The 57,671-nt window shown below is 46.9% G+C and carries 54 protein-coding genes (1 of these 54 running past the window's edge); 41 read left to right on the top strand and 13 right to left on the bottom strand.

Features of this window, described 5'->3' with window-relative positions:
* The 17 genes from GON05_RS23590 to GON05_RS23510 all read left to right on the top strand — a co-directional run.
* Positions 1-778, top strand: the 3' portion of a protein-coding gene (locus GON05_RS23590; protein WP_181646673.1) for an ABC transporter permease. 155 nt of this gene lie to the left of the window's left edge; the window shows 778 of its 933 coding nt (coding positions 156-933); its start codon lies off the left edge, out of view; the stop codon is at positions 776-778.
* Between the two features lie 3 nt (positions 779-781).
* Entirely contained in the window at positions 782-1,699 is a 918-nt protein-coding gene (locus tag GON05_RS23585) for an ABC transporter permease (protein ID WP_157322472.1), read from the top strand.
* 5 nt (positions 1,700-1,704) lie between these two features.
* Positions 1,705-2,751 carry an ABC transporter ATP-binding protein gene (locus GON05_RS23580; protein WP_181646672.1) on the top strand — a complete coding sequence of 349 codons (1,047 nt, stop codon included), beginning with the start codon at positions 1,705-1,707 and terminating at the stop codon, positions 2,749-2,751.
* Positions 2,752-2,782: 31 nt separating this feature from the next.
* On the top strand, positions 2,783-4,426 hold the full coding sequence (locus tag GON05_RS23575; protein WP_157322470.1) for a peptide ABC transporter substrate-binding protein: 1,644 nt from the start codon (positions 2,783-2,785) through the stop codon (positions 4,424-4,426).
* 74 nt (positions 4,427-4,500) lie between these two features.
* Positions 4,501-5,433 (top strand): S66 peptidase family protein, encoded by a 933-nt coding sequence (locus tag GON05_RS23570; protein ID WP_157322468.1) that lies wholly within the window; start codon positions 4,501-4,503, stop codon positions 5,431-5,433.
* Positions 5,434-5,451: 18 nt separating this feature from the next.
* Positions 5,452-6,549 (top strand): dipeptide epimerase, encoded by a 1,098-nt coding sequence (locus tag GON05_RS23565; protein WP_157322517.1) that lies wholly within the window; start codon positions 5,452-5,454, stop codon positions 6,547-6,549.
* 2 nt (positions 6,550-6,551) lie between these two features.
* A complete protein-coding gene (locus GON05_RS23560; RefSeq protein ID WP_246239377.1) occupies positions 6,552-7,490 on the top strand; it encodes a C40 family peptidase in 939 nt (312 codons plus the stop codon).
* 608 nt (positions 7,491-8,098) lie between these two features.
* On the top strand, positions 8,099-9,313 hold the full coding sequence (locus GON05_RS23555) for a branched-chain amino acid ABC transporter substrate-binding protein (RefSeq protein ID WP_157322466.1): 1,215 nt from the start codon (positions 8,099-8,101) through the stop codon (positions 9,311-9,313).
* A gap of 74 nt (positions 9,314-9,387) precedes the next feature.
* Complete coding sequence (locus GON05_RS23550; protein ID WP_157322464.1) at positions 9,388-10,374, top strand: branched-chain amino acid ABC transporter permease; 987 nt, start codon at positions 9,388-9,390, stop codon at positions 10,372-10,374.
* Between the two features lie 9 nt (positions 10,375-10,383).
* Positions 10,384-11,685, top strand: coding sequence for a branched-chain amino acid ABC transporter permease (locus tag GON05_RS23545; RefSeq protein WP_157322462.1), 1,302 nt, complete (start codon positions 10,384-10,386; stop codon positions 11,683-11,685).
* The gene (locus tag GON05_RS23540) at positions 11,682-12,464 is read left to right on the top strand and encodes an ABC transporter ATP-binding protein (protein ID WP_157322460.1); all 783 of its coding nucleotides are present in this window, start codon (positions 11,682-11,684) and stop codon (positions 12,462-12,464) included. Before GON05_RS23545 ends, GON05_RS23540 begins: the two co-directional genes overlap by 4 nt.
* Positions 12,464-13,171 carry an ABC transporter ATP-binding protein gene (locus GON05_RS23535; protein WP_127456436.1) on the top strand — a complete coding sequence of 236 codons (708 nt, stop codon included), beginning with the start codon at positions 12,464-12,466 and terminating at the stop codon, positions 13,169-13,171. Before GON05_RS23540 ends, GON05_RS23535 begins: the two co-directional genes overlap by 1 nt.
* On the top strand, positions 13,168-14,076 hold the full coding sequence (locus tag GON05_RS23530; protein WP_157322458.1) for a DMT family transporter: 909 nt from the start codon (positions 13,168-13,170) through the stop codon (positions 14,074-14,076). Before GON05_RS23535 ends, GON05_RS23530 begins: the two co-directional genes overlap by 4 nt.
* Positions 14,077-14,135: 59 nt before the next feature.
* On the top strand, positions 14,136-14,294 hold the full coding sequence (locus tag GON05_RS23525; protein WP_127456391.1) for a DUF3934 domain-containing protein: 159 nt from the start codon (positions 14,136-14,138) through the stop codon (positions 14,292-14,294).
* Positions 14,295-14,416: 122 nt separating this feature from the next.
* A complete protein-coding gene (locus GON05_RS23520; protein WP_157322456.1) occupies positions 14,417-14,953 on the top strand; it encodes an RsfA family transcriptional regulator in 537 nt (178 codons plus the stop codon).
* Between the two features lie 55 nt (positions 14,954-15,008).
* Positions 15,009-15,218, top strand: coding sequence for an alpha/beta-type small acid-soluble spore protein (locus GON05_RS23515; RefSeq protein WP_127456387.1), 210 nt, complete (start codon positions 15,009-15,011; stop codon positions 15,216-15,218).
* Between the two features lie 177 nt (positions 15,219-15,395).
* On the top strand, positions 15,396-15,695 hold the full coding sequence (locus GON05_RS23510; RefSeq protein WP_157322454.1) for an iron-sulfur cluster assembly accessory protein: 300 nt from the start codon (positions 15,396-15,398) through the stop codon (positions 15,693-15,695).
* A 58-nt stretch (positions 15,696-15,753) separates the two neighbouring features.
* Here GON05_RS23510 and GON05_RS23505 read toward each other — a convergent pair whose 3' ends face one another.
* Positions 15,754-16,467, bottom strand: a complete 714-nt coding sequence (locus GON05_RS23505) for a GntR family transcriptional regulator (RefSeq protein ID WP_127456375.1) — start codon at positions 16,465-16,467, stop codon at positions 15,754-15,756.
* 315 nt (positions 16,468-16,782) lie between these two features.
* On the opposite strand from GON05_RS23505, the gene GON05_RS23500 reads away from it, so the two are divergent.
* The 8 genes from GON05_RS23500 to GON05_RS23465 all read left to right on the top strand — a co-directional run bounded on the left by GON05_RS23500 (position 16,783) and on the right by GON05_RS23465 (position 25,270).
* Complete coding sequence (locus tag GON05_RS23500; RefSeq protein ID WP_181646671.1) at positions 16,783-18,117, top strand: hypothetical protein; 1,335 nt, start codon at positions 16,783-16,785, stop codon at positions 18,115-18,117.
* 65 nt (positions 18,118-18,182) lie between these two features.
* A complete protein-coding gene (locus GON05_RS23495; protein WP_157322451.1) occupies positions 18,183-19,295 on the top strand; it encodes an ABC transporter substrate-binding protein in 1,113 nt (370 codons plus the stop codon).
* A 74-nt stretch (positions 19,296-19,369) separates the two neighbouring features.
* Positions 19,370-21,028 (top strand): ABC transporter permease subunit, encoded by a 1,659-nt coding sequence (locus tag GON05_RS23490; protein WP_185157242.1) that lies wholly within the window; start codon positions 19,370-19,372, stop codon positions 21,026-21,028.
* Positions 21,029-21,040: 12 nt separating this feature from the next.
* Positions 21,041-22,144, top strand: coding sequence for an ABC transporter ATP-binding protein (locus tag GON05_RS23485; protein ID WP_157322446.1), 1,104 nt, complete (start codon positions 21,041-21,043; stop codon positions 22,142-22,144).
* A 14-nt stretch (positions 22,145-22,158) separates the two neighbouring features.
* Positions 22,159-23,100 carry a ComEC/Rec2 family competence protein gene (locus GON05_RS23480; RefSeq protein WP_157322444.1) on the top strand — a complete coding sequence of 314 codons (942 nt, stop codon included), beginning with the start codon at positions 22,159-22,161 and terminating at the stop codon, positions 23,098-23,100.
* 18 nt (positions 23,101-23,118) lie between these two features.
* Complete coding sequence (locus GON05_RS23475; protein ID WP_157322442.1) at positions 23,119-23,562, top strand: DMT family transporter; 444 nt, start codon at positions 23,119-23,121, stop codon at positions 23,560-23,562.
* A gap of 35 nt (positions 23,563-23,597) precedes the next feature.
* Positions 23,598-24,416, top strand: coding sequence for an inositol monophosphatase family protein (locus GON05_RS23470; protein ID WP_157322440.1), 819 nt, complete (start codon positions 23,598-23,600; stop codon positions 24,414-24,416).
* A gap of 92 nt (positions 24,417-24,508) precedes the next feature.
* Complete coding sequence (locus GON05_RS23465; RefSeq protein WP_157322438.1) at positions 24,509-25,270, top strand: arylamine N-acetyltransferase family protein; 762 nt, start codon at positions 24,509-24,511, stop codon at positions 25,268-25,270.
* Between the two features lie 56 nt (positions 25,271-25,326).
* On the opposite strand, the gene GON05_RS23460 is transcribed toward GON05_RS23465, so the two are convergent.
* The 3 genes from GON05_RS23460 to GON05_RS23450 all read right to left on the bottom strand — a co-directional run bounded on the left by GON05_RS23460 (position 25,327) and on the right by GON05_RS23450 (position 28,100).
* Positions 25,327-26,442, bottom strand: coding sequence for an NADH:flavin oxidoreductase (locus GON05_RS23460; protein ID WP_157322436.1), 1,116 nt, complete (start codon positions 26,440-26,442; stop codon positions 25,327-25,329).
* Positions 26,443-26,547: 105 nt separating this feature from the next.
* Positions 26,548-26,865 (bottom strand): ArsR/SmtB family transcription factor, encoded by a 318-nt coding sequence (locus GON05_RS23455; RefSeq protein WP_157322513.1) that lies wholly within the window; start codon positions 26,863-26,865, stop codon positions 26,548-26,550.
* 170 nt (positions 26,866-27,035) lie between these two features.
* Complete coding sequence (locus GON05_RS23450) at positions 27,036-28,100, bottom strand: LLM class flavin-dependent oxidoreductase (RefSeq protein WP_127456357.1); 1,065 nt, start codon at positions 28,098-28,100, stop codon at positions 27,036-27,038.
* Between the two features lie 172 nt (positions 28,101-28,272).
* Between GON05_RS23450 and GON05_RS23445 the strand changes: the two genes are divergently transcribed.
* The gene (locus GON05_RS23445; RefSeq protein ID WP_157322434.1) at positions 28,273-28,446 is read left to right on the top strand and encodes a hypothetical protein; all 174 of its coding nucleotides are present in this window, start codon (positions 28,273-28,275) and stop codon (positions 28,444-28,446) included.
* A gap of 162 nt (positions 28,447-28,608) precedes the next feature.
* Here GON05_RS23445 and GON05_RS23440 read toward each other — a convergent pair whose 3' ends face one another.
* Together GON05_RS23440 and GON05_RS23435 are read right to left on the bottom strand one after the other, a co-directional pair.
* Positions 28,609-29,229: a cysteine hydrolase family protein gene (locus GON05_RS23440; protein ID WP_157322432.1), complete on the bottom strand. Its 621-nt coding sequence runs from the start codon at positions 29,227-29,229 to the stop codon at positions 28,609-28,611.
* A gap of 163 nt (positions 29,230-29,392) precedes the next feature.
* Complete coding sequence (locus GON05_RS23435; protein WP_157322430.1) at positions 29,393-30,178, bottom strand: class I SAM-dependent methyltransferase; 786 nt, start codon at positions 30,176-30,178, stop codon at positions 29,393-29,395.
* A gap of 102 nt (positions 30,179-30,280) precedes the next feature.
* Here GON05_RS23435 and GON05_RS23430 point away from each other — a divergent pair, with 102 nt between their 5' ends.
* Positions 30,281-30,850 (top strand): DJ-1/PfpI family protein, encoded by a 570-nt coding sequence (locus tag GON05_RS23430; RefSeq protein WP_157322428.1) that lies wholly within the window; start codon positions 30,281-30,283, stop codon positions 30,848-30,850.
* A 20-nt stretch (positions 30,851-30,870) separates the two neighbouring features.
* On the opposite strand, the gene GON05_RS23425 is transcribed toward GON05_RS23430, so the two are convergent.
* Genes GON05_RS23425 through GON05_RS23415 form a run of 3 tightly spaced genes read right to left on the bottom strand, consistent with a single transcriptional unit; the run spans position 30,871 to position 34,871 of the window.
* Positions 30,871-32,058, bottom strand: a complete 1,188-nt coding sequence (locus GON05_RS23425) for a Ger(x)C family spore germination protein (protein ID WP_157322426.1) — start codon at positions 32,056-32,058, stop codon at positions 30,871-30,873.
* Positions 32,045-33,142, bottom strand: a complete 1,098-nt coding sequence (locus tag GON05_RS23420; RefSeq protein WP_157322424.1) for a GerAB/ArcD/ProY family transporter — start codon at positions 33,140-33,142, stop codon at positions 32,045-32,047. Before GON05_RS23420 ends, GON05_RS23425 begins: the two co-directional genes overlap by 14 nt.
* Positions 33,126-34,871 carry a spore germination protein gene (locus GON05_RS23415; protein ID WP_157322422.1) on the bottom strand — a complete coding sequence of 582 codons (1,746 nt, stop codon included), beginning with the start codon at positions 34,869-34,871 and terminating at the stop codon, positions 33,126-33,128. The genes GON05_RS23420 and GON05_RS23415 overlap by 17 nt, the downstream gene beginning before the upstream one ends.
* Before the next feature lie 193 nt (positions 34,872-35,064).
* On the opposite strand from GON05_RS23415, the gene GON05_RS23410 reads away from it, so the two are divergent.
* The 9 genes from GON05_RS23410 to GON05_RS23370 all read left to right on the top strand — a co-directional run bounded on the left by GON05_RS23410 (position 35,065) and on the right by GON05_RS23370 (position 44,450).
* Positions 35,065-35,868, top strand: a complete 804-nt coding sequence (locus tag GON05_RS23410; protein WP_157322420.1) for a uroporphyrinogen-III synthase — start codon at positions 35,065-35,067, stop codon at positions 35,866-35,868.
* Between the two features lie 122 nt (positions 35,869-35,990).
* Complete coding sequence (locus tag GON05_RS23405; protein ID WP_157322511.1) at positions 35,991-36,317, top strand: ArsR/SmtB family transcription factor; 327 nt, start codon at positions 35,991-35,993, stop codon at positions 36,315-36,317.
* Positions 36,318-36,357: 40 nt separating this feature from the next.
* Complete coding sequence (locus GON05_RS23400) at positions 36,358-36,870, top strand: SRPBCC domain-containing protein (RefSeq protein WP_157322418.1); 513 nt, start codon at positions 36,358-36,360, stop codon at positions 36,868-36,870.
* A gap of 268 nt (positions 36,871-37,138) precedes the next feature.
* Entirely contained in the window at positions 37,139-37,768 is a 630-nt protein-coding gene (locus tag GON05_RS23395; RefSeq protein WP_157322416.1) for a LysE family translocator, read from the top strand.
* A gap of 78 nt (positions 37,769-37,846) precedes the next feature.
* Entirely contained in the window at positions 37,847-39,106 is a 1,260-nt protein-coding gene (locus GON05_RS23390; protein ID WP_157322414.1) for an FAD-binding protein, read from the top strand.
* Positions 39,107-39,181: 75 nt separating this feature from the next.
* Positions 39,182-39,943 (top strand): IclR family transcriptional regulator, encoded by a 762-nt coding sequence (locus GON05_RS23385; RefSeq protein ID WP_157322413.1) that lies wholly within the window; start codon positions 39,182-39,184, stop codon positions 39,941-39,943.
* 88 nt (positions 39,944-40,031) lie between these two features.
* Positions 40,032-40,913 carry a fumarylacetoacetate hydrolase family protein gene (locus GON05_RS23380; RefSeq protein WP_157322410.1) on the top strand — a complete coding sequence of 294 codons (882 nt, stop codon included), beginning with the start codon at positions 40,032-40,034 and terminating at the stop codon, positions 40,911-40,913.
* A gap of 41 nt (positions 40,914-40,954) precedes the next feature.
* Entirely contained in the window at positions 40,955-42,424 is a 1,470-nt protein-coding gene (gucD, locus tag GON05_RS23375; protein WP_157322408.1) for an alpha-ketoglutaric semialdehyde dehydrogenase GucD, read from the top strand.
* Between the two features lie 37 nt (positions 42,425-42,461).
* Positions 42,462-44,450 (top strand): YjhG/YagF family D-xylonate dehydratase, encoded by a 1,989-nt coding sequence (locus GON05_RS23370; RefSeq protein WP_157322406.1) that lies wholly within the window; start codon positions 42,462-42,464, stop codon positions 44,448-44,450.
* Between the two features lie 100 nt (positions 44,451-44,550).
* Here GON05_RS23370 and GON05_RS23365 read toward each other — a convergent pair whose 3' ends face one another.
* From GON05_RS23365 to GON05_RS23350, 4 genes are all read right to left on the bottom strand, one after another.
* Entirely contained in the window at positions 44,551-45,669 is a 1,119-nt protein-coding gene (locus GON05_RS23365) for a GerAB/ArcD/ProY family transporter (RefSeq protein ID WP_157322404.1), read from the bottom strand.
* A 308-nt stretch (positions 45,670-45,977) separates the two neighbouring features.
* Complete coding sequence (locus GON05_RS23360; protein ID WP_157322402.1) at positions 45,978-47,129, bottom strand: Ger(x)C family spore germination protein; 1,152 nt, start codon at positions 47,127-47,129, stop codon at positions 45,978-45,980.
* Between the two features lie 29 nt (positions 47,130-47,158).
* Positions 47,159-48,712, bottom strand: a complete 1,554-nt coding sequence (locus GON05_RS23355; RefSeq protein WP_157322401.1) for a spore germination protein — start codon at positions 48,710-48,712, stop codon at positions 47,159-47,161.
* A gap of 185 nt (positions 48,713-48,897) precedes the next feature.
* On the bottom strand, positions 48,898-50,556 hold the full coding sequence (locus GON05_RS23350; protein ID WP_309492704.1) for a GMC family oxidoreductase: 1,659 nt from the start codon (positions 50,554-50,556) through the stop codon (positions 48,898-48,900).
* A 132-nt stretch (positions 50,557-50,688) separates the two neighbouring features.
* On the opposite strand from GON05_RS23350, the gene GON05_RS23345 reads away from it, so the two are divergent.
* From GON05_RS23345 to GON05_RS23325, 5 genes are all read left to right on the top strand, one after another.
* A complete protein-coding gene (locus GON05_RS23345; protein WP_157322509.1) occupies positions 50,689-51,408 on the top strand; it encodes a ThuA domain-containing protein in 720 nt (239 codons plus the stop codon).
* Between the two features lie 67 nt (positions 51,409-51,475).
* Entirely contained in the window at positions 51,476-53,155 is a 1,680-nt protein-coding gene (locus tag GON05_RS23340) for a GMC oxidoreductase (RefSeq protein WP_157322397.1), read from the top strand.
* Positions 53,156-53,888: 733 nt separating this feature from the next.
* Positions 53,889-54,863, top strand: coding sequence for an ABC transporter permease (locus GON05_RS23335; RefSeq protein WP_157322395.1), 975 nt, complete (start codon positions 53,889-53,891; stop codon positions 54,861-54,863).
* A gap of 19 nt (positions 54,864-54,882) precedes the next feature.
* Entirely contained in the window at positions 54,883-55,767 is an 885-nt protein-coding gene (locus tag GON05_RS23330; protein ID WP_157322393.1) for a carbohydrate ABC transporter permease, read from the top strand.
* A 90-nt stretch (positions 55,768-55,857) separates the two neighbouring features.
* Positions 55,858-57,441, top strand: a complete 1,584-nt coding sequence (locus tag GON05_RS23325) for an extracellular solute-binding protein (RefSeq protein ID WP_157322391.1) — start codon at positions 55,858-55,860, stop codon at positions 57,439-57,441.
* Positions 57,442-57,671 lie beyond the last annotated feature (230 nt).

Here is a 57,671-nt window from a genome sequence, read left to right as displayed (position 1 = left end):
ATTTTACCATTTGGACCAACCTGTTACGACACAGTACCTGCTCTATTTAAAATCACTGCTTTCCTTGGATCTTGGGCCCTCCATCGGCCACTTTCCCGATACCGTCAATTCCATGATCAGTCGGGGGTTCCCGGTTTCGTTTAAGCTGGGAATCGTATCGATCCTGATTGCAATTGTTACCGGCATTGCTCTAGGCACGGTCGCTGCACTCCGGCAAAACCGAATGATCGACTATCTCGCCATGATCTTCGCGGTTATCGGCATAGCAGTGCCGAATTTCATCGTAGCTACTTTGTTGATTAAATATGTGGCGGTCGAATGGAAGCTCCTTCCCGTAGCCACTTGGGGGACGTGGAAGCATGTCATTCTTCCGGCGCTTGCCCTTTCTACCGGACCGCTTGCGATCATTGCCAGGTTGACAAGAGCGAGCATGTTGGAGGTGCTGACTGCCGACTACATCGAAACGGCGAGGGCTAAAGGTTTGTCGCCGGCGACGATCGTTATCAAGCATGCGCTCCGGAATGCGGTGCTTCCGGTCATTACCCTACTTGGTGCTCTAGTGGCCAATGTTCTTACAGGGAGTTTTGTCATAGAAAAGATTTTTGCGATCCCGGGGATGGGGAAATACTTCGTCGATGGCATTAATAATCGCGATTACTCGCTCATTATGGGGACGACCGTATTTTATAGTGCGCTGCTCGTTGTGATGATGTTTCTGGTGGATGTCGCTTACGGGTTGGTTGACCCCCGCATCAAGCTGCACAGGAAGGAGGGGTAAGCGATGAATGTGCCGGATTCCTTATTTGTTCCAATGGTCAATAACAAAGGGACGGCGGAAGCGATCGTTCGAGTGCGCCTGTCGTTTTGGCAGGAAGCTTGGATTAGATTGCGTGCCAACAAATTGGCCATGGCGGGACTGATGATCATTATTGTGATGGCGCTGCTCGCGATAGTCGGACCTCATCTTACGGACCAAAGCTATTCGAAGCAGGTGCTGCTGGATGCCAACCAGAAACCATCGGCCGCTCACTGGTTCGGTACGGATGAACTGGGGCGCGATGTCTACGCCCGAATCCTTTACGGGGCGCGCATCTCCCTCTTTGTCGGCCTAATGGCGGCTTTCATCGATCTGGTCATCGGCATCATCTATGGCGGTATCGCCGGATACTTGGGTGGACGAATCGATAACATCATGATGCGGTTCGTTGATCTTTTGTACGGAATTCCGTATCTACTCGTAGTTATCTTGTTGATGGTTGTTATGGGACCTGGGCTGCTGACGATCATTGTGGCTCTAAGCGCAACAGGCTGGATCGGAATGGCGCGAATTGTGCGCGGGCAGGTGCTCAGCCTGAAATCATCGGAGTATGTGCTGGCGGCAAGAACGTTAGGTGGAGGCGCAGGATACATCATCCGCAAGCATTTGCTGCCTAATGCCATCGGCGTCATTATCGTACAGGTGACGTTTTCGGTGCCATCCGCCATTTTCGCGGAAGCGTTCCTGAGTTTTCTTGGTCTAGGTATTCAACCTCCCTTGGCAAGCTGGGGTGTAATGGCAAACGATGGTCTGTCGACCATTTTGTCGGGGCAATGGTGGCGGTTATTTTATCCGGCCTTTTTCATATCGATCACGATGCTTGCTTTTAACTTGGTCGGTGATGGTTTGCAGGACGCTTTTAATCCGAAAAGGAGGAGGTAGCCAAGGTGAAAACGACGAATTCGCCCGACGTTATATTGGAAGTGGATAATCTGCACGTCTCGTTCACCACGCATGGTGGAGAAGTGAAGGCGGTTCGCGGTGTCAGTTTTTCGTTAGGAAAAGGAGAAACGTTGGCTATCGTAGGCGAATCCGGTTGCGGCAAAAGTGTAACGGCACGCAGCGTGACGCGTCTTCTTCCCGAGCAAAGCTCGAAGATCAGCCAAGGTAGCGTTCGGTATAAGGGGAGGGAGCTGACCGCGCTTAGCGAGAAGCAGCTGCGAGAGCTGAGAGGCTCGGAAATATCCATGATTTTTCAGGATGCCATGACGGCCTTGAATCCCACCATCTCTATAGGTGAGCAGATTATGGAGGGAATTATTCGTCATCAGAAAATTTCACGTGCAGAAGCACGTAAGCAAGCTACGGAAATGCTGGGGTTGGTTGGCATTTCTAATCCTGAGATGCGTCTGAAGCAGTATTTGCATGAATTTAGCGGCGGCATGAGACAACGGATTATGATTGCCATCGCAGCGGTTTGCAAGCCGTCGGTGCTTATAGCGGACGAGCCGACTACCGCGCTCGATGTCACTATTCAAGCGCAAATCATTGAGCTTTTCAAAATGCTTCAGAAGAAAACGGGTGTGTCCATCATCATGATCACACATGATCTTGGTGTTGTTGCGAATATGGCCGACCGGGTCAATGTGATGTATGCCGGGAAGGTGGTTGAATCGGGCACCGTGGACGAGCTGTTCTATAACCCGCAGCATCCCTATACCAAAGGGCTGCTGGCTTCCATGCCGCGACTGGACACAGATAAGTCGCTTCCACTTACGCCGATTGCAGGAACGCCACCGGATTTGTTTGCTCCGCCGCAAGGCTGCGCATTTGCAGCGCGCTGCAGTTATGCGATGGAAGTATGCGGTGTCTATCAGCCGGAGCAGACCGCTGTCTCGAGCGGCCATTCCGTAGCCTGTTGGCTGCAGGATCCGCGCTCTCAAATTGTATTCCAGCCGTCGATTCAAAGAAATAACATGACGGCTCTAGGATAAATAAGACGATGAACGAAGGGGAGAAGTGCTCATGAAAAAAGTGTCAGCATTGCTAATCAGCTCCGTATTGGTAATTGGTACGCTGCTAGCTGGGTGCAGCAAAGATCCTGGTTCCGGATCGCAAGCGTCTGGGTCCAGCCAGACGGAAGCGGCCAAAGAAACGAAGTCCAAGGTCCTCCTCTACAACAATTTAAAAGAACCGACATCCCTCGATCCTCCGAAAGGATTTGACCAAGTTTCCTACGACGTTGTCAATAATGCCTTCGAGGGGTTGACGCGCCTTGGCAAAAACCAGACGCCTGAGCCGGCGATGGCCAAAGAGTGGAAAATCACGCCGGATGGGAAGAAGTATACCTTTACGCTGCGCGACGGCATTAAATGGTCCAACGGAGATCCGGTGAAAGCTGCCGACTTTGAGTATGCGTGGAAGCGTCTGTTAGATCCCAAAACAGCTTCCGATGCAGCATTCCTTGCCTACCCGATTGAAGGTGCAGAAGCTTATAATTCCGGCAAGGGATCGGCGGACAATGTGAAAATCAAGGCGCTCGACGATAAGACGCTGGAGGTTACTTTGGCACAGCCTGCTTCTTGGCTAGTGGGCATGGTTTCCAGTCCTGCCTTTTTCCCGGTACATAAGGCGACCGTGGAAGGCAACGCCAAGTGGGCGGGAGAAGCGGCTACGATCGTAAGTAACGGACCGTTCAAAATTACGGAATGGAAGCACGATAGCGAGCTTAAAATGGTAAAGAACGATCAGTACTGGGATGCCGCAAATGTAAAACTGGCAGGCGTTACTTTTAAAATGATCAATGATACGAACACGGCTTACCAGCTCTTCACGACCGGCGAGCTTCATACAACGGGTTCCATTCCGGCTGACATGAGCGACAAATTGTTCGCGGATAACAAAGTGAAAGTGGAAGATGCCGCAGGTACGGCGTTCTATCGTTTTAATGTGAAAATGGCTCCATTCGACAACGTCAACATCCGAAAAGCTTTTGTTGCGGCTGTAGACAGACAGAAACTTGTAGATTTGGTGTTGAAGCAAAAGCAGAAGCCGGCTGACGGTTATGTGTCCCCGGGACTCAACGATCCTGCGGGGGGAGATTTCCGTAAAGTAGGGGGCAGCTTGATCAAATTTGATGCGGGAGAAGCGAAAAAGCTGCTGGAAAAAGGGATGCAGGAAGCTGGATACTCGAAGCTGCCTGAAGTTACTTTGACGTATAACACCAACGATGTTAGTCAACGGATTGCCCAAACGCTGCAAGCGATGCTCAAAGATAACTTGGGTATTGATGTGAAACTGGCAAACAAAGAAGGGAAAGTGCTGACTACGGAGCAAAAGAATTTACAACTGCAATTATCCCGTTCATCCTTCCTGCCTGACTTTGCGGATCCAATCAACTTCCTGGACGGTTTCCAATCAACGAATCCTTTCAGTCGTACAGGGTGGGTGAATCCTACCTATGATAAATTGATCAAAGATGCCTATGTAGAAACAGATGAGGCGAAAAGATTCAAAATGATGCATGATGCGGAGAAGATTCTGATGGATGAAGCTCCGGTTCTGCCGCTCTACTTCTACAACTCGACTTACTTGCAAAGCGATAAATTGGAAGGTGTCGTTAGACATGCTTTCGGTTTCCTGGACTTTAAGTGGGCGGATTTGAAATAAAGTTGGAAGACGGAGGGGTGCACCGTGCAAGGGGTACTTCTCCCTTTTTCATGTGGGAAAGGAGATGGGTAATCATGGCTGAACTCATAAAGCCAAAGCGGCTAAGTCCTGGTGATACAGTTGGCATTATGGCGCCGGCCTGCTGGGTAGACATGGAGCAGGTGCAAGTGGCCTCAACCGTTTTGGAGAAAATGGGGCTGCGGGTACGGTTGGGGGATACTTTGAATAAGAAGTATGGCTATCTGGCGGGAACGGATGAGGAGCGAGCCGGGGAGTTGAACGCTATGTTTGCTGATCCTGCTATCAAAGCTATCATTTGTGCGCGTGGCGGCTACGGTACCGGAAGAATTGCGGATTTGCTGGACTATGACCTGATCCGCGCTAATCCGAAGATTTTCTGGGGATATAGTGATATTACTTTTTTACATGCTGCTATTCGTCGATTTGCGGGTTTGGTTACTTTTCACGGCCCCATGTTGATTGATCTGGGCAAAGATGAACTGCACCCGCTCACGGTTCAGAATTATGAAACGTTACTCCGTCCTTCCGTTCTGCGGTATACCGAAGAGATTTCCCCGCTCCAAACGTTAGTGGAGGGAGAGGCGGTTGGACCTATCGTTGGAGGAAACCTTTCTTTAATCGTGAGTACGCTAGGGACGCCTTATGAGTTGGATACAAAGGGGAAGCTTTTTTTCATTGAAGATATTGACGAAGAGCCTTACAGAGTGGATCGTATGTTAAATCAGCTTAAGCATGCAGGGAAATTTGCGGATGCGGCTGGCATATTGATTGGCGATTTTCATAACTGTGAGCCGGATAAACGGAAAGTGTCGTTTACGTTAGAGGAAGTTTTTAATCATCATATCGTACCTGCCGGGAAGCCGACATTATCCGGATTTAAGATTGGCCACTGCTCTCCGAATATTGCAATTCCCTTTGGTATAGGGGCGAGGATGAGTACTTACGAGAAGTTGCTGGCATGTACGGAACCTGGTGTAGAGGCATAAGGAGGCAAATTCATGAGCATGATTCAAAGTGTTGAAGTGATGCGGCAGTCGACACCGCTTAAGAAACCATTTAAAACGGCATTGCGTACCGTGTACAGTACGGAATCTATCATTGTCCGAATTCAGAGTAATGACGGCAGGGTTGGTTGGGGGGAAGCCCCAGCGACCATTGTCATAACAGGTGACAGCCTGGACAGTATCCATTCGGCAATTGTACACACATTCACTCCGTTGTTAGTTGGCAAAAGCTTGCTGGCCTATGAACGCATTCTCCAGGAGATTCATCAATCGATGATCGGGAGCAGCAGCGCTAAGGCGGCTGTGGATATGGCGATATATGACTTGGTTGCGCAGCATTGTGGTTTGCCGCTGTATCAGTTCCTTGGCGGTTATAAGGATCAGATAGAAACGGATTTTACGGTTAGTGTCAATTCCCCCAAGGAAATGGGAGAAGATGCGGTTCGTTATGTGCAAGAAGGCTTCAATGTATTGAAGATTAAAGTTGGTAAGGATGACATTCTCGAGGATATTGAAAGGATCAAAGAAATTCGCAGGTGCATTGGCAGCAGCGTGAAGATCCGCATCGATGCGAATCAGGGATGGCAGGTGAAGGATGCCATTCGTACGATACGGCGTATGGAGGATTTGGGTCTGGACATTGAACTGGTTGAACAGCCGGTGAAAGCGGGAGACATCGAAGGTCTGAAGATGGTGACCGATCATGTAGAGACTCCCATTATGGCAGATGAGAGTGTGTTTTCGCCCATTCAAGCCTTCGAGGTGCTGAAAAGCCGTGCAGCGGATTTGATTAATATTAAACTGATGAAATCCGGAGGTATATACAAAGCGCAAATTATTAATCATATTGCGGAAGAATTCGGGGTCGAGTGCATGGTAGGCAGCATGATCGAATCCCGTGTGGCTGTGACGGCCGCCGCTCATCTTGCGGCCAGTAAGAAAAATATCACCCGTTGTGATTTCGATGCGCCTTTAATGATGCTTCAGGATATTGTGGTTGGCGGTGTGAAGTATGATGGAAGGGTCATGACCTTTCCGAAAGCATCCGGACTTGGCATCTTGGATGTAGTCCCCAGCCAAAGTCCAGTGGGGTCGTGAGTATGGGGATGACTATGAGAGTGCCGGTGCGGAAGGTGGTCGCTGTTTCTGTAGCGACCGTATGGTCAAAGCTGAATTCGCCGCGTCCTGTTGATGAGGCAGCATTAAGGTGCCCAGCCGATATGAGAGAGTGGGTGGGGCATATGACGCTTGGAGATAGGCTGGATTTGTGCCTGGCGAACCGTGTTCAGACACAGATTCTTTATGGGGCATCTGTGCTTGTTACGGAAGAAGTGGAGGGCTGGAGCAAGGTGCTTATCCCTCAACAGGGAACGCGCAAGGATACTTTGGGTTATCCTGGATGGGTGCCAAGCTGCCAGTTGGTTGACGAATCGGATGTCCCTCTCGGCACGAAAAGAGCGGAAGTGATTTCCGATAAAGCATGGCTGTATAAAAGTCCGTCCCAACAGTTGATTGAGTTGAGCTATCTGACCTCTCTGCCTGTGCTGGAGGAAATGGAGAAGCTGGTGAAAGTGCAGACGCCGGAAGGGGCGGGGTATCTGAAAGCGGATGATATCCGCTTGATTGATGGTCCTGTAGCTTCGTCGTATGCAGGAGTAGCTGACATTGGGCAAGGGATTGTGGAACAGGCGAAGAGGTTCCTGGATCTGCCTTATTTATGGGGAGGTTTGTCCTCCTATGGTTTTGACTGTTCCGGTTTTGCGCATACCATGCATAGATATTATGGGATTTTAATTCCTCGGGACGCCTCGGACCAAGCGAGGCAGGGAACTCCCGTTGAGAAGGAACAGCTGGAAGCGGGGGATTTGCTCTTTTTTGCCCATGATGAAGGTAAGGGTGCTATTCACCATGTAGGGATCTATGCAGGGGACGGACAGATGATTCACTCTCCTGAAACTATCAGTTCTATTGAGATGGTGGATTTGAAAACATGTAAGCTCGCCAAGGAGCATTGTGTGTCTAGGCGGTATTGGAAGTGACATAAAAAAGCGCGTAAGATGCTGATCTTATGCGCTTTTTTGCGTTGTAGGGGGGCCGGCTAACGGACTGAGAGGACTCTATTTGCTGTTTTTGGAGCATGTTCAGCATCTAACGGACTCAGGAGCCGTTATTGGTGCTGAAAATGCCGAAAACAGCGGCAAAATCCATACATAACGTTATCTCAGTCCGTTAGCTGGCGGATCAGTCGAGTGTGGCGGAATAACGGCACCTGAGTCCGTTACGGAACTTTGGCTACTTTGGTGGAAAGGTGTTTGTGTCACCGTTGGTCTCATGCGGAGGAACTGCTATTGATAAAGTTTATAGCGCTCTAACTGGAATCATGATGATAAAAATCACAGAAAATAGTAATTTGATTACTTTTAATGTTATGTAATATAACATAAATTAACCTAAACTATAAAATTACTTATTTATATGTTACTTTAATTGACATAAACTATGAATTTTAATATGATAAATTAGGAAGGTTCACGTATTGAAAGTGCCGATGGAGTAGTTTTTGTACGAATTTCGTAGCTTAAATCGAAGTTCTGAATGCTGCTATATCGGCATTTTTGCGTACCAAATTATCTGAGGAGGATGTTTCATGATTTTGAAAAAGACGGCTCTACTGATCTCAGTATCGGCTCTTGCCATTAGCGTGTTGGCAGGATGCGGAAATGAAACAACTTCTAGTACTGCTACAGGAACAACTACACCCAGCAGCACAGTCACGAAGAGCGTCATCAAAATTGCTACTCAGTCGCCTTTATCAGGAGGCAGCGCCGTTCAAGGAGAAGCGATCAAGCTAGGCGCCCAAATGTCCTTGGATGACCACAAAGAGGAGTTCGCCAAATTAGGCTTTGATCTTCAATTGGTCCCTTATGACGATCAGGCAGATCCCAAAAAAGGCGTTGCCAATGCCGAGATCATTAGTGCGGATCCAGCCATCCTCGGAATTGTCGGGCATATGAACTCGGGCGTGGCAATCCCCTCCTCCGTTGTTTACGAGAAGAACAATATCGTTATGGTGTCACCGTCGAACACAGCAACGGAGGTAACAGACCGGAATCTGAAGGTCGTGAACCGAATCGTTGCAAGGGATGATTTCCAAGGCCCTGCTGCGGCTGATTATGCTTTTAAAACAGTGAAAGCCAAAAATATTTTCGTCATTCAAGATAAAACAGCCTACGGCCAAGGTTTGGCGGAAGCGTTCAAAGACGCGGCGACGAAGCAAGGAGCCAACATAGTAGGCTACGAGGGAATTACCGTAGGGGAGAAGGATTTCAACGGAGTGCTGAACATTGCGCTAAGCAAGAAACCGGATTTCGTATTCTTCGGTGGTTTATATGCCGAGGGCGGTTTGCTGATCAAGCAAGCTCGGGACAAAGGAATAACGACGCCTTTCATGGGGGCTGACGGCTGGGACACACAAGGCCTGGTTGATGTAGCCGGCGATAAAGTCAAAGATGCCTTGTACGCCTCCATCTCAACGGATATTACGAAATCGCCGGAGGGCATGAAATGGGCGGATCAATACAAAGCCAAGTTCGGCAAAGCCCCAGACGGATACTCCGCATACGCTTATGACTGTATGACGATCATTCTTAACGCAATTAAAGCCGCGAGCAGTGCAGACGGAGGGAAAGTGCCTGCCCGCGATAAAGTTCGCGATGCGGTGCGCGCCACCAAAGACTTCCAAGGCGTGGCAACGAAGGTCTCTTTCGACGGCAAAGGTGACAATACATACGCCAAAGTATTTATTTACAAATTCGATGGCCCGAAATATCCAGGCACGATGATTTCTGAAGTAGGCAAGTAAATTTAAGGAAAGAGGTATGTGCTTAGGGAGATATACCTCTTTACGTTTTATTTATCAGCGAAAGGAGAAGCTCAATGATCCTTAACATCCTGCACGCACTCCCCCAAGTATTGATCGACGGGCTTGCTTTAGGAGCTATTTATGCGGTCGTTGCCTTAGGGTATACCATGGTTTACGGCATTCTGGAACTGATCAATTTTGCGCATGGTGAAATTTTTATGACAGGTGCATTCGTTGGAACGGGAGTCTTATTCCTTTTCCAATCGACAGGATGGCTTGGCGGGATGCCGGGATGGGTCGCCTACGTTCTGATTCTCGCTATCGCCATGCTGGTTACGGGATTGCTTGGGGTTGGGATTGAACGAATTGCTTACAAGCCTCTGCGAAAAGCACCGAAGCTCATTTCGCTGATCTCCGCGATTGGTGTATCCTTCGTGGTTCAAGATATCGTTCGATTTATCTCTGAATTGCGAACAGGAAACTACATCATTAGCAGTATTACGTTATTCGATAAAAGCATGACAATCGGCACGTCATCGCTCAGCTCTTGGCTCGGTGACGCGTCTTTGAAAACCAATACGGTCATTATCATCGCAGTGGCTGTTTTTTTAATGATCGGCCTTGATTTTTTTATTAACCGTACCAAATGGGGAGTCGCCATGCGAGCGGTCGCGCAAGACCGGGAAACGGCTTCGTTAATGTCGATTAACGTGAATAAAATCATTATCCTGACTTTTTTTATCGGATCCGCTTTAGGTGGGGCAACAGGGGTTCTATTTGCGCAGCAATACGGTACAATCGATCCATTTATCGGCTACATATTAGGGTTGAAAGCGTTCACGGCAGCTGTTCTTGGAGGTATAGGAAACATTCGGGGAGCCATGTTTGGCGGATTGGTCATCGGCGTTCTCGAGATGTTTGCCTCGTCGAATCTGGGTTTACTGACGGGGGGCAGCTTCGGTTCAGAGTATAAAGATGTGTTTGCTTTTATGATTCTTATCATCGTATTAATTTTTAAGCCGGAAGGCCTGTTTGGCAAAGCCGTCAAGGAGAAAGTGTAGGTGACTCATATGGATAAAATAAAACAGGCATTCGCGCAGAACTCGAAAATGCAAGCTCTGATCCTTGTTCTTCTTGTCTTGGTTTCGGCGCTAAGCGTTTATACGATGGCTAAATCGGTCATCGCCTTTTTATTCTTGCTGGCATCCTTGCTTTTGCTGCACTACACCTCCTTCACGACGAAGATCAAATGGATCATTGGCGGTGTCCTGGTCATTCTTATTATTCCGTTTGCTTCATCGGGAGGCCCGGCCTACGAGTCTTATATGGAAGTTGCTACGCAAAGCGGCATTTATATCGCCATGGCGCTCGGACTGAATATTGTCGTTGGTTTTGCAGGTTTGCTGGATTTGGGTTTTGTCGCTTTTTTCGCGATTGGAGCTTATACATACGGCATCTTCTCTACCGCCCAAGCGAACAAGTTTTTGTCAGGGGATTTCTTTCCGCTTTCAGGCTCAACGTTTTGGCTGTTTATTTTTATTGGCGGATTTATAGCTGCGCTGTTCGGCGTCCTCCTCGGATTACCCGTACTTAGGGTAAAAGGCGATTATCTGGCGATTGTGACATTGGGCTTCGGTGAGATTGTTCGGATCATCTTCAATAACTTAGAGAAGCCGATTAATATTACGAACGGCGCAAAGGGCATCTCGTCGATTAAGCCGCCTGATCTCTTCGGACTGGAATTCACGCATCCTCATGAATTTTATTTCATTGTGATTGGGATATTGGCGTTCGTGATTTTCGGGGTAAAACGATTCGAGCATTCCCGCATAGGGCGTTCCTGGAAGGCCGTTCGAGAGAATGAAATTGCCGCCCAATCGATGGGCGTTCCGTTAATTCGCACGAAGTTGACAGCCTTTGCTGTAGGGGCTTCGTTCTCCGGCATGATGGGGGTCGTTTTTGCAGCCAAACAGACGTTTATCGATCCGTCCAGCTTCACCTTGCTTGAATCCATAACGATATTAGTCATGGTGGTATTAGGCGGAATGGGAAGTGTTCCCGGCGTCATACTTGGAGCTGCGCTTATTACGATTCTTAACTTGCAGGTGCTGACGGAATTTGCGAATTGGCTTAATCAATTGACGCTGCAAGGCGTCGTCCACATTCCTTTTGCTTTATCTCCAGCCAAGATGCAGCGCTTCATATTTGGGGCTATTCTGATTCTTTTCGCCGTCTTTAGGCCCAATGGATTGATTTCCGTGAAAAATCGCAAAGTGAACGAAAGGCTGATTCAGGATCGGGTTTCATCAACATCAACGCCATCAGCGTCGGTGAATCCAATAGCCCCGCAAAGCGGAGGGATCGTCCAATGACCGTTTTAAGAGTTAAACAGGTAGTCAAACGTTTCGGCGGTCTTGTAGCCGTTAATGGTGTTCATTTTGATTTTCAAAAAGGGAAAATCTCCGCAGTTATCGGTCCCAACGGTGCCGGGAAGACGACTTTTTTTAATATGATTACCGGTATTTATACGCCTGATGAAGGTGAAATCGAATTGGAAGGCAAGTCGATTGTGAATGTCAAGCCTGATCGCATTACGGGAAGAGGCATTGCCCGTACGTTTCAGAACATACGTTTATTTGGCAATATGACGGTGATTGAAAATGTGATGGTCGGCATGCATATCCATTTGAAAGGTGGAATCGTCAGTACTTTACTGGGATTGGCGAAAATTCGGCTTGAGGAACAAAAGGCAATGGATGAAGCCTATCGGTTATTGCAGTATGTAGGTCTTGCCTCATCGCTTAATGAAAATGCGAACAGCCTCTCTTACGGAGCGCAAAGACGGCTTGAGATTGCGAGAGCGCTCGCCGCAAAACCTAAAGTGCTGTTGCTCGATGAACCCGCGGCGGGAATGAATCCGAGTGAAACCAAAGATTTGACGGCACTTATTCGTAGGATTCAACGGGAAATGGATCTTACGATTATATTGATTGAACACGATATGAAGCTAGTCATGGAATTATCCGATTACATCCTGGTATTGGATCACGGTGTGAAGATTGCGGAAGGATTTCCTCGGGAGGTTCGTTCAAACCCGCGTGTCATTGAAGCCTATTTAGGTAAAAGCGCCTTAGTAGAAGGGGTGAAATGATGAGCTTATTACAGCTTCAAGAGGTTCAGGCTTATTATGGAGGTATTCAGGCATTAAAAGGGATTTCTCTTCATGTTCATGAAGGAGAAATTGTTACCTTGATCGGGTGCAACGGAGCGGGAAAGTCTACGACACTGAAGTCCATTTGCGGTCAAGTGAAAACGAAAGGCTCCATCGTGTTTAACAAGCTAGACATTTCGAGTTGGCAGCCTCACCAAACGGCAATGGAAGGAATCGCGCATGTTCCGGAGGGCAGGCGCATATTCCCCAAGCTAACCGTCAAAGAGAATTTGGAGATGGGCGCATTTTCTGTGAAAGATAAAAAAGTGATGAAAGAGCGTATGGAACAATCTTTTGATTATTTTCCGCGTTTGCGTGAACGCTTGAATCAAACGGGAGGCACCATGAGTGGCGGCGAACAACAAATGTTAGCCATCGCCCGCGCGCTTATGATGAGGCCCAAGCTGCTGCTGCTTGACGAACCATCGATGGGGTTGGCCCCGGTTATCGTGGATCAAATCTTTGACATTATCCGCGAATTGAACCGAATTGGGATGACGATTCTACTTGTGGAGCAGAATGCCTATCAAGCTCTGCAAATTGCGAATCGCGGTTATGTCATACAGACGGGAGAAATTATTTTGGAGGATGACGCCAAAACATTGCTTGTCAATGATCAAGTAAAAGAAGCCTATTTAGCGGGATGAGTTCATTTCTGCCGATGTTATATGGCATCATGGCGTCATTCTTTTTCTCATTTTCCTTCATCATGAACCGATCCATGGAGTTATCTGGAGGCTATTGGGTATGGAGTGCTACACTTCGTTATCTATTCATGCTCCCTTTGCTCTTGTTAATAGTAGGGCTCAGGGGGAATCTACAGGTTCTTCTTTATGAAATAAGAAAGCAATTATGGGTGTGGATGGGGTGGAGTTTTGTCGGATTCGGGCTATTTTATGTGCCGCTTTGCTTTTCCGCCGCCTATACACCTGGCTGGTTGCTTGCAGCCACTTGGCAAATAACCATTATTGCAGGTTCATTGCTTGCTCCATTATTCAAGGAAAAACTCCCTGTACAGGGTTTGCTTATTTCACTTCTTATTATAATTGGTGTAATCGTTGTCCAGGCGGAGCATAGCGATCAACTCTCCGTGAAAGAGGATCTTGTAGGTACGCTGCCGGTGTTACTGGCAGCTTTTGCATATCCGCTGGGCAATCGGAAGATGATGAAGGTTTGCAAAGAGCGGTTAGATACGTATCAGCGCGTGCTAGGCATGACAATAGCCAGTCTTCCCCTATGGATCGTACTCTCGCTCTATGCTGGTGTTAAAGCAGGCGCACCTACCGTAGGGCAAATCGGGCAGTCCGCTCTTGTGGCTGTGTGCTCAGGCGTGATTGCCACGGTTCTTTTTTTCACAGCAACGGAGCGGGTGAAACGCTCATCTCAGCAACTGGCTGCCGTAGAAGCGACGCAAGCCGGTGAAATTATTTTTACCATATTCGGTGAAATGTTATTTCTTGGTGCGGCATTTCCGACGATGCTGTCTTGGACGGGGATGTGCTGCGTGATTTTCGGCGTGATTTTCCATAGCTTACTACCAAAGAATAGATGAATAATTCCATTTTCATGATACAATAGCTTTCTATCAGATGAATGGAACGGAGTGATTACATGAGCAAAGGCAAAGGAACAGGCAGAGGAACGGACAAAAAAGGCTGGAATAGATGGCAAGCTAGTGCCAATCGAGCAAAAAGCGCCCCGAAACCGTACAAAAGCAAAGGGGTTAAAAAAGAAAGTGACAATCAAGTAAGTACCAGCAGTAAAGAATAGATTGCAAACTAGTTAAAAGAGACCTACATATACGATATGTGGGTCTTTTATGCATGTCCATTGAATAAAAATAATATTACAGGTAACAATTTCTAATAACATAGTAAAGAAGGTGAACTAGAATGAAAGATAAAAGACGAGAAGATGCTTGGACAGATAATCATGATGTAACGTTAGCTCAAACGGTAATTAGCCATATTAAAAATGGGAGTACGCAGCTTGCTGCATTTGAAGACTCAGCGAGTAAACTGAATCGCACGGCGGCCGCCTGTGGGTTTAGGTGGAATAAAGAACTGAGGCATCAGTACGAGACGGAAATCAATGACGCTAAATTTTTCAGGATGAAACGCAAACAACAAAAAAGAGACATCCATGCAGCGATTCCTGTCATGCCAACATTGGATGAGGAACCAATCATGCCGAAATATGAGGATGCATTTAGGCAAATCATTAAGATCGCGAAGGATCAAGCGCAAAAATTTGAGCAGTTGATGCACGAGAATTCGAAGCTCAAGCTTGAAATAGATGAATTGAGAAGCCAGAAGGAAAACGTAAACATCGTCAGAAGTAATGAAGATGTGGCCACAGAGGACCTTCAAACCTTCCTCAAAATCATGAACAGAGCAAGAAATTTAACTTCTTTGAATTTGAATGTATAAGTCTTCCTTTCACTCCACATGATAAGATTACACCACGAGAAGGAGTGATTTAGTTATGGCAAACAGTAACACATTAGTTGTTCCAGAGGCAAAAGCGGCTTTAAATCAATTGAAATATGAAGTTGCTCAAGAGTTAGGGATTGCGTTGCAACCCAATGGGTACAATGGCAATCTGGCTACGCGCGATGCAGGCTCAATTGGTGGTACCATCACCAAACGCTTGGTGCAAATAGCAGAGCAGCAATTGCAAGGTTTTAGACGCTAATCATTAACAAATAGCAAGAGCTAAAAAGACTACAATCACTCTTCCTCCTTGGGTGAATGCAGTCTTTTTTATGTTGGGAGGAGCATTGCTTCTATTTCCGTATGTTTGGAATATTTTATGGGCGATTGGGTGAAGTTAGGAAGGCTAAACTAATCTTGATTCAAGGAGAAAGCCACGATGAAATGCAAAATAAACCGGAACGCAGCTAAAATTTTAAAGGAAATGTTGAGTCAAGAAGGTGCGGAGGGGAAGATGGTTCGAGTCATTATTACTCAAAATCATGGAGATCATGGCCATTATGACGTTATCTTGGATGATGCAACTGAAAATGATGAAATCGTAGAAACCGATAAAGGGATTAATGTGTTGTTAGATAAAAGAGAGAGCCTGTTAGACGGCGTTTGGATTCAATATTTTCATGTTCCGGAAGAAGGTTTTTTTATTACGAATCCTTCCACAGGATTTCTTGAGAAGTAATGAAATGACGTATATTCTTGTCGCAAAAGAGGGACAGGAACATACGTCTTTTTCGTTTCTATTCACGTTTAATAAAAAATTTAAAAACGCTATTTTTCAAGTAGTCCAGCGAATAGAAGACAGGTCGATCCTCTTCATCGAAATGTAGCTGTTTTAATAATAAAATTTCATTGCCGAGCACGTTCACCGCATTCTGATCCATCTCTTCAGAGCTGCTTAATGCGCAAATTTCAGTGATGGCGTAGGCGATGTTGATGCCCATTCTGCTCTTTAAGAAATCAAAGATGGCCCCGGAAAATTCCCCCTCAAAATGGCCTGCCACCAAACTCTGCGGGAAAATATTATAATAAAATGCCACTTTCTTGCCGTTTGCTGTTCGCGAACGCTCCAAAATGACAACCTTTTCCTCATCATCGATTTGCAGTTGTTTTCTCCAATCTTCCTCGGGCTCCCGTGTGTAGATCTTGATGTCTAATTCGCTTTCGATATACCCCTCATTTTTGATCATTTGACCCACGCTTTGCAGCTTGCTCAGGGGATTAATAATGAAATCCGGACGATTGTTGACGTAGGTCCCGACACCGTTTTTGCTTATGAGCACCTTCTCACGCTGAAGCATCTTGAGCGCTTCTCGGAGCGTAGGGCGGCTTACCTCGTATTTCTTGGCGAGCTCCGGCTCAGACGGAAGCTTGTCTCCCGGCTTAAGCTCGCCTTCGTTGATGCTTCGTTCAATCTCTTCTTTGACTCTGAGATAAAGCAGCTTTTTCTCCAAATTTCAGCGATTCCTCTCTATAGGTTGATGATGGTATGTTCAATGTTTACATAAAATTCAAAGCTGTCTGACAACAATAGTGTACCACATTTTTTGAAATTTGAAAGACTAGTTAAGCCATATTATTAGCAAAATCAAGCGGTTTATCTACACAATTATTTAACATTGGATTGATTGACACAAACGAGATATCTTACCTATAATTTTAGATGTCAGACAGCATGATACGCATCGAGGAAGGAAGGAGGACTTGCTAATCATAGGGTGACAGGATGTTGGATGAAAATAATTTGATTTCACGGAGGGGCATTTTAAATGAGGAAAAAAATGTTAGGTCTAATGTCGATTATAACTTTGGCGGTTCCTTTCTTCACTAGTGCGAGCACCACTCATGCTGCAAGTTACTCAGAGCTGGCTGCCTACTGGGCGCCTCAGATTTACCAGGATGTGAATGCTGATCTGGATGTAAGGGCAGATTTTATTACCAATTTCAACTATGACGGCGATTATTTGGCTCGGAATAACTGGGATAATCTCTCCAATTACAATGAGAATGCCTATGTCTACTATAAAGTGTCCGAAACGACAACGCATTACTTTATCGAGTACGACTTGTTCCATGCAAGAGATGATGCTTACACTAGACCGCTTGATGCTCATGAAAATGACCTTGAAGGCCTGTTCCTTGTGATCAAGAAGGATGGATCCAACTATGGGTCGTTCCAGCTGATGGAAACCATGGCACATAATCAATGGTACGATTACACGAATGATCCTAACATTACCTCTGGTACTGATAACGTTGACGGTGGCGTTCTCTTCAACGGAAGTCATCCCATGGTGTTTTGCCAAGCGAATGGACAGAGTCCTAGCGGTGGGCATGGCGTCAAAGCTTACGATGGATCATCCGCGCCAGGAGGAGATGGTATTGTCTACGATTACACGGGGGTAGCGCAGTTTCCGACTAATACATCAGGCAGCTATACGAACCATTACGGTTATGCCTTAATCGAGTGGGGAGATCTTTGGAGCCGCCGGAATAACCCTAACATTTTCGCTTCTTGGGGGACCTTTGCAGGGGACAACAATACGGCTAATTCAGCGAATGCCCCATGGGGATGGGACGATAGCGATGATGGCCCAGCCTTACAGGGAATGAACTGGTCTGATCCGGCTCATCAAGTCGATGTGCACCTGAATGGTCTCGGTAATTTCTCGCATACCTATGTGTTTAATCCTTACTACTCTCATAAAATAGTTCTCCAGAACACGCAAAGTCTTGAAGATCGCGACCCGTTCGGTGGTAAAAGCGATATCTACATTAAAGCCTATGTCAACGGCCAAGGACAGACGGATGCCAGGTTCTGGAAGAAAAATGATGCCCCTAAAAATCAAGTTTACAATATAGCTTTTGGCGCTAACGACGCTGAATTCGGAGCTAACTTCTCAGAAAACTACAACACCGTCTATGTCGCGAAACCATCAAATACCAATGTTGAAATCCATGTCTATGATTCAGACGGAACTTCCGGTGATGACGATATGGGATATGTATCAGCGGTTGTAGCGCCTGGAACTACCAAATCTTGGACGGATGCACTGACAAGTAATGGACAGGCCAAAGTTACAGCTACGGTAACTGCACAATAGGGTTATTGCGGGAGTAAGTCGATTCAACCAAATATACGAAAGAGAACACATCTAGGAGGATGGAAATGTTTCTGAAACCGAAAGCACGTACTGTAAGTTTGTTATTAGCAGCTTCTTTCATGTTAACCACTGTTTTATCAGGGTGTGGAGCCGGTGCCAGCAAGACAGCCAGTTCACCAGCATCAACGCCAGCCAGCACGGCGAGCAGTGAGCCAGCGAAAGAGACGAAAGCACCGGAGTCGAAGAAACTGGTTGTCTACGCAGCATTAAATGAAGATGATATCGTACAAATTCAAAAGAAGTTCAAAGAAGATACGGGTATTGAGATTGAATACTTGCGTTTAAGCGGTGCTGGTGAAGCGAGTACGCGCATTCAAGCTGAAAAGGCTGCGCCTAAAGCAGATATCTTTGTAGGAGGTTCGGTCGAATTCTACGAGCCGCTTGCTCAGCAGGGATTGCTTGAAAAGTACACGTCTCCTAATGCCAAGGATATCGAAGCTCGTTTTAACGATCCGAAGGGCTACTGGCAAGGTTGGTACATGGGCGTTCTCGGTATCGTTCTGAACAAAGACAGATTCCAAAAAGAGCTTGCGCCAAAAGGTGTGAAAGAGCCGGCGACATGGGACGATCTGCTTGATCCTAACTATAAAGGCCTATTCCTTACGTCCAATCCGGCGACAGCGGGCGGCGGTTATATCTTCGTGGCTGACCAGTTGTTCCGTTTGGGAGAAGAAAAAGGCTGGGACTATTTGAAAAAGCTTAATACAAATGTTCATCATTATACACCAGCAGCAGGGGACGGGATTACGCTTACTGCGACAGGCGAGTTTGTAGCTGGTATGTCATGGGCGCATGATATCGTTAAATCGGCTCAAAAGGGTTACCCAATTAAAGTTATCGTTCCTGAGCAAACGGCTTTTGAAATCGGCGGTGTTGGTGTTGTGAAGGGTGGAGCGAATACAGAGAATGCGAAGAAATTCGTGGACTGGTTGTTAACCAAACCGGTTGGGGAAATGAATACGAAGATGTCTAATCGTTACTCCGTAAGAAAAGATGTAGCGCCACCGGACGGCATGATCAAGATTGAGGATGTCAAATTGGTCAACTATGACAGAGATAAAGCTGCTCAGATGAAAGCAGATGTTGTGAAGAAATTTACTGAAATGACAGGCAAATAATGTTGTAAGGAAAAGCTTGTACACCTCCTCCTGCGGCCAATCGGCGGGAGGAGGTGCATGCTTATAACCGAAAGGTGTGGAAAGATTTGATTTCATCTACTGTCAAAGATACCTGGTCGGAAATAAAGAGGTTGCGGAATGAACCTGCCCTAGCGTTGGGGGTGGCAGCGATCATTCTGATCACATGTTTTTTTGTCATTTGGCCCATTCTGAAGGTGCTAAGCTTCACTCGCCCGGAGGATTATTTTAAACTTTTTACGTTCTCCAGATGGTATCATGCAGCTCTAAACAGCTTATTCATGACAGCAATCTCAACCGTTTCATGTACGGTCATTGCGTTTATTTTTGCCTACACGATTACAAGGCTGAAAGTTCCTTTCAAAGGACTCTTTAAATTTATAACGATTTTGCCGATTGTTTCGCCTCCATTCATTGTTGCTTTATCCTACATCCTGCTCTTCGGCAGGCAGGGAATCATTTCAAAATATGTGCTGCACGTTAATATAGATATCTACGGCTGGCATGGGCTTTGGCTAGTTCAAACGATGACTTTTTTTCCATATGCTTATGCGGTTATTCACGGTGTGCTCAAGTCTACTTCCACCAATTTGGAGTATGCGGCATATAATCTTGGAGCCTCTCATTGGCAAGTTTTCAAACAAGTTTTTCTTCCTCTGTGCAGGCCGGGTATTGCAGGCGGAGCCTTAATTACGGCCATGAATGTTCTGGCTGACTTCGGGAATCCCATGATCATAGCAGGGAATTTTACGGTTCTTCCAACAGAGGCGTATATGCAAATGTCGGGGATGTTCGATTTAAATTCGGCTGCTGTGCTCTCAACCGCGCTGCTGGTTCCCGCAGTTGGTCTCTTTATTTGGAACAGGGCATGGGTAGGAAAACGTTCCTACATCACCGTTACCGGTAAAGAATCTTCGCTGGAACATTTTCCACTGCCCTTTGCGGTGAAATGGGGGCTATTCGCTTTCTGCATGCTCGTCACGCTCGTTGTTCTTTCGGTCTATGGAGTTTTGTTTTATGGAGCTTTCACCAAGACATGGGGATTTGACTGGTCCTTCACGCTGCAAAATCTCCTTTATGTGGAGGCCAAAGGACGAGAAATTTTCAACAGCTTGAAATTCGCTTTGTTTGCATCGTTAGCGGCCGGATTCTTTGCCCTGCCATTAGCTTATATTGTGCAAAGGAAGCGTATTGGCATCAACCGACTGCTTGATTTCTTGGCGATATTGCCGGGAGCTGTGCCGGGCGTATTCTTAGGGCTTGGTTTTGCAATGGCCTTTAATGAGAAACCGCTAATGATTTCGGGAACGTCTCTCATTATGGTTCTTGCCCTCATGTTCTGGAATTTACCGACCTGCTATAGCGCCAGTCTGGCGGGTCTTCAGCAGATCAGCGGAGCGCTGGAAGAAGCTTCACTCAATCTCGGCGCAAGCAACTTCGCCACCTTCAGGAAAATTGTGCTTCCCTTGTTGAGAGGACCGTTTATCTCGGGGATTGTCGTGTCTTTTCTGCGATCCGTTACTTGCTTGAGCGTTATTATTTTCATTTATTCTGCGAAAACTTCCGTAGGTACGGTGTCTATTCTTGGATTAGTGCAGAACGGGGCTTGGGGAAGCGCATCGGCCTTTACGGTAGTGCTGATTTCCATCGCCTTCATAGTGCTGTTGGCAGCACAGTTTTTCTTGAAGAAGCAGGGCAGATCGATAGAACTATAAGTGGAGGAAACCATGAACACGGAGAAACCGATGATCCAAATCGCCAATGTTTCAAAAAAGTTCGGAGACTTCGACGCCATTAGTCAAGTGTCTCTCGATATACCCGCAGGCAGTTTCACAACACTCCTAGGGCCAAGCGGTTGCGGCAAAACGACGTTGATGCGGCTGATTGCCGGATTCTACGAACCGGATGCCGGTGACATTTTTATAGAAGGTAAAAATATGAATGAGCTGCCTGTATATAAACGGAATACACCGCTTGTTTTTCAGGAGTATGCCTTATTCCCTCATATGACCGTCTTCGAGAATATTGCTTACGGTTTAAAGCTGCAGAGACCGACTCGGCAAGAAGTGAAAGACAAAGTTGATGCAATGCTCAGCATGTTCGGGCTTCAAGGGCTGCAAGACAGGCTCCCTAGAGCGTTAAGCGGAGGACAACAGCAGCGCGTTGCTTTTGCGAGGGCACTGGTTATGGGGCAGAAAGTGCTATTAATGGATGAACCGCTCAGCAATTTGGATGCCAAAATGAGAGTAGAAGTCAGAGATGAACTAAGAGAATTGCAGCAGCGATTGGGCATTACCGCTATTTTTGTTACGCATGATCAAGATGAAGCGTTATCGATTTCGGATCGAATCGCTGTGTTTAACAAGGGGCGTATCGGGCAGGTAGGGACACCTTGGGATATTTACTTTAAACCGGAAAGCAAGTTTGTTGCCGATTTTGTCGGTACGGCTAATTTTATAGAGGGCGAAGTAGCGGCTGAAGAGGGCGAGGATTTGATTGTAAAATGCGGAACCACCGTATTTCGCGTTTATCGAAGCGATTACCGCTTTCGGACAGGTGACCGGGTGACGGTTGTCATCCGACCGGAATGCGTCTCCTTCGTCGATAAGACGACGGAAGGTCACAATGTTTGGAGCGGCGTCATTCAGAGAAGCAGCTTCCTGGGGCGCATGATCCGTTATTGGATCAATGATGCTCCACTGCAATGGATTGTCGATGACTCAAGTCCTAGCATGCGAGGGTATTTGGAGGGAACGGTGCATCTGGCGTTGGATAAGCATCACATTCATTTGCTGCCATTTGAGAAGGATACAACGACAAACGAACGATAAAGGGGGAAATTCTTATGTTGAATACGAAAGTTCAATTCTTGAATGTCGGGTGGGGGGATGCTCATCTGATCAGGCTGCCTTCCGGCGGTGTCTGCTTAATTGACGGAGGGGACGGTACATTCTCCGAAGAGCAAGACCATCCCTTGTCTTGGATGAACCGCAATGACGTTGATCAGCTGGAGTGGATGCTGCTTACGCATATTCATGAAGATCATGTCAACGGGCTTCTGGATGTTGCAAGAGCCAAGTCGGTCGTCCAAGCCGTTTTGCCGTATGAGCCCTTTGTGCTGCCACCGGTAGAGCTGGTCGAAGAGCTAAGGGATGATTTTACTACTAGAGTATACCGCATGCTGGCCACTTATCTGGAATTGATTCAGGTACTAATTGAACAGGGGACAGAGATTAAATGGCGCAGCGCGTATGGATCAAGCGATCAGTCGACCATTTGGTCGGAGGGAGGCATCACCTTAACCCAATTATATCCCTGGGAAGGAGATCCACTTCCAGCCTACGAGATGCTCTTGAAAGCTCTCTCAGATGAAGCTGAGGACAATGGGTTTAAAGAGAATTTACCGCGTTTTTTTGATTTATCTAATCATGATAGCTCCGTATATCGACTTAGCAGCGAAGGAGAGTCGCAGTCGAGCGTTGTATTCGGAGGGGATCAATTAGAACCGGGATGGGAACGGCTGGTACAGCGGACAGATCTTACGTGCAGCATTTGGAAAGTTTCCCATCATGGGATGGATGATGGCTTTAATGCCCGCATTCTCGCATGGATTCAGCCTGAACACTGCATCATTCCTGTCAGTATCGGACGCTCACATGCGCTGAAGGGAGAATGGGAAGAGCTCCGCTCTGAGACGGATGCTGCTTTTTATTTGACAGGGAGTTACGACAGAGGGAAGACTTGCCGGATTGTTAATGGATCATTGCCCATTGAGATTGGCTTTTAATTAAAAGGAGATAAGCGAATGTTAGTCAACAAGATCAGCTTCATACTTGCTTTTTCTGCTGGATTATTGGGCGTTACCCAAGGAATGATGAATGCGCACATCGGGAAAGTGCAGGGACAATACGGAATGATTATCGGTGTTTCCGCCATCCAAATCGTGGTTGCTTCCTTTTTATTATGGCGTATGAAATCCCCATCTCCGCTGCAGCTTCATGTTCTTCCATGGATCGTGATTGCCGGGGTTTTGGGTGTAGGCATCATGTTTAGCACTTCCTATGCCACAGGGAAAATCGGCACCCTACCCGTATTTATTCTGATCATTGCCGGGCAAATGGTTGCCTCATCGATTATTGATCATTTCGGGCTTATGGGTTTGCCGAAAAATCCGGTTACTTTAGCGAAACTCGGAAGTATTTTACTTATTATGACAGGTATCCTTTGCTTCATTAAATCATCCAGATAAATCAAACACAGAAAGCGTTAGGAGAAGGAGAGCATATGAACGAGCAACAAGCGTATGAGAATGCAATTATGCAAGATGCAATCAGTTATGTGAAAGAAGCGGGCGCTTTGATTATGGAACTCATGAAGATGCCGCTGCACATTCAGGAAAAGAAGAATCAAGCCGATCTGGTGACCGAAGTTGATGTGCAAAGTGAGCAATTACTGCGCAGTCGGATTAACCATGCTTATCCGGATCATTGGATTTTATCGGAGGAAACAGATGGCGGCAGGGAAGATTCCCACCATACGTTAAAGCAGTCGCCAACAGGCTACGGATGGATTATCGACCCTGTTGACGGCACGATTAACTTTATTCACAACATCGCGCATTTTGCGATCTCCGTTGGGATTGTGAAAGATGGCATTCCGATTGGCGGAGTCGTATATAATCCTGTAACCAATGAGCTCTACTCGGGTCAAAAGCAGGGCGGGGCTTTTCTGAATGGCCGCAGACTTCAGGTCGGGCATGAGCAGGACATCAGTCAAGCTTTGCTGGCAACGGGATTCCGTGCTTCGGACTGGAAACCAAATTCTGTGGTCGTGGAACAAATCGGAAGAATGACAGGTAAAGCCCGGAGCGTTCGCATCATGGGGGCGGCCAGTCTTGATTTATGCTTGGTTGCGTCAGGGCGATTGACGGGATTTTGGCATGATGGCCTATATCCTTGGGATGTCGCCGCCGGCATGGTTATTCTGCAGGAAGCGGGTGGTCTGCTAACCGATGCTGCAGGAAAAACATTTGTCCTAAGCGATGATAGCTTGGTTGCCTCCAATGCGGCCGTTCATGAGGAACTAATGTCTCTATTAAAATGATCTTTTGTCATCCTCTCGTGCCCCATGGTATGATTCAATCATATGACTGTTTACTTACTAGCAAGTATTTCTCGTAAGGACGGTGTCTTAGATTGAATAACCAAGTTCAGAGCTACTTAGATCGCATCGGCTTTAAAGGTTCACTTGATGGCAGTGCAAAGACGTTGGCTGCTCTGCAGGAGCGACATTTGTACTCCGTTCCCTATGAGAATTTGGATATTCTGGAACGCAAAGCGCTATCTTTGGATCCGCAGGAGCTGTTTCAAAAGATTGTCGTGCGCCAGCGGGGCGGATACTGTTTTGAGTTAAACGCCTTATTCGGTTGGCTGCTGCGGGAACTGGGGTACAAGGTGACTGACCTTGTTGCCAGGTTTTGGCGCGATGAGACGCAGCTCCCGCCCAAAAGGCGCCACCACGTCCTGAAGGTAGAGGCCGAGGGCGCCGAATATTTGTGCGATGTTGGGGTGGGTGGGGTCGTGCCCATCAGGCCGCTTGCTCTTATCGAAGGGCTTGTCCAGCAGCAAGGCGAGGAGTATTACCGTCTCGAGAGAGATTCCGATCATGGCTGGATGCTTTGTGAACAGAAACATGGGGGTTGGCCCCGCATTTACTCGTTCACGGAGGAGCCGCAGCTGCCGAAAGACTACCTGTTTGCGAGTTTCTGGTGTGAAAATGCGCCCGATTCGATTTTCACCAAGTGCCCGATTGTTGCAATCCGGACGCTGGAGGGACGGCATACCGTCTTTGATCGTGAATTCCGGGTTTTCAACTCTGAGGGTGTACGAACCTTTACCCCTGAGACAGATGAAGCATATAAAGAAGCATTGTTAGCTTATTTTGGTATTGTCCTATAAAAAAAAGGGTGCCCGCCAGCCATGGATATGGTTGGGGGCACCTTTTTTTTGTGAAATCAGCTCAGCGTAGCAAGAGACTCCCGCGTGAACGGCTGCAATTCATCCGTGCGGTTATCGCGGATTTTGGCTGCCCAAGCTGGGTCAGTCAATAGTGCGCGACCGACGGCGACAAGGTCGAACTCTCCGCGATCCAGACGCTCGATCAGGCTTTCGATGCCGGCAGCCTCGCCACCTTTGCCTTCTTCAAATAGGCTGGTGAAGACGGAGTCCAATCCAACGGAACCGACGGTAATAGCCGGCTTCCCGGTGATTTTGCGCGTCCAGCCCGCCAGGTTGAGATCAGAACCTTCGAACTCAGGCTCCCAGAAGCGGCGTGTGGATGCGTGGAAGATATCAACGCCAGCTGCGGACAACGGTGCAAGGAAGCGTTCCAGCTCCTCTGGATTCGCTGCGAGCTTGGCATCGTAATTCACCGGCTTCCATTGGGAGAAGCGGAAGATAATCGGGAAGTCGGGACCAACCGCGGCACGTACCGCTTCGATAACTTCTACCGCAAATCGGGTGCGCTCAACAAGGTCGCTGCCGCCATACTCATCCGTACGTTTGTTGGTCATGTCCCAGAAGAACTGATCAATGAGATAACCATGCGCGCCGTGAATCTCTACAGCATCGAAGCCTAGACGCTTCGCGTCGGCTGCGGCTTGCGCATAAGCCTGAACGAGTCCTTGAATTTCTTCGACCGAAAGGGGCTCGGATACTTTCTCGCCTTTCAAGTTGAGGCCGGACGGGCCGACGGAATCGATATCCGAATCGGGGAATCTGCTCTTATCGCGGGCCGTTCCAGTATGCCAGATCTGCGGAGCGATTTTGCCCCCGGCTTCATGCACTTCGCGGACAACACGCGCCCATCCTTCCAGAGCTTCCTCGCCGTAGAAATGCGGCACACCGTGATCAGCCGACGCAGCCGGATGGTTAATGACGGTTCCTTCGGTGATGATCAAACCAACGGCGTTCTCCGCTCTTCGGCGGTAATAGCCGGCTACGTTAGGGCCCGGGATACCTCCTGGCGAAAAAGTACGGGTCATCGGTGCCATGACAATACGATTATCAAGCTTCAGGTTACCAACTTCAAAAGGTTGGAACAAAGCTGCTGTTGTTTGGGATGTAGTCATCTTATTTTCTCCTCCTGCATGAAAAAGGTTTATAATTAATCTATAAATACAAATATATAGATTAATCGATAAAGATGCAAGTTTTACGGAGAAAACTTTTGAGAGCTACTTCTTCATGGCTTGCAGCCCCGCGGCAAAGTTCGCCAAGAACTCGGCGATAGCTTCTTCATTTCGTCTGTAATAGGTCCATTGCCCGTAACGGCGAGATTCCAGCAGTCCCGCTTTCTGCATGGAAGACAGATAAGAGGAGATGACAGACTGCGCCAGTCCGGATTTTTCCTGGATGCTTCCCACGCAGACCCCTCCCGGGAATTCTTCTTTGATGACGCTCGGCAGATTTTCGTTCAACTTATCCGGCTCTCTGAGCCAGCAAAGAATGTTGAGACGGGTCTCATTGGAGAGAGCCTTCAGCACCGCAAGCATTTCTTCATGTTTCACTACTCGACACCCATTTCTGGTTGATTTGTTCCCAGTATACCAAAAGTACGGCGCTTGAGAAATAGAGGGATCTCCAGAATGGGAGGAACCGCTCAAATTAAAAAATCCGAGCCAAGTAACACCTTGACTCGGACCCCTTGTTTAATATAGCTCAATCACCCTTGAGCGGTCTCGCGGGCAAGTTCTTTGCGAACGATTGGCGCGACCTTCGTGCCGAGCAGTTCAATGGTGCGCAGCACTTCGCTATGCGGCACCGAACTGACGTCAACGTGCAAGAGGAAGCGCGTTAGGCCTAGGTTTTTGCGCAGCAGCACGATTTTCTCGGCGACATACTCGGGATCGCCGACGTAGAGTGCTCCGCGAAGACTGCGGGCGTCGTCGAACGATTCACGGGTATAGGGCCCCCAGCCGCGCTCGCGCCCAATGGTGTTCATTTGAGCAGCCGTTGGCGGGTAAAACAGGTCGGCGGCTTTCTCTGTTGTATCAGAGATGAAGCCGTGTGAATGTGTCGCAATCTGCAGCTTGCTGACGTCATGTCCGGCTTTCGCAGCGGCTTCTTTGTATAGCTTGACGAGAGGAGCGAATCTTTCCGGCATGCCGCCGATGATCGCAAAAACGACCGGCAACCCAAGTAGGCCGGCGCGAATCGCGGACTCCGGATTGCCGCCGGTTCCGATCCATACAGGCAGCGGCTCCTGAACGGAACGCGGGTAGACGCCAAGATTTTTGATAGCGGGGCGATGGCCGCCGCCCCAGTTCACTTTCTCCGTTTCACGGATCGCGAGTAAAAGCTCCAGCTTTTCCTCGAATAGTTCGTCGTAGTGATTCAAGTCATATCCGAACAAAGGGAAAGATTCGATAAACGAGCCGCGGCCCGCCATAATTTCCGCCCGCCCATTGGATAGGCCGTCCAACGTGGAAAAAGCTTGGTACACGCGAACAGGGTCGTCCGATGACAACACAGTTACGGCGCTAGACAGCCGAATGCGCTTGGTTGTAGAAGCCGCAGCTGCCAAAATAACGGCCGGCGCCGAACTCGCATAATCCGCGCGGTGATGTTCGCCGATCGCATAGACGTCCAGGCCGACTTGCTCGGCAAGATTAATTTCCTCAACGGCTTGACGGAGCCGCTGTGCATGTGTGATCCCGCCTGCTCTTGGAGCAGCCTCGAGAAAAGTGCTTATTCCTATTTCGAGTGAAGTAGTTGTATGATTAGACATGGTTCTTCTCTCCCTTCTGTATATGTGTATTATACTTTATATTTTAGTGTAACTCAACAAAAGTAAGTAAATATCAGATCGCTCCGTGGCGTGCAAATATACCGGGAATATTTATGAATACCCTAAGCAACGGTTTTAGAGTAAAATAGAGCTTGTTGAAAGGTGGAATGTTATGCAAAAGAGAATGCGTAAAGCCGTTTTGTTAGGTTTAGCAGGCGGAATTAGTTGGGCGGCGGTGAACTACTCTTTAGATAAACATATCAGTGTGAGCTTCGTCGGAGGAGCATCTTGGTTTCTTTTCACTATTGTAGTATCTTTTTTTTCGCAAAAAATTAACCAAACCTAAATTGAAAAAAATGTAACACAATTGAAATCTTATATTCATCTGGTTTTAATGAAACAAGCCTATAATAAAAGTCGACCCCCCTTTAAAATATAAAACTTTAGACCCGCAGCCCGTTGCTGTGGGTCTCTTTTTTGCAATTTGCGGTTCACATTGTAGACTATACTATAATTGTGAAATTGCCTGTTGTGTTGACCACGTAGCACTACTGAATGCCTGATAGTTGGTCAGCGCGGCCTGAAAAGCCTGTTCACTTATCGTAGCAGTGGCATCATAAACAACAGCGGTTTGGAAGCCGTTTTCGATCAAATCACGCATATGCGACTCAACGCAAATATTCGAAAGGATTCCTGCCAGAATGATCTTTTCTTTCCGGTGCTGACGCAGTTGATAGACTAGATCATTGCTCTGCGGGCTGGCTACCTTATGGGCTGTTGTTATGACGGTTCGACTAGATAATATGTAGGGTTTAAGTGAGGGAACCCAATCGGCGCCGACCGAAGTATAGTCGTGTTGCTTTTGAAAGACACCGAGTTTTAATAACATTTCTTGCTCAGCACCCGTGAATTGCCAATTGTAATCATGCGGATAGATATAATGGGGCGAGATAAAAAGCTGATATCCTTTGCTCATCGCAGTATGCATGAGAATTTCCAGGTTCCCTAGTGTATTGTATTGCTCAATCAAGCTTTTAGTTAAATGGTAGCCCTTGCCTCCAGGGGAAAGAAAGTCGTTTTGCGGGTCCGTTATGACAATTGCTGTATTGGCGGGATGAGGTTTGAACATGTATGTTCCTCCAAATCACATTGAAATATGAGGATTCGTCTGGTCTGTTATCCCCATGAATATATGAAGGGGAGCCTGGTCATATTCCGCTAGAAAAGTGTGGTAAACTATGGTTAAAAAAGAATAAGCAGCCAAAGTAGATTGGCTGCCTGTCTATTGCTATTTACAATGGTTTGGTGAGAACAGCCCGCCACTCGTCAATTTCAAGGTATTGAAGCTTGCCATTTTCAATGTGAACGGAAAAATAATCTTGAATCGACTGATCTGCGCCGGTAATAAATTGCTCAACCGACTTCGCTTGTTCTTCGTTCTCGGCGGTACGCATGACCCATGCAGGGAACTTATGTGGTTTGCGATTCATAAGGGAAATCTCCACTTGTAATCCTGCTTTTTCGGCAAGGGCTTGCCACTCGGGGACGGTTAGACACCGAACATGGCTCGTATCTCGCATAGCTTCAAATGTATTCATAAATTGATCAAGTGCTTCGTCAGAAGGAGCGACGTTATCGATGAGAACCAGTTTGCCGCCCGGTTTGAGAACACGTGCCGCTTCATGAAGGAATAAGTGCGGATTAGGAAAGTGATGGGCAGCTATGCGGCAGGTGACCGCATCAAATGAACGATCGAGAAAAGGCAGCTGTTCAGCATCGGCTACAACAAAAAGGACATTATCGCACTGCGCCTGCTTCAAGTGATCAGCGGCAACAGAGAGCATGGGGCGCGTTAGGTCGGTAGCGACAACCTGCCGGACATGAGCAGACAGCTTTTTGGCTACGTGGCCTCCGCCCGTTGCAATATCCAGCACATTCCAAGTGTTTTCCAAGGGCAGCCAAGTAAGAAGCAGTTCGAGATCATCACCCTTTGCATGATTCTCGCTTGTCACGTACTTACTGGCATGTTTGCCAAACTGCTGCTGGACATGTTGTTTGATGGTACTTTCATTTTCCATAAGAAACACCTCCGAAATAATTATTTCACTAGATGAAACTCAGTATCACATTACGGAACTCATACTTATTTTATCACAATAATAGCTAAGGTGGTATCCACGATGGGGAAAATAATTTGTTTTATCTCTGATGAATTTGCGGATTTTGAGATTACCCTGGCGCTCCATAAAATTAGAAATGTGGGGAAGAAGGAAGTTTTGACAGTGGCATATAGCGATAAAGCTATCGTCAGCGAATCCGGTTTAACCTATAGGCCTGATTTGATTTTCCATGAAGCGATGGCGCTGAACGATATCGAAGGACTTCTTATCCCAGGTGGCCCGATTCGAAACCAGCAGCAAGAGCTGACCGATTTTATCATCAAACTCGATCAAGAAGGCAAGATGATTGCCGCTATTTGTAACGGGCCACAATATCTTGGGAGAGCCGGTCTGCTGCATCATCGCAGGTTCACGACGTCATGCTCCGTGGAGAGTATCAATCAATTGCATGTAGAAGACCCGTTTCCGCGGGACAATTATGTAGATAAACGAGTGGTTCGAGATGGGCATGTCCTTACAGCCAAAGGCCGCGCTTTCGTCGACTTTTCTTTTGAAATATTTGATTATCTTGGCATCTATGCCAACGCGAATGAAAAGAGAGAGCTGTTTAGAGATATCATGGACCGATGATTTGGTCTACGCCGCCTGTCTTATTTTTTCATGCGTCTCAAGCCATAATCGTTTATTTTCAGTTTCACGCTGTAGGTAACAGGGATCTTGCTGAATTCTTGATCCCAGTTCTGTTTCACTTTTTGCCAAACTTTAGGGTAATGAATTCTTAATTGTGTTCCAAACCCGGCGACTTCAACAGAATACTTGCTTTGCATTGTATGGAGAATCAGGTCTATATGCCGAGCAACTTCTTTTTCCGCCGCTTTTTCCGCGGATTGCAGGTAGCTGTTATCGAAATAGTCGACTTTCTCACGCCAGTCCTCTGTTAGACGGCCTACAGAATCAATGTCCACGTGAAAGGAAATCCGGTCTCCGGATACTTTCGGTTGAATACGGCTTTTTAGCGATTCCAGCTCATAGATGATAAAGGGATGATTGCCCTCATCCGTAGTTTTCACCACACCCCCTTTACTCTTTCCTGTTAACCAGGTCAAGCCTTCCAATTCTTCTTCGCTTAGAAAGCCGATCAGCTTATTTTCCTCTTGCTTGAACACGGCAGCTCCGGCAAATTTCACTTCCCCCTGCGACGCAGCTACGCTTTGGATCAAGAAGCTCGAATGGGTTGCGATCTTTTCCATCACGTTTTGAATCGTCATGGACGGTAAAATCCTCGTAGATCTGTATTGATTTTTTGAAATTCGGACTAACCGATCTACGGGGATTTCCGGGCTTTTTGACTCTAATGTATCTTTGGCCAGCCCTCGGGCTATGAGGACAAGACCGCTTTCTCTCACCTCATTATCGCGGAAATGCTGATCGATTAACGTCTGTAAATCCATGCTGCGCACGAGTTTCTCCCCGAAGACGAACATTTTTTGATGCTGGTTGAAAAGGGGTTTGGACTCGAGTGAAACTTCGCGTGCGAATTGATGAATCATATCTCCAGACAGGGAGTGATTCTTATACGGCTTCAGGTCGCCGGAGGCATTCCTTGACGCAGCAATCTTGGGGATAACAACTTGCCAAGTGATGGTGATCAAGTCTTGTTTGCGGTAGCCGCCGCCTTTTTCGTCCAATTTGTCCTCTTTCGGGGCTTCATCGCCTTGATCGATAGCTTCGCCAACGACAATCGACATTTCCGTTATGTTTTTACTATCCCAGCATCCCGTTAACAAGAATAGCGACAGCAAAAGCAAATTGGCGGTGAGTACTTTAATTTTGAGCATAAGAGATCTTCCTTAGCACAGTAATGAGAAGAAGAATGGGGGCAATCAGACCGATGACTCCAAAAAAGATGCTGCCGACAACATCTCCAAGGGCTTTAACTTGATTGATACTTTTGGGATACATCGCTATGATGAAAATCACCGGTAATACGGCGTAAATATAACGATAGTAAGATTGTTTGAACGTATGCGATAGTCCTAGAGAGACAATGTAAAGGTACATAACAAATCCCGTGAACACTTGGATTAAACGAACCACGATGAGCAATGATTCATAACGTTCTAGGAAAAAGCCGGTAAGCTCATAAGACCGGACGATGGATATCGCAGGCCATGTCAACGTGGCGACTTGTTGGTACGGTATGCCCCCCAAGACGACAATCATGGTGATCAAATAAACGAAAACGGAAATACTGATTCCGGCTAAAAGTGCTTTGCTAGCTTTTTCAGGCCTGCTCATATAAGCAGTAACGAATAACATCGTTTCAATGCCTGCAAAGGCCCTCCAAGTCTCCGGTAATCCTTTGAAAATGGGTCCAATCCCCATACCTAGCACCGGCCGTAAATTTTCAAGTTCAAAAAGATTTAAGCTTAACGAATAACTTGCAATAATAATGACAAGGGTGAGCGGCAAAATGAATTCAAATAGCCGTGCGATGGAGCTGATCCCTCCTGCGGTAAGGTAGACGGCAACGCACATAAAGACGAGAATAATAAACTCCTTAGGCGTTTTTTCAAGGAAAAGATAGTTGATGATCTCGGACATATCACGGATTTCAAACCCGGCAAACAGAGCGAAATACACGATCAAAATCAGATTAAGCAATTTTCCTATCCATTTGCCTGCGATGATTTGACTGTATTCAAAAAAGGTTTTCCCTGGAAAGCGCTGACTAAGTTTGACCATAATCAAACCGAAACCGAACGCCAGGATGCCACCGACGATCACCGTGATCCATCCGTCAGGAGTTTCCATCTTGTCCGCCAAAAATCTTGGCAAGGTCAGAATGCCCACTCCTAGGAGAATATTCGCTAAGATGACAGCAGCTTGAGGAGTCGTAATGCGATCATTCGGACGGATCATGTGATTGCTTCCCTTTCAGTGAATGATTTCCTTGCCGTGTTTGGTCCTGTGGATGCATCATCCGGGGCCGTTTTTTCATACTCGAAAGAGGAGCACGTATGAAGAGATCTTTCCAGTCACCTGGCCGGTATGGGACAAATGGGCTGGCATAAGGGATGCCAAAGTTTTTAATTTTGACAAAATGTATGCTCAGGAAAAGGGTGAACATGACAACTCCGTAAATCCCAAGCGCCGCTGCCGATAACATGGCGACAAAACGCAGCATGCGCAAAGCAATACCAGCATCGTATTGAGGTATAGCAAATGAGGAGATAGCGGTTAAGGATACAACGATAACCATTAATGGACTTGCGATGCCTGCTTCAACCGCGGCTTGACCGATGACCAGTCCACCGACAAGGCCGACTGTCTGACCGACAGGTTTGGGCAAACGAAGTCCTGCTTCACGCAGAATTTCAATAACAACCTCCATGATCAGAGCTTCCAAGAATGGGGGGAATGGAACGCCTTCGCGGGTCCCGGCCATAGAAATAGCAAGTTTCGTCGGGATTAGCCCCTGGTGAAACGATAAGAAAGAGATGTAGATGGCAGGTCCGAGCAATGCTACGAATGCGGCAAAAAAGCGCAATAAGCGCACCAAGGAGGATGGAATCCAATGCACATAATAATCTTCGGGTGATTGCAGCAGCATGCTGAACGTCACTGGAACGATGGAAACGTAGGAGCTTCCATTCGTCAGAATGGCTACTCGGCCTTCCAGCAAGGAGCCAATGACTCGATCTGGACGTTCCGTGCTTTGAACTTGTGGAAATGGTGACATGAAGTTATCTTCAATCAATTGATCGATATATCCGGATTCGAGAACGTCATCGATCTTGATTTTCTCGATTCTGCGCTTCACCTCATCCACCAGATTCGGATCCGCGATTCCCTCTACGTAGGAGATAACCAGGTTCTTCTTGTTCCTCTCGCCAACTTGGAAGCTCAGCATTCGCAAATTAGGATCGGATGCTCGTGAGCGCAGCAGAGAGATGTTCTCATCGAGCGAGTTGACAAAGCCGATTTTAGGCCCGCGGACAAGTGATTCCGAAGATGGTTCTTCGAAGTTCTGCGGTGCAGTGGAGCTGGTTCCGAGGATTAAACAACCGGAAATACCTTCAATGAGCAAAGCGGTTGAACCTGTTATCACCTTTTCAATGACCTCATGGACAAGCTCAGCTTCATTTATTTTAGAAAGCGGTAAAACATGATCTTTAATAAAAACTTTGAAATCGGTGCGGGCATACATGTCTGTCACATTGGATTTCCAAAGATCCAACATCAACGGTTTGAGAATATGCTCTTGAATGATGGTTGAGTCGGACAATTTGCTCATACTGACAATAGCCGCACGAATAGCGCTTCCTCCAATATTAAATTCGCGCACGGAATAGTCCGAGTCACAGCCAAGCCGTTCGGATAATAGATTTAAATTCACTTGTAACTGGCTAGTCAGCGTATCGGTAGGCGGCCAATTCGTCCATGGTTTTGATGGTGAGTTGCTGCTGTTGGTTGTGAGGGGGGGATTAGGAACGGTAGACTTATTTTCTTCGTCCCAACCGCGATTCATCCGTTCCTTTTGATGAAACCAACCGAATAGTTTAGAGGTACTATAAGGAATAAGAAAAGTGAATAAAGCCCAAATGAGCGTTTTCCAACCCGGAAGAGCTTCCACAATTGTGCGCCACATCGACAACACCCCCGCATTTATTATGTTTATTTAACAGAATTTTCATGTATGGATGAGTGGCGATATAGGCGGAACTCTGGGAAGATCAGAAGCCTGGTTTGTGGATGGTTCATAAAATTTCGAATTGGTTGATGAATTCAGCGGCTAATTTCTATATACTTTTCATAGTAAGATAGGGGGGAATTGGAGAGAGATGGACAAATTATCGGGTAAGAAGATCGTTATTGCGGGATCCAGAAAAACAGAGGAAATGAGTTTGCTCATTCAGAAACAGGGTGGAACACCTGTAGTTCGTCCCTTGCAGGGCTTCATTTATTTGGATGAGTCGGCCGTAGAGAAGGAATTGCTCTTTTGCGCAAATAACCAAGTGGACTGGTTTGTATTCACAACGGGAGTTGGCACAGAAACGCTGCTTGACGCGGCTGAAAAGTTAGGTGTTGCTTCCATACTGCTGCAAAAAATGAAAGATGCGAATGTTGCTGCGCGCGGATATAAAACAATCAATTTACTTAAGAAGTTAGAGATAAAACCAACCGTCATTGATGAAGATGGGACGATCCAAGGTTTAATTAACCGTCTGGATGATTGCGATTTCGCGAATCAAACAGTCGTCGTGCAACTGCACGGAGAACCACAGCCCGCTTTGATTCAATTCTTGGAGGAACGGGGAGCAACTGTCGTTCAGCTTTTGCCTTATCGGCATATTGAACCGGAATCCGCCGTACTTGAAACGTTGTGCCACGAACTTACAACGGGTTCGATTGATGCGGTATGTTTCACCACAGCCGTGCAAGTAAGGTACTTGTTCGAATATACGAGACGCCAAGGGATTAGTGATGCCGTGAGACAAGCTTTTTCCACCCAGGTAAAAGCAGTTGCAGTCGGCAAAGTAACCGCCGAGGCACTAAGAGATGAAGGGTTGAATCAGGTCATTGTGCCTGAAACGGAACGAATGGGAGCTATGATTATTGAATTAGTGAAGGATTACAGTAAATAATATCTAATATTCCTTTACAGGAATATTCCTTTCGTGGTATATTCGGTTTAGCAAGTGAAGCATCCATGACTCACACGAACCGAAGGCCCCGTATACTTACAGCAAGAGAACGGATGATGACAATGGATATTAACGTCATGAGTGCCTTAGCAGAACCAACCCGCATGCAAATGGTTGAGCTTTTGCGCGAATGTCCGCTGACCGTAGGGGAAATCGCCGAACGGCTGCAGCTGCGGCAGCCACAAGCTTCCAAGCATTTGCGTGTTCTCAGCGAGGCCGGCATTGTGGAAGCCGAGGTGGATGCGAATCGCCGAATCTACAGGCTGCGGCCGGATCCATTTCGAGAACTCGACAAATGGTTGGAGAACTACCGCGTCATCTGGGAGCAGCGTTTCGACCGCCTGGATGACTATTTGCAGAAGCTGCAGGGTAAGGACACCAAGAATTGAACGATTGTGACCCATCAAAGATATCGAGGAGGAAGTTAAAATGGCGGATCAACTGGTATCCAAGGTAGAGGATAAGGTATTAATTTTGGAGCGTGAATTCAAGGCCCCTCGCGAGCTGGTATTTCAGGCTTTCACACAAGCGGAACATTTGAAACATTGGTGGGGACCTAGAGGATGGACGGTTCCGGTATGCCATGTTGATTTCCGCGTAGGCGGGGTATGGCATTATTGCATGAAGTGCGAAGATAAGAACCAGGGCGACTTCTATGGCATGGAATCATGGGGCAAAGCGGTGTACCGTGAAATCGTCGTGCCTGAGAAGATCGTGTACGTGGATTTCTTCTCCGATGCAGAAGGCAACGAAGCGCCAAATATGCCGTCAACGATCGTGACACTGGAATTCATCGAGACCGAGAACGGGACGAAAGTCATTAACCGCGGAGAATATGCTTCAGCAGAAGGTTTGCAGCAAGTGATGGATATGGGCATGCTGCAAGGTATCACAGAAACTTGGGACAGACTGGGCGAACATTTGGCGTCGGTTCAGGCGTAATCGTTCAGATAAAAAGAGGGTAATCTTCAGTCAAATTAATGACCGAGGATACCCTCTTTTGTATGTAATGGTGGAATGGGGGCTGCTATTTCCTCATATTTGGCTGTCATACAGCCAAATATGGAGAAATAAAGCCCTGTAGTTCCCCGCGGGCAGCCCGATCCCCGCTTTTCGCCGAAATAGCGGACTGTCGTTCCTCTAATTTAAGTTGGCTGGACAGCATGAATTGTGATACGATGTTCTGAATTTAACCATAGGAGGGACGCCCTTGATCAGTCTTACTACATTAGTTGCTTTTGGAATTGTATCGCTGGGGATGGTATGCTCTCCCGGGCCCAATATGATTTACCTGATCTCGCGTTCGATATCGCAAGGTCGCAAAGCCGGCATTATCTCTCTGATGGGCGTTGCGCTTGGATTTCTCGTTTATCTGATTGCCTCTATGGTGGGATTGATCGCTATTTTCAATACGGTGCCGATTATTTACACGGCTATGAAGTGGGCGGGAGCGGCTTACCTGCTTTGGTTGGCGTGGAAAGCAATGAAACCCGGCTCTACTTCATTGTTTGAACCCATCGCGCTCCCGATTGAGAAGCCAAGGAAATTGTTCCTGATGGGTTTCATCACCAATTTGCTTAACCCCAAAATCGCCGTGTTGTACATCTCGCTTCTTCCGCAATTTCAAGATCCTACACAAGGCTCCTTGCTGGCGCAAAGTGCGACGCTAGGATTGACGCAAATCGTAATCAGCTTTGCAGTGAATCTGTTAATCGTGCTCACTGCAAGTAAAATTGCCGGCTGGTTCGGCAAACGCCCGACATGGCTTAAAGCACAGCGATGGCTTATGTCCGGAGTGTTGGCTGGGCTTGCCGTGAAGCTGGCGATCCAGCGCCGGTAATTTCTTTCCTAAGCAAGGAATTATGATCGCTGTAGCGAATGTTTAAAGCGAACGTTTAATTCGAAGGAGCGTGAACAGATGGAAAACAATTTGAACTGGGCTGGAAACTACCGGTACAGCGCTACAAAACTGCATACTCCCGTAAAAGTAGAAGAGGTCCAAGAATTAGTGGCTAGAAGTAAACAGATCAAGGTGCTTGGCACACGGCATTCATTTAATAGCATTGCCGATTGTACCGAAAGTTTGCTTTCGCTTCAAAACCTGAATCGTGTAGTGGCGTTAGATACCGTTCGCAATAAGGTAACGATTGAAGCAGGAGTCCGGTATGGTGAGTTAGGTGAGTACCTACATAAACATGGTTACGCGATTCACAATCTGGCGTCCCTGCCGCACATCACCGTTGCGGGTGCCTGTGCAACCGCATCGCACGGTTCTGGCGATCGGAATAGCAACCTTGCTAGTATTGTTGATTCGATAGAGGTGGTTCAGGCGAACGGAGAACTGGCCGTATTCTCTCGCGAACAACAAAATATCGAAGGCGCTGTTGTTGGACTAGGAGGACTTGGCGTCGTCACGCAAATGACGCTGGATGTGATCCCGGCTTTTGAAATTAGCCAGCACGTCTATGACAATCTGCCTTTTGAGCAGCTGGAGACGCACTTTGATGATATTTTTTCCCATGCCTATAGTGTAAGTCTATTTACGGATTGGAAGAGTGCGACTATTAATCAAGTTTGGCTAAAAAAGAAAGTGACAGATTCTGTTTCAACTCAGGCAGAGGCTGAATTTTATGGCGCCAAATTGGCAGACTCGCCACGGCATCCTGTACCGGGACACACGGGGGAGAATTGCAGTGAGCAAATGGGGATTCCGGGACCATCGCACGAAAGATTGCCTCACTTCCGCATGGATTTCACGCCGAGCGCCGGAGAAGAGCTGCAAAGCGAGTATTTCGTGCCACGTGAAGCAGCTTATCAGGCCTTGTGTGCGATTAATGAAATCCGTGAGCAAATTGCCCCGCTTTTGTACATTTCTGAAGTTCGTTCAGTCGCAAAAGATCTTTTGTGGATGAGTCCGAATTATAAACAGGATTCTGTTGGTATTCATTTCACTTGGAAGCCGAATTGGGAAGCCGTGAAGCAAGTTCTGCCGGTCATTGAAAAGCAGCTTGCACCATTTCAGGCTCGTCCGCATTGGGCGAAATTGTTCACGATGCAGCCTGCGGTTTTGAAATCCTTATATGAGAAACTGCCGGATTTCCAGGAGCTGCTCCTTCGTTATGATCCGCAAGGGAAGTTTAGAAATGACTTTTTAAACACGTATGTATTAGGCGAATAAAATCTGCGATAAGAAGTTCATCTTGCTTGAATGGGCGATTAGGATTATTATGGATGTGTAGATAGAGGTGAAACCATGCCTATAATTCAAGCGCTGGACAGAGCATTGAAGATTATGGATTTATTCGACGAGTACACGACAGAGTTAAAAATTACAGAAATCAGCGCAAGAATGGAGCTTCACAAAAGCACGGTACACTCCTTGTTGAAAACGCTTCAGATGCACGGTTACATCAATCAGGATGTAGAGACCGGGAAGTACAAGCTGGGACTTAAGCTTTTGGAAAAAGGACAGCTGATGCTGCAAAGCTTGGACATCCGTACTGCAGCCCGCAAGCATTTAGTTGCTTTGTCGGAACAGACAGGACAAACAACTCATCTCGTTATTCTTGATGGGAAAGAAGGCGTGTATTTGGATAAAGTTGAAGGGGAAAAAGCTGCGATTCGTTATTCCCGAATAGGGCGCAGAATTTCACTTCACAGCAGTGCGGTAGGCAAGGTACTGTCAGCTTTTAGAACGAAGGATGAGATCGATGCGCTCCTGCGAAATTACCAATTCTCCAAGATTACAGACGTGACGATTACGGGAAAAGACGCTTTCGTTAACGAGCTTAATCAGGTAAGAGAGCAGGGTTATTCCATTGACAACCAGGAGAACGAACCTGGCGTTCGGTGTGCAGCGGCACCTATTTTCGAGCATAATGGCTCGATTGTAGCAGCAATCAGTATTTCAACTTTACTCTCAACGGTGGATGATTCATTGTTTAAGGCGTATATTGCTCTTCTTAAAAAGGAGGCAGAAGCAATTTCGCTAACCCTGGGGTTTCGGCACGTTTGATCGAGCATGTCGAGTCCAGGCATTTTTTTCAACTGTATTATAGAACACTGTTTTATAATATAAAACAAATTAGAGGAGTGAGCTAACAATGAGAATTATCCGTTATGCAAAAGAAGGGTCTACACAGCTAGCTGCCGTCAATGATCAAGATCAAATTTTTACGCTGCCGCAAAGCGATTTTTTGGCACTGATTCATGAAGCTGACGCTTTGGAAACAACACCTTTGGCATTGGTTCTCAAAACAATTGATAGCAGTGAACCGTTAGCGGATCAAATCGAGCAGCTTCAGCTTCTCGTTCCCATTGAAGCACCGGAAGTGTGGGCTGCCGGGGTTACCTATGAGCGAAGTCGTGATGCGCGCAATTATGAAGCAACGGAAGGCAGACTGGATGCTTCCACTTTTTACGATAAAGTGTATGATGCTGTGCGTCCGGAAATCTTTTTTAAGTCAACCGCAGCGCGAACAGTAGGTCCCGGCGGCGAAGTACAGCTTCGCAGCGATTCCGTATGGCAGGTGCCAGAACCGGAGTTAGGACTTGTTCTAAACGCGAAAGGGAACATCGTCGGCTACACCATTGGCAACGATATGAGCTGCCGGGATATCGAAGGCGAGAATCCGCTTTATTTGCCGCAAGCCAAAGTGTGGAAGCGTTCGTGCTCGCTAGGACCCGCAATTCGCTTAGCCGAAACAGTAGAAGACCCGTATAACTTGCAGATTACAAGCCTAATTTATCGGGACGGGGAAAAAGCAGTCGAGGGAACGGCGAGTACCGGTCAACTCAAACGCAAACTTGAGGAACTGACGGAATATTTAATACGGGATAATGAGCTTTTTGAAGGTACCGTATTACTGACGGGAACGTGTATTGTCCCTCCTAACGAATTCACGCTCGCTCATGGCGACAGAATTGAGATTGAGATTTCAGGTATCGGGACACTTGTTAATCATGTCGTAAGTGCTGGCCGCTAATTTTACCTTATATAAAAACATATCTTGTAGGAGGATTAATCATGACAACCAAATTCGTCGGCGGACAAACGTATTTGAATTACATTAACGGGGAATGGCAGGCAGCCGGTACTGGGCAAACCGTACCGAGCATCAATCCGGCTAAAAAAAGCGAAGTCGTGGGCTACGTGCAATCGTCGTCATTGGAGGATTTAAAGCAAGCGGTTGCGTCCGCCAAATCGGCACAGCAAGGTTGGAGAAAGCTGTCGGGAGCAGCAAGAGGCGACTATTTGTTCAAAGCAGCCAATGCGCTTGAGAGCCGCATCAATGAAATTGCGGAAAGCATGACACGTGAAATGGGCAAAACGCTGCCGGAAGCCAAAGGGGAAACGGCAAGGGGCGTAGCCATCTTGCGCTATTACGCCGGTGAAGGCATGCGAAAAATCGGCGATGTCATCCCCTCGTCAGATAGCGAAGCGCTGATGTTTACGACCCGCGCACCGCTTGGGGTTGTCGGTGTTATTTCGCCTTGGAATTTTCCCGTTGCTATTCCAATCTGGAAAATGGCGCCAGCTTTAATCTACGGCAATGCCGTTGTGCTGAAGCCTGCTCAAGAGACGGCCGTGACGGCTGCCAAAATCGTGGAATGCTTCGCAGAAGCGGGACTTCCAGCGGGTGTGTTAAATCTGGTAACCGGCAGCGGAGCCGTTATTGGGCAAGGTCTTGCGGAGCATCCGGATGTGAACGGAATTACGTTTACGGGCTCCAATCAAGTTGGCAAACGGGTTGGCCAAGCGGCACTTGCCAGAGGAGCGAAATATCAGCTCGAGATGGGCGGGAAAAATCCAATCCTGATCGCTGCGGATGCAGATCTCGATTTAGCGGTTGACGCGACGATCAGCGGAGGCATCCGTTCGACAGGCCAGAAATGTACGGCGACAAGCCGTGTCATTGTGATGAGTGAGGTCTATGAAGCTTTTAAAGAAAAGCTGCTGAGCAAATTACAAGGATTAACCGTAGGTCACGGTATGGATGCCGGAACATGGTTAGGACCTTGTGCAAACGAAAATCAGCTGAAAACGGTGCAATCCTACATTCAAAAAGGGATTGAAGAGGGCGCTGAGCTGCTATTCGGCGGATCATCCCCGGACCATCCGGATCTTGCCGAAGGCTTTTATATACAGCCAACCGTCTTCGATAAAGTAACGCCGGAAATGGCGATTGCCCGGGAAGAAATCTTCGGACCCGTTCTTGCACTTATTCAGGTTGAGTCCATGGAACAAGCCATTCAGGTAGCGAATGATTCGGATTTCGGCTTGAGCGCTTCCATTTACACGCAAAACATCGGCAATATTCTTTCATTTATCCAAGATATGGATGCTGGTTTGGTAAGAATTAACTCAGAGACAGCTGGCGTGGAGCTGCAGGCACCATTCGGCGGTATGAAACAGTCCAGCTCTCACTCACGTGAACAAGGTCAGGCAGCTATTGAATTTTTCACCTCGATAAAAACCGTATTTCTCAAAGCGTAGCTCCTGGTTAGAAGCTGATTCGGAAGGGTGAAGGTTAATGACTGAGCAGTTAGCATCGATTATGGCTAATGAAAATAACGATTTATATACCATTCATACGCATGCACAAGGCCCAAAAGGCTCATTGCCGTTAACGAAAGAGATGTTACTGAACGCTCCAAGCGGAGAGTTGTTCGGTCTGACCCAAAATGTGGGGATGGGGTGGAAGCCGTCTCGCCTGAAGGGGAAGCAGTACCTTTTGCTGAGTACGCAAGGCGGTATTCGTAAAGAGGACGGCAGTCCGGTTGCTCTTGGCTATCATACCGGCCATTGGGAAGTTGGCCTTTTGACGCAGGCGGCTGCCGAAGTGATTACAGAAAGCGGCGGGGTTCCTTTCGCCGGTTATGTGAGCGACCCTTGCGACGGCAGGTCTCAGGGAACGGAAGGGATGTTTGATTCTCTTCCATACCGGAATGATGCAGCGATTGTTTTCCGGCGTCTGATCCGCTCGTTGCCGACACGCAAAGGCGTTCTCGGTGTGGCAACCTGCGATAAAGGACTGCCGGCGATGATGATTGCGCTGGCCGGGATTCATGAGCTTCCATGCGTGATCGTGCCTGGGGGCGTAACTTTGCCTCCGACGGAAGGTGAGGATGCCGGGAAAATCCAAACCATTGGCGCAAGGTACGCGAATGGGGAAATCAGCCTGGAAGACGCTGCAGATCTCGGCTGCCGGGCTTGCGCAACACCGGGCGGGGGCTGCCAATTTCTTGGAACGGCCGCCACATCGCAGGTCATTGCAGAGGCAATGGGGATGACAGTGCCGCATGCTGCGCTTGCCCCATCCGGACAGCCCGTATGGGAAGAGATGGCTAGGCAATCGGCACGTGCCATGATGACACTGGAGGAGAAGGGCATCCGGATGAAGGACATTTTGACGGAAGCGTCCATCCACAATGCCATGGTCGTTCATGCGGCTTTTGGAGGATCGACAAACCTGCTGCTGCATATTCCAGCTGTCGCTCATGCGGCAGGACTACCGGTTCCGACAGTTCAGGATTGGATACGTGTGAATAAGCAAGTGCCAAGGTTAGTCAGCGTTTTGCCGAACGGTCCGGAATATCATCCGACTGTGAGGGTATTTTTAGCTGGCGGGGTGCCCGAAGTGATGCTGCATCTTCGCCGTCTGGGCGTCCTGAAAGAAGAGGCGTTGACTGTAACGGGCGAAACGCTGGGGACTGTCCTGGATTGGTGGGAGTCGAGCGATCGTCGCCGTAAAATGCGGAGCCTTCTCATGGAAATGGACGGCATTGATCCCGATCAAGTCATCATGAGTCCGGAACGTGCCAAAGAAAGAGGATTAACTTCAACAGTCACGTTCCCTATGGGGAATTTGGCGCCGGAAGGCTCGGTCATTAAATCAACAGCGATTGACCCGACAACCGTTGGGGAAGATGGCATTTACCGGCATCGGGGCAAGGCGAAAGTATTTACCTCGGAGAAAGCGGCTATCTTGGCCATCAAAAATGGCGGCATTCAAGCCGGCGATATTATGGCGTTAATCGGACGTGGACCATCGGGTACGGGGATGGAGGAGACGTATCAATTAACCTCGGCGCTAAAACATCTGCCGTTCGGTAAATACGTGTCGCTAATTACCGATGCGCGGTTTTCGGGCGTGTCCACAGGTGCCTGCATCGGCCATGTGGGACCTGAGGCGCTGGCCGGCGGTCCGATTGGGAAGCTTCGAGATGGGGATACCATCGATATCGTAGTGGACCGCAATAGTTTGGAAGGCACGATCCATTTTCTAGGTGCCGGTGACGAAGTGCTCAGCCCTGATGAAGGAGCGCTTGTGCTTGCAGCACGCGAGCCTCATCCAGAGCTCGCCGCAGATCCGAAACTTCCGGATGATACGCGGTTATGGGCAGCTTTGCAGGCTGTCAGCGGTGGGACATGGGCAGGAAGCGTTTATGACGTTGAGCGGATTATCGCTGTTTTGGAAGCAGGCAAAAAAGCTTTGGCTGAGGCCGGGCGGAATGGTTAGAACGGATAGGTCCGATAAAGCAGTTCTGTTGATGATTTCAACAGGACTGCTTTTTTGTGTTATCTGTTTTTAGGTGACAAATAAGATTAATTAGAGAGATTTATCTACTCGCCGTAGAAGCGTTCTTCCATTTGCTCTTAACGAGATAGACGATCATAACAAGTAAAACAGGCAGAAAATATCCAAAAGTCCCCCATAAAGGATGAATAACAGATATAATTCTAGCCCAGTAGGCTCCTCCTCTTGCGTAGATATTGAATGTTAGAAAACAACAAATTGCACACAATGGAAGGATTAGCAAACGGTCATCTTGTAATTTGAGTAAATGGGTAAATGTGAGGTTTAAGACAAATAAAACGATAGTTGCTTTCATGTAGGAAGCTACAATTAATGAAATTCCAATAAGTGACTCAATTCTCTGAATGATATCGTAAAGTTCTATGGTTCGAGCTAATTGAAACATCGAAAATCGCCGATCCGCGGCTATTGGGCCATATGTCATCAATGTACATAAAGTGACAGTAACCAAACAAAGGCCATTCATGACAAGGGCGATAAATAGTCCACTCATCAACCGTTTATTTTGTTTTTTGGAAACAAATGGAAGTAACATGCTAAAAAGGAAGATTTCAACATAAGGAAAGCCAAATGAAAAATAGGTGCCAAGTAATACGGGTTTAATCCCATAAGGCATTACAGGTACTAGGTGTGAGGGATCGTAATTTATACTGGCAAGTATTAAAATGATGAACACATAGACCATAACCATCGCAGTAAGGAAAACAAACATACGCGCTATCACTTCTATCCCCATTCGTACCGTTGCGTAAATCAAGAGAAAAATTAGGGTATTAAATACGTAGATGGGTGTCTCCCGCATCATGGTAGTGGTCATAAAAATCCCTATATCTAATACAATGCCGGAAGTCATATGAAACTGAAAGGAGATAAATGGGATAGCCAGCAGATAGGTCATCCAATTTCCTACCGTTACTCGGCTGTATTCAATAAAAGTAAGATTAGGAAATTTATTGTGCATATATAAGATACAACTTAAGCAAAGAAGGCTAATGGAGCACGAGATTAGAAGGGATATCCAGGAACCGTTGCGTGCAAACTGGATTAAGGGCTGAGGTATATTAATGATGGAGGATCCTGTCAAAAATATAAAAAAGACCACAGACAACTGGCCCGTACTAATCTGTTCTTGCATTTTCATTACGTTCCCGCCTTTTCATCTGATAGAGGTTCACTAATGAGGCGCTGCATTTAAGAAGTCAACGATTCGTTGGGATGGAACTCCAAATACGAATTCAGCCACATCGTATAAATACAGCCATTTTAATTCAAAAATAAAATTGGCTCCAAGATAGAACGAAACTAGGATCAGGAAGAAATAAATCTTGATCTCTACAGGCGGCCTTTTTACTATTCGAGGCCATTCAAATAGCAGGAAAGGGACGTATACAATTAATACTATAATTAGTTTTATTAGCATCATTGTAATTGTCCTTTCCGAGTTGTGACTTATTTAGCTAGAGGCATGCCGCCGCTCATTCCCGTATTCGTAATCGACACTTCGACATGGATATTAAAACGAATATCGGCGAAATGGCTCCCCCAATTTTCTTTCCATTCGAACCATAAGCGGGGATTTTTTGCAAAAACTTTATCGCCAATGCCGATGGCATCTAATTTACTTGATTGCAGGTGATGAATAACGGTAAGCAATTCTTTTTTTACTTGCTGGATGATTCGTTCCTTAAAAGCTTGTTCCTCTTCTTCCGTTCTGAGCGTGGTGCAGTTTAGTTCCCCCACAGCTCCTTTCAGCTTAGTTGTGACATTTACGGTTACTTCACTATTTTTAAGTGATGTCTGTAGGTTGGTATTTTCTTGAAATACTTCGAATGTTTCCTTCATGGTATTGTCGTTCTTTTTGCATGATGTAGTGATTACACTGCTTTTGAATTTGCGGTTAAGCATAAGAAATGCATTAATTTCTTTGGGCGGAAGGATTTCGACCAGCTTTCCTTTCTCAATTAATGCGACCCCAGCAACGCTTGGGACATTCCCGTGGACTTTATCTATCGTCAGATAGGGAACTTTGGCTATACCGGCTTCACTTTTCATTTGGATATGCGTGTCCAGCATGGTCGCTTTTAATGTTTTTCCTGTAAACGTATAGGCGCTTTCATCTGCCGAGTGTAACTGCTGTCCAATTGTATATTCTATATAAGGCTTGAGATGCAAGAACTCCTCGGATCTTCCTTTCGTTATAAGTAGAGCATTGGTAGGTCTTGGTTCATGATCGCGTCTGAATAAGTCGAGGACTACACCTAAATTCATTTTTTTCACAACCTCATCGCTGACCAGTATGACACGCATGTGATCCCACTTGGCCTTACGTCCGAGGTGGAGCGCAATATCCCGGATGGCATCAAATACATTCTCGCCTTCAGTCTTAATGGTGAAAGAGGACTTAGGCATATTTGGCTTCATCATACCGCCGGCTCCGCTCGGCTTATAGAAAAGTGTGGTTAGCTCAACTTGACCTTTGTTTGACAGATCAATGGCCACAGCTTGTACAAAGGAGTATTCAATTAGTTCTGCTTTGTTCCAGCACCCAGTTAAAGAAAATAAAAACAATCCAGATAATGTGAGCACGATTAGCTTTCTCATTGTTTATTTCCTTCTTCCTGTGGCAACGGTCACTTTCTAGGCGATCTATGCATATGCCTGTTTCGCGGAGAGCGGAGCAGAATTTTCAAAGGGAAACGTAAGAAACCATCTTTTAATTGTTCAACCCGCAAAGGGGCCCATGGAGCCAGATAAGGCTGACCTAAGGAGCGTAAACTCACTAAATGTAGAAATATAAACAGGAAACCAATCATGAAACCAAACCCGCCGAGTGTAGCCGCCAGAAGCATTAAGGGGAATCGCAGGATTCGCAAGGCGATGGCCATATTATAATTGGGTAAGGAAAATGAAGCGATTCCTGTCAGTGCAACGATAATAACCATAATGGGTGAAGCAATTTTGGCCTCAATCGCAGCTTGTCCGATGACAAGCGCTCCGACGATGCTTACGGCGGATCCTACAGGTCTTGGCAGTCGTATCCCGGCTTCACGCATGATTTCAAAGAAGAATTCCATTAATAATGCTTCGATAAAAGCAGGAAAGGGAATCCCTTCACGTGTATCGATAATGGCTAGCAGAAGCACAGTTGGAATTAGTTCGGAATGAAACGTTGAAATAGCAATATACAGACTTGGCAACGTAAGTGCCATGATAAAAGCAGAAAGTCTAAGAAGACGGATGAGCGAAGTATAGAGGGAACGAATATAGTAGTCCTCACTTGAACTAAAGAATTCAACAAAGAGTCCTGGGCAGATCATGATGGAGGGAGAACCCGAAGTAAGGACAATGATCTTACCATCAAGAAGTGCTGCAACAGCTGTATCCGTTCGTTCTGTATGCCGATATTGCGGAAAAGGGGAATACGTGGAGTCCTCGATTAATTCTTCAATATAAGCAACTTCTAAAATCTCTTCCTGAATCGCTTTATCAAATCTGGTTTTAAATAAAGTTAATGTTTCTGGATTTACGGCTCCTTCCAAATAGCCAACGACAACCTCCGTATGTGTTTCTCCACTCGCAACGAACTTTAGAATTTTGAACTTGGAGCTTTTTAATCTGTTTCGCAACATCCCCAAGTTTATCCTCATATTCTCAACCGTGGCTTCTTGGGGTCCTCGAACAACGGGTTCGTTTAAAGGTTCGCTTATTTGCCTTGCATCGATAGAAAGCGCGTTAAAGCTGAGTGCTTTATCCCATTGATCAAAAAAAATCAAGACATAGCCATTTAAGATGTATTCTTCAATGCTCGTTAACTGAGTAATTAATCTCATATTCTTTGAAGTTACGCCATGGTGTTCAAAAAAGGAAAATGCATCCCCGAGCTCAGAATCAGATTCAACTTCGATATCATGAAAGACAAGATCCTCGAGAACATCTTTAAAATAGATTAATTCTTTGTCATTAATGAGTGAGTCGCAATAAACAATAAGAGCCGCGTTCGCTAAATTAGGCCCGAAATTTTTGGAAAGGTAAATAACATCGGAACAATCGGCAAGCCGTTGCTCTAACCAAGCTTGATTCTCCGCCAAATGAAAGGACAAGGGAGCTGCGTCAGAATTGGACGGAATGACATGGTTGTCGGATACCGGCGGTTTATTTTTTTTGAATAATTTTAGTAGATCCATAGTTCGGTTTCCTTCTGAACAGGTATATGGTTAGTTAGTATTCCAAGAAGCAGGAAAATTATGTGATTTGTTGCGATAGATAGCCCCTCTAGGGATTTAGGTAGGGGGCAGTCATCGCTTTTTTGGTTTAGGCATAGACTGGGGGTAAAGGAAAGGACGAAAAAACCGAATTGTTCGAGTCTATGTCAGAGTATTTGCTTGCAGATGTAATCAGCAGTTCGGATTGCTAAAGCTACTGTCGTCAATGTCGGATTCACTGCTCCCATGGAAGGAAGAACACTGTTGTCAGCGATGTAAAGACCGGAGATGCCATGAATTTGACCATATTGATTTGTGGCTGATGTAGAGGGATCATCACCCATTCGGCATGTTCCTGCTTCGTGGTTATCCCCACCTGGCGACATTAAGCAGATTGCTTGTGTGCCATTCAATGTGGCAAGTCGAAGCTGCATGGCTGCGGAAGCCCTTTCAATAGCGCTGTACATTTGGCGCATAATAACATCATCTTGCGGGCTGTATGAGAAATTAACCTGTATCTCCGGAACACCATAACGGTCCTTCCGGGTTGGGTCGATATAGACCTTGTTCTCATACCGGGCTTCAACCCTGCCGGAAGCACCGAAAAAGCTGATATGCCAATCATCTTTGACTGGTTTTTTCTCGTAATGATAGTTAAAGAATTGTTCAGGTCCTTGGAGCTGAAGCTGATACGGATGACCAAGAGACTCGGTGATAATAATGCCCAATGCACCTAAAGGTTCATAGAAACCCAATGTGCTGACATTGGCTGTGGCAATCAAGTACGAATGATTGATTAAGTAATGTCCGATTGCCTTCCCAGGTATTTTAGAGTTAAGCAGAATGCGCGGTGTCTGCAGGGCACTAGCTGAAAGAATGACATGATTTGCTTTTATGAAATATGAGCGCATATCCGGGGTGATCACCCTTACGCCGATGGTTTTTCCTCCTTCCGTCACAACTTCCGTCACATTGCTATTAACGGCCAAGTCGAAGGGGCGATGACTTAATGCTTTGGCCAAAAAAACGATCGAGCTGAAAAACACATTAGCATGCAGCTTCCCGTACCGCGTCTCATCAAGATCAGCAGCGATAGGAATATCGTCAGCTGTGTGGAATCCGTTATCCCGCAGCCGCTGGAGAAGGATTTGTGTGATGGATGAACCTTTCGTATAGGCGGTTGTTACGTTCATAACCTCTTCAGCGATATTGTAATAAGTCTCCATTTCTTCAAGGGGAACAGGCCAGTTTGCCAATTCATATGCGGCCATGCGAGGAGAGATCGCCCCCCACAACAAGGTTCTTCCGCCAAGCGCATAAACGAGCTTCATGCCAGGAAATTGCGGAAGTCTGTTCCCGATCGGATCCATTATTTCAGGTGGCGCATACAATCTGAAATTATCTCCGTTAATTGTAGCTATATTTGCTGCATGGGTGGGTAGGGAGAGATCTCCTTTTTCAAGAATACCAATTCGCTTTCCCGCATGCTCCAACTGTTGGCTTAAGCGCCAGAGTGCCGCGCCTCCACCGGCGCCAGATCCAATAACAAGAACATCGTATTCCGTTACAGCCATTTGTTCGATGGGCGTAAGCGGAATCCAATTCGGCATAAAGTATTGCTCGTGAACTGGAGGACAGAAAGCGGCATTGATTCGATTGGTACTGTTCCATTCACTTGTGCTGGATAGGTTGATATGTAAACCGGCAAGGTCCATAAAAGGATTGGTTACGTGTGGATTGCTCGCGAGTAATTGTTCCAGTGCAATTTGAAAATGGCTGGACAACATATTTAAGGTATCACCGCGGTCAGCTACATAAATTTTCAATGAAGTCACATCCTTCAATAACATTCAATTCAATATATGTTTGGCGCTGAAATGTTTATGTCGCATGTTGGTTATTTAAGCTAGGGGGGACTCTTAGTGAGAACATTAATTGGAAACGGATGGATGTATGGAATGGAACCGGTCCGCGTAACGATTTGGAATGAATTTATCCACGAGAGAACGGACCCTAAGATTGCTTCTGTTTACCCTCATGGTATTCATCATACAATTGCACAGGGGATTGCGGAGTATGGATTTCAGATTCGAACCGCTACCCTGGAAGAGCAAGACCATGGATTGAGCGAGAAGGTACTTAATTCCACTGATGTGCTAATTTGGTGGGGGCATCTAGCGCACGATCAGGTGTCTGAGGAAGTTGTCACACGCATTCAAAGAAGAGTATTGCAGGGAATGGGTTTGATTGTACTTCACTCCGGACATCGATCCAAAATATTTCAGAGATTAATGGGAACCACTTGTGACTTAAAATGGCGAGAAGATGCGAAAAGGGAACTACTCTGGGTAGTCAATCCTGCCCATCCGATTACACAAGGCATCGGTGAGTATATTGATCTCAAGCCGGAGGAAATGTACGGGGAGTTTTTTGACATACCAGCGCCGGAAGAGCTTATATTTATAAGCTGGTTCGAAGGTGGTGAAGTGTTTCGAAGCGGGTGCACCTACACGCGCGGTCTTGGGAAAATATTTTATTTCAGACCTGGACACGAGGCATATCCAACCTATTATCACAAGCAAGTTTTGAGGGTAATCGCTAATAGTGTGCGTTGGGTGGCATCCGCTCATGGAGCGGCGCCGACTTTCGGTAACTCAGCGCCATTCGTAACGTTTTGATAACTAGTTTAAAGGATAACTTGAAACGTTAGGTTACACGATTAGGCTGGATGGAGAGTGAAAGCCTTTGAGAATATGGGTCGCGAACACACAGGAAACACTTAGAGTTATTGGGGTGAAAAACGCAATACCCCTTGAAGAGCTCATTGAACTCAATCCGTATATTGCCCATCCGGATCTCGACATTACCGGCATATCTGTCTATCTTCCTTCCGAAACGGCATCGAGAAATTCAATGGTTGGTTCGGTTACTTCCTTGCCGACTTGTTCAGTTGAACCAACAGAAACGCTGAACAACTGGATTCCCCTTACGCCGCTATCTGAGATGGCTCAACAGGAATATGATGTTCTCATCATTGGCACAGGTGCCGGCGGAGGATCTGTGCTCTGGAGACTCTGCGAACAATGGAGGAAGGAAAAGAAGCGGATTGGCATCATTGAACGGGGGGATCAAGTCATCCCGACGCATGCTCGCAACTTGCCGACGTTAAACCAAGATCGTCTCGTAGCTTATTTTAGTTATTTATCCAAGCCGCTGCCTGGCGCTTTGCCTGATTATCCGGGGGCCAGACAGCTTTTCGCGTTGGGTGGCAGAACGCTATTCTGGTATGCATTTACTCCCCGGTTACATGAATGGGACCTGGCGAAGTGGCCCATACCTATCCATGAGATGGAAAGCTATTATGGTATTGCCGAGCAAGTCATGAATGTCACAAATGCCTTCGCTGAAGGAGCATCGTTCACGGAAATTTTACTGGAGAGGTTATGGTTGCGCGGTTATTCGAAAGCAAGCTCTCTTCCAATTGCAGCTGATATTGTTCCTCAGTCTCTGGGGCAAATCCATACCGATATGTTTACGAGTTCCATTTCCTTACTTGCCAGAGCTCTGAACCAGAGGCCGTTCGATTTAGCGATTAACGCACGTGCCACAAAGATTCTTCATGATAATGGAAAGGTCACAGGCGTTACGGTCGTTTCACCGGATAAAACCGGTTATACCTTAAAAGCCAAAACCGTTGTTTTGAGCGCGAGTACTTTTGAAACGCCGCGGCTGCTCTTGCATTCGGGATTTCAGCACCGGGCATTGGGACACTTTCTAACGAATCAAACTTTCGTGCAAGCGACAGGATTGATATCAACTGCTGACTTTCCTATTCCATGGGGTCCGTTGAATATTATGATACCGCAGAAAGCGGATACGCTTTATTCAGTGTTAATGACAGGGCCCGAAGCCTTCTACTGGTATCCGGTTAGCGTTGAAAGACCTTTATCTGATGAAACCACGGTCAATTTCTATGGGTACGGCAAAGTTGAACCGAGATTCGACAATCGGATTATACTAAATCCGGACAAAATTGATGATTACGGCGTTCCTGAAATCAAAGTGCATTTTTCCTTGAGCGAGGCTGATTGGGGCGTCGTTGGCCAAATGACGGAAGGAATAAAGCGTATTGCCAAAGACACAGGCATACGTTTGGTCACCAAGAACGGGAGGCCACCCACTTGCCTGACTCCGCTCGGTGATTTGCATCATGACTCAGGCACGTGCCGAATCGGAGACGATCCCAATACTTCCGTAGCAAATTCATACGGTCAGATTCATGGCGTCTCTAACCTCTATGTGGCCGATAATAGCGCGTTGCCTTACATCGGAGCTGAGAATCAAACATTGACGACGATCGCGCTTGCGATTCGTACAGCTGATCATATTGCTAGAGAAGGAGGTGTACAGGTTACTACGAAATGAGAAAGATACCGCATTGGCTTAGGAGCCCGGAGATTCTTCTCCTGGGCTTTTTAGCCATTGCTGTTGGTTTCCATCCAAAATTATGAGTGATCACTTAAGCAGAGTTCGATTTGAAAAAGAAGAGTTAAAGAATAAATATCCTACTTATTTTAAATAACATGATAATCTTGAAGACCTGTCGATACTGGCAGGTTTTTAATTTGTATGAAGCAAGGGGGAGATGTGTGCGTGAAAACAGCAAAGAGGCGAGGGCAGAGGCTAGGGATATGTGTGCAATACGGCGGCGCGTGTCCATTTATCTCCAACGGAAACCACGGCCGTTATTAGCGAAAAAAAGCCCCTATTGTGTGTGTAACGGACTCCAGAGGCGTTAATAGCCGCAAATACGGCCTAAACACACAAAAATCACGCTAATAGCCGCGCTGGAGTCCGTTAGCTTTTGCAAAGGGCTCTTTTTCCGCAAATAAGAGCAACTGTGTCCGTTAGCGGAGCAGGTAGGCGTAAACCAGCAAGCTCAGGGTACGTAACAGCATCAATCGGACATTTTTGAGCCGTTTGCACCAGGAAATAAAAGGGATTTCCACTCTTTTATCGCGTTTGCATTTTCTTGATTTCAGCTCAAGTAAGGGGTTGGAAGGGCTTACAAAAATGTCCGATAGGCGGAAAACGGTTATGGCCGCATACTGAATCTACACCGCTCGCGAGGCGATCAACTTTCTTGGAGGTGAAGAGGATGAAACGGGTGACTGCACCTAATTCAATAGAAATTGCGCAACCGGGTACCCGTGAGCATGCGAAACGCCGTGCAAGCATAACGGGACGATTGCTGAAAGACAAATGGCTGTACGTGCTATTAGCTCCGGGATTGCTATATTTTATCATTTTCAAATATGTCCCGATGTGGGGCGTGCTGCTTGCGTTTAAAAACTACCAGCCATTTCTAGGCTTTTGGAAAAGCGATTGGGTTGGCTTAGATCATTTCCGCGTGTTTTTCACAAATCCTGAATTTTTCATGCTGCTTCGCAACACGCTATTGCTTTCGTTTTATAATCTGCTGTTTTTCTTTCCGGCACCGATCATTCTGGCGCTGCTCTTAAATGAAGTTCGCTTGGCCTTTTTCAAAAGAACGATTCAAACGCTGATTTATGTGCCTCATTTTATTTCACTAGTTATTGTGGCCAGCTTGACGTATGTGTTCCTGACCACACAAGGCGGGATTGTGAATGAGATGTTGGAGCAGTACACCGGCGCCAAAATTGATTTTCTGGCTAGTCCGCAGTGGTTCCGTCCGATGATTATCATGCAAACCATTTGGAAAGAATGCGGATTCGGCACCATCATCTTCCTTGCGGCTCTGGCCGGCGTGGATGTTGAGCAGTATGAAGCTGCCACTATGGACGGGGCCAATCGCTTCAGACAGGTGTGGCATATTACACTGCCATCGATTCGAAGTACGATCATCATTCTCCTCATTCTGCGGATGGGGGATGTTCTGGACAATGGTTTCGAGCAAATTTTCTTGATGCTGAACCCTTTGAACCGGGAATCAGCGGAAGTTTTCGATACTTACGTATATATGATGGGGATTACGCAAGGCGCATTCAGTTACAGTACAGCGGTTGGCTTGTTCAAAGCCATCGTCGGCGTCATTCTTGTTCTTGGCGCGAACTGGCTGGCGAAGCGTTTCGGCCAATCCGGCATTTACTAGGTGAAGGAGGAGAGGCGCATTGAATAAAAAATACAGAAGCGTATCAGGGACGCTGTTCGACGTAAGCAACTATATACTGCTTAGTATCATCGGGATCGTGGCCGTTCTGCCCTTCATCTATGTGGTGGCCGGTTCCTTCGCTTCGGATGCGGAGCTGACGCAAAGAGCGGTTTTCCTGATTCCCAAAACGTTCACCTTATCGGCTTACGCATTTATTTTCTCAACGGATACGATTTTGAAAAGTATTTGGGTTTCGCTTTACGTAACCATTCTGGGTACGCTGGTTAATCTGTTTTTTACCGTCACGATGGCGTATGCCCTATCCAAAAGAGGGCTTATGGGTCGAAATACCGTTTTAAACATGATCGTTTTCTCTATGCTCTTCGGCGGTGGTTTGATTCCGACTTATATCGTCATTCGAGAGCTGCATATGCTAGACACTTATTGGGCTCTAATGATTCCTGGCGCTATCAGCGCGTTTAACCTGATTATCGTCAAAAACTTTTTTCAAGAGCTCCCGCAGGAACTGGAGGAAGCGGCCAAAATTGACGGCTGCACCGAGCTAGGGCTTCTCTGGCGGATTGTGCTTCCTTTATCCATGCCAGTTCTGGCTACATTCACCTTGTTTTATGCGGTTGGCCACTGGAACAACTTTTTCTCCGCTTTGTTGTATCTCAACGATCCTGCCAAATGGCCGCTTCAGGTCATGCTGAGACAGATTGTTTTGCTCTCGCAAATGGCGGCAGGCGATATGAGCTCAGTCGATCCGCAGTTTGTGAAACAGCAGGAGCAGTCCATCAAGATGGCGGTTATCGTCGTCGGCACCATCCCTATTTTGCTCGTCTATCCGTTCCTGCAAAAGCATTTTGCCAAGGGGGTCCTGATTGGATCGGTCAAAGGGTAAACGGATTACGATAGGTCATCTTTACAGTTTCTCGGCAATTCAGCTTAGGCCGTGCCTGGGGACTGCTCATTTTAAAGGAGGAGCGATCACATGAAAAAGAATTCGAAAAAATGGATTTCCGTCGCAGCCGTCAGTACAGTAGCAATGACAACGATAGTTGGCTGCAGCAGCGGAGGTAAGGAAGCCGCAACCACTCCTTCATCCTCAGCATCTGCAGCGCCGGCTGCAGCTACACCAGCCCAGCAGCAAGCTCCGCTGGATCTTAACATCATGCTTCCGATCTTCAAGACGAACTTTCCGAAGGACGATGGTCCGGTTGTGACGGAAATCGAGAAAAAAACGAACACGAATATCCATTTGGAATGGGTACCTAACGCATCCTATACGGATAAATTCAACATCACGCTCGCTTCCGGGAAGCTTCCAAGCATCATCTACGTACCTGACGTGAAAAATCCGAGCTTTGTGAATGCAGCGAAGTCGGGCGCTTTCTGGGAAGTAGGCAAGTATTTGAAGGATTTCCCGTCCCTGAGCCAGGCGAATTCAATCATTATGAACAACTCATCTATTGATGGTAAAAACTATGGTGTTTACCGTGGGCGCGCGCTTGGGCGGAACGGGATTAATTACCGGAAAGACTGGTTGGAAGCCGTCGGCCTGCAGCCGCCAAAAACGATTGATGATTTCTACAATATGTTGAAAGCGTTTAAGGAGAAGGATCCGGATAAAAACGGTAAAAATGATACATACGGCATGGTCATGGTGAAATGGACCGGTCAATGGGCCAGCTCCTTCGACATTATGAAGCTTTGGTTTGGCGCTCCGAACAAATGGGGTGTCGTTAACGGCAAGCTGGTGCCGGAGCATCAAACGCCAGAGTATCTGGAAGCATTGAAATTTATGAAAAAGCTGTATGATGAGAAGCTGGTCAACCAGGACTTTGCTGTATTTGATTCGGCAAAATGGAATGACCCTGTCGTCAATAACCAAGCCGGCGTGATCATTGACGTTACGGATAATGCGGCTCGTTTGGACGATAAAATTCACCAAACGCTTGCGAAAGAAGGCAAAGATAAGCCGGATATTCATTATATTGATAACATGATTGGCGTGACTGGCAAAGATGGCCTTAAGGCGCTGCCTACCTCCGGTTTTGCAGGATTGCTTGCGATTCCGAAGTCGTCTGTGAAAACGGAAGACGATGTGAAACGCGTGCTGAAGTTCCTGGATCAAATGAACTCGCCGGAGCTTACCACCATGGCTGGTTATGGCTTGGAAGGCAAACACTACACCAAAGAAGGCGACGCTGTAGTGCCTAGCAAAGATTCCGCGCTTCTGGAGTCCGAAGTGGAAGGCTTGAACCAAATGCTGCCGTTCATTCCAGAGGATCGTGGTTTGAAGGTGAAACAAACACCGCTTCGGCTGCAAACGGCAAAAATTCAAAAAGAAGCGGAGCAATTCATCGTCGCTAACCCTGCCGAGCCGTTTATCTCCCAAGTCTACTCGCAGAAAGGCCAGCAGCTCGACAATATTATCAATGATGCGCGCATTAAATTCATTGTTGGTCAAACCGACGAAGCCGGTTTGAAAAATGCATTTGAGACTTGGAAAAAATCAGGTGGAGATGATTTGGTGAAGGAAATGAACGACCTTTACTCGGCTGTGAAGAAGTAAGAGGAAATCAGTTTAGGACTATTGCAAAATAGTGCTCAGGCACTCAGGATCCGCTATTGAATTAGCGGAGCTTGGGTGCTTTTTTGCTAGTTGGCACACATCTGGGCAGGTTAGCGGAACTACAGGACTCTATCTCACCCAAAAACAGCGATTTGCTGAAGTAGGAGGAACCAGTGCGGCTAGAATTAGAAGTGGACACATCGTTAAGTGACCCCAATAATAGACTTAAC

Origin of the sequence: Paenibacillus anseongensis, assembly GCF_009757995.1 — a bacterium.
Classification (GTDB): domain Bacteria; phylum Bacillota; class Bacilli; order Paenibacillales; family NBRC-103111; genus Paenibacillus_E; species Paenibacillus_E chondroitinus.
This window is presented reverse-complemented; position numbering and strand designations above follow the sequence as displayed.

Bases quoted from the DNA above. Each gene is read 5' to 3' on its own strand.
- GON05_RS23585 (WP_157322472.1), top strand. From the start codon at position 782: ATGAATGTGCCGGATTCCTTATTTGTTCCAATGGTCAATAACAAAGGG.
- GON05_RS23575 (WP_157322470.1), top strand. From the start codon at position 2,783: ATGAAAAAAGTGTCAGCATTGCTAATCAGCTCCGTATTGGTAATTGGT.
- GON05_RS23570 (WP_157322468.1), top strand. From the start codon at position 4,501: ATGGCTGAACTCATAAAGCCAAAGCGGCTAAGTCCTGGTGATACAGTT.
- GON05_RS23565 (WP_157322517.1), top strand. From the start codon at position 5,452: ATGATTCAAAGTGTTGAAGTGATGCGGCAGTCGACACCGCTTAAGAAA.
- GON05_RS23560 (WP_246239377.1), top strand. From the start codon at position 6,552: ATGGGGATGACTATGAGAGTGCCGGTGCGGAAGGTGGTCGCTGTTTCT.
- GON05_RS23555 (WP_157322466.1), top strand. From the start codon at position 8,099: ATGATTTTGAAAAAGACGGCTCTACTGATCTCAGTATCGGCTCTTGCC.
- GON05_RS23550 (WP_157322464.1), top strand. From the start codon at position 9,388: ATGATCCTTAACATCCTGCACGCACTCCCCCAAGTATTGATCGACGGG.
- GON05_RS23545 (WP_157322462.1), top strand. From the start codon at position 10,384: ATGGATAAAATAAAACAGGCATTCGCGCAGAACTCGAAAATGCAAGCT.
- GON05_RS23540 (WP_157322460.1), top strand. From the start codon at position 11,682: ATGACCGTTTTAAGAGTTAAACAGGTAGTCAAACGTTTCGGCGGTCTT.
- GON05_RS23535 (WP_127456436.1), top strand. From the start codon at position 12,464: ATGAGCTTATTACAGCTTCAAGAGGTTCAGGCTTATTATGGAGGTATT.
- GON05_RS23530 (WP_157322458.1), top strand. From the start codon at position 13,168: ATGAGTTCATTTCTGCCGATGTTATATGGCATCATGGCGTCATTCTTT.
- GON05_RS23525 (WP_127456391.1), top strand. From the start codon at position 14,136: ATGAGCAAAGGCAAAGGAACAGGCAGAGGAACGGACAAAAAAGGCTGG.
- GON05_RS23520 (WP_157322456.1), top strand. From the start codon at position 14,417: ATGAAAGATAAAAGACGAGAAGATGCTTGGACAGATAATCATGATGTA.
- GON05_RS23515 (WP_127456387.1), top strand. From the start codon at position 15,009: ATGGCAAACAGTAACACATTAGTTGTTCCAGAGGCAAAAGCGGCTTTA.
- GON05_RS23510 (WP_157322454.1), top strand. From the start codon at position 15,396: ATGAAATGCAAAATAAACCGGAACGCAGCTAAAATTTTAAAGGAAATG.
- GON05_RS23500 (WP_181646671.1), top strand. From the start codon at position 16,783: ATGAGGAAAAAAATGTTAGGTCTAATGTCGATTATAACTTTGGCGGTT.
- GON05_RS23495 (WP_157322451.1), top strand. From the start codon at position 18,183: ATGTTTCTGAAACCGAAAGCACGTACTGTAAGTTTGTTATTAGCAGCT.
- GON05_RS23485 (WP_157322446.1), top strand. From the start codon at position 21,041: ATGAACACGGAGAAACCGATGATCCAAATCGCCAATGTTTCAAAAAAG.
- GON05_RS23480 (WP_157322444.1), top strand. From the start codon at position 22,159: ATGTTGAATACGAAAGTTCAATTCTTGAATGTCGGGTGGGGGGATGCT.
- GON05_RS23475 (WP_157322442.1), top strand. From the start codon at position 23,119: ATGTTAGTCAACAAGATCAGCTTCATACTTGCTTTTTCTGCTGGATTA.
- GON05_RS23470 (WP_157322440.1), top strand. From the start codon at position 23,598: ATGAACGAGCAACAAGCGTATGAGAATGCAATTATGCAAGATGCAATC.
- GON05_RS23460 (WP_157322436.1), bottom strand. From the start codon at position 26,442: ATGACTACATCCCAAACAACAGCAGCTTTGTTCCAACCTTTTGAAGTT.
- GON05_RS23455 (WP_157322513.1), bottom strand. From the start codon at position 26,865: ATGCTTGCGGTGCTGAAGGCTCTCTCCAATGAGACCCGTCTCAACATT.
- GON05_RS23450 (WP_127456357.1), bottom strand. From the start codon at position 28,100: ATGTCTAATCATACAACTACTTCACTCGAAATAGGAATAAGCACTTTT.
- GON05_RS23445 (WP_157322434.1), top strand. From the start codon at position 28,273: ATGCAAAAGAGAATGCGTAAAGCCGTTTTGTTAGGTTTAGCAGGCGGA.
- GON05_RS23440 (WP_157322432.1), bottom strand. From the start codon at position 29,229: ATGTTCAAACCTCATCCCGCCAATACAGCAATTGTCATAACGGACCCG.
- GON05_RS23435 (WP_157322430.1), bottom strand. From the start codon at position 30,178: ATGGAAAATGAAAGTACCATCAAACAACATGTCCAGCAGCAGTTTGGC.
- GON05_RS23430 (WP_157322428.1), top strand. From the start codon at position 30,281: ATGGGGAAAATAATTTGTTTTATCTCTGATGAATTTGCGGATTTTGAG.
- GON05_RS23425 (WP_157322426.1), bottom strand. From the start codon at position 32,058: ATGCTCAAAATTAAAGTACTCACCGCCAATTTGCTTTTGCTGTCGCTA.
- GON05_RS23420 (WP_157322424.1), bottom strand. From the start codon at position 33,142: ATGATCCGTCCGAATGATCGCATTACGACTCCTCAAGCTGCTGTCATC.
- GON05_RS23415 (WP_157322422.1), bottom strand. From the start codon at position 34,871: ATGTGGCGCACAATTGTGGAAGCTCTTCCGGGTTGGAAAACGCTCATT.
- GON05_RS23410 (WP_157322420.1), top strand. From the start codon at position 35,065: ATGGACAAATTATCGGGTAAGAAGATCGTTATTGCGGGATCCAGAAAA.
- GON05_RS23405 (WP_157322511.1), top strand. From the start codon at position 35,991: ATGGATATTAACGTCATGAGTGCCTTAGCAGAACCAACCCGCATGCAA.
- GON05_RS23400 (WP_157322418.1), top strand. From the start codon at position 36,358: ATGGCGGATCAACTGGTATCCAAGGTAGAGGATAAGGTATTAATTTTG.
- GON05_RS23390 (WP_157322414.1), top strand. From the start codon at position 37,847: ATGGAAAACAATTTGAACTGGGCTGGAAACTACCGGTACAGCGCTACA.
- GON05_RS23385 (WP_157322413.1), top strand. From the start codon at position 39,182: ATGCCTATAATTCAAGCGCTGGACAGAGCATTGAAGATTATGGATTTA.
- GON05_RS23380 (WP_157322410.1), top strand. From the start codon at position 40,032: ATGAGAATTATCCGTTATGCAAAAGAAGGGTCTACACAGCTAGCTGCC.
- gucD (WP_157322408.1), top strand. From the start codon at position 40,955: ATGACAACCAAATTCGTCGGCGGACAAACGTATTTGAATTACATTAAC.
- GON05_RS23370 (WP_157322406.1), top strand. From the start codon at position 42,462: ATGACTGAGCAGTTAGCATCGATTATGGCTAATGAAAATAACGATTTA.
- GON05_RS23365 (WP_157322404.1), bottom strand. From the start codon at position 45,669: ATGAAAATGCAAGAACAGATTAGTACGGGCCAGTTGTCTGTGGTCTTT.
- GON05_RS23360 (WP_157322402.1), bottom strand. From the start codon at position 47,129: ATGAGAAAGCTAATCGTGCTCACATTATCTGGATTGTTTTTATTTTCT.
- GON05_RS23355 (WP_157322401.1), bottom strand. From the start codon at position 48,712: ATGGATCTACTAAAATTATTCAAAAAAAATAAACCGCCGGTATCCGAC.
- GON05_RS23345 (WP_157322509.1), top strand. From the start codon at position 50,689: ATGGAACCGGTCCGCGTAACGATTTGGAATGAATTTATCCACGAGAGA.
- GON05_RS23335 (WP_157322395.1), top strand. From the start codon at position 53,889: ATGAAACGGGTGACTGCACCTAATTCAATAGAAATTGCGCAACCGGGT.
- GON05_RS23325 (WP_157322391.1), top strand. From the start codon at position 55,858: ATGAAAAAGAATTCGAAAAAATGGATTTCCGTCGCAGCCGTCAGTACA.